Annotated in this window: 51 protein-coding genes (2 of these 51 only partly in view); 35 read left to right on the forward strand and 16 right to left on the reverse strand. The window is 44.7% G+C overall.

Features of this window, described 5'->3' with window-relative positions:
• Nucleotides 1–146, reverse strand: partial view of a helix-turn-helix domain-containing protein gene (locus FRZ06_00915; protein QOX62013.1) — the start only. The gene continues 745 nt to the left of window position 1, outside the view; only the first 146 of its 891 coding nucleotides appear in the window; the start codon lies at nt 144–146; the stop codon falls past the left edge of the window.
• A gap of 304 nt (nt 147–450) precedes the next feature.
• Here FRZ06_00915 and FRZ06_00920 point away from each other — a divergent pair, with 304 nt between their 5' ends.
• Nucleotides 451–1,620 (forward strand): MFS transporter, encoded by a 1,170-nt coding sequence (locus FRZ06_00920; protein QOX62014.1) that lies wholly within the window; start codon nt 451–453, stop codon nt 1,618–1,620.
• A 59-nt stretch (nt 1,621–1,679) separates the two neighbouring features.
• On the opposite strand, the gene FRZ06_00925 is transcribed toward FRZ06_00920, so the two are convergent.
• Both FRZ06_00925 and FRZ06_00930 read right to left on the reverse strand, forming a co-directional pair.
• On the reverse strand, nt 1,680–2,537 hold the full coding sequence (locus FRZ06_00925; protein ID QOX65782.1) for a 4Fe-4S dicluster domain-containing protein: 858 nt from the start codon (nt 2,535–2,537) through the stop codon (nt 1,680–1,682).
• A 187-nt stretch (nt 2,538–2,724) separates the two neighbouring features.
• Entirely contained in the window at nt 2,725–4,827 is a 2,103-nt protein-coding gene (locus tag FRZ06_00930; GenBank protein QOX62015.1) for a nucleotide pyrophosphatase, read from the reverse strand.
• Nucleotides 4,828–5,163: 336 nt separating this feature from the next.
• Here FRZ06_00930 and FRZ06_00935 point away from each other — a divergent pair, with 336 nt between their 5' ends.
• From FRZ06_00935 to FRZ06_00965, 7 genes are all read left to right on the forward strand, one after another.
• Nucleotides 5,164–6,069, forward strand: coding sequence for a LysR family transcriptional regulator (locus FRZ06_00935; protein QOX62016.1), 906 nt, complete (start codon nt 5,164–5,166; stop codon nt 6,067–6,069).
• 128 nt (nt 6,070–6,197) lie between these two features.
• The gene (locus FRZ06_00940) at nt 6,198–6,971 is read left to right on the forward strand and encodes an ABC transporter permease (protein QOX62017.1); all 774 of its coding nucleotides are present in this window, start codon (nt 6,198–6,200) and stop codon (nt 6,969–6,971) included.
• Nucleotides 6,972–6,992: 21 nt separating this feature from the next.
• Nucleotides 6,993–8,081: a PhnD/SsuA/transferrin family substrate-binding protein gene (locus tag FRZ06_00945; protein QOX62018.1), complete on the forward strand. Its 1,089-nt coding sequence runs from the start codon at nt 6,993–6,995 to the stop codon at nt 8,079–8,081.
• 115 nt (nt 8,082–8,196) lie between these two features.
• Nucleotides 8,197–9,003: an ABC transporter ATP-binding protein gene (locus tag FRZ06_00950; GenBank protein ID QOX65783.1), complete on the forward strand. Its 807-nt coding sequence runs from the start codon at nt 8,197–8,199 to the stop codon at nt 9,001–9,003.
• A gap of 142 nt (nt 9,004–9,145) precedes the next feature.
• A complete protein-coding gene (locus FRZ06_00955) occupies nt 9,146–9,556 on the forward strand; it encodes an FMN-binding protein (GenBank protein ID QOX62019.1) in 411 nt (136 codons plus the stop codon).
• 116 nt (nt 9,557–9,672) lie between these two features.
• The gene (locus FRZ06_00960; protein ID QOX65784.1) at nt 9,673–10,917 is read left to right on the forward strand and encodes a mechanosensitive ion channel family protein; all 1,245 of its coding nucleotides are present in this window, start codon (nt 9,673–9,675) and stop codon (nt 10,915–10,917) included.
• 180 nt (nt 10,918–11,097) lie between these two features.
• Nucleotides 11,098–11,688, forward strand: a complete 591-nt coding sequence (locus tag FRZ06_00965) for a hypothetical protein (protein ID QOX62020.1) — start codon at nt 11,098–11,100, stop codon at nt 11,686–11,688.
• A 149-nt stretch (nt 11,689–11,837) separates the two neighbouring features.
• Here FRZ06_00965 and FRZ06_00970 read toward each other — a convergent pair whose 3' ends face one another.
• Nucleotides 11,838–12,314 (reverse strand): acetyltransferase, encoded by a 477-nt coding sequence (locus FRZ06_00970; protein ID QOX62021.1) that lies wholly within the window; start codon nt 12,312–12,314, stop codon nt 11,838–11,840.
• A 384-nt stretch (nt 12,315–12,698) separates the two neighbouring features.
• Here FRZ06_00970 and FRZ06_00975 point away from each other — a divergent pair, with 384 nt between their 5' ends.
• Both FRZ06_00975 and FRZ06_00980 read left to right on the forward strand, forming a co-directional pair.
• Nucleotides 12,699–14,165 carry a diguanylate cyclase gene (locus tag FRZ06_00975; protein QOX65785.1) on the forward strand — a complete coding sequence of 489 codons (1,467 nt, stop codon included), beginning with the start codon at nt 12,699–12,701 and terminating at the stop codon, nt 14,163–14,165.
• Between the two features lie 30 nt (nt 14,166–14,195).
• Nucleotides 14,196–15,074: a VOC family protein gene (locus FRZ06_00980; protein ID QOX62022.1), complete on the forward strand. Its 879-nt coding sequence runs from the start codon at nt 14,196–14,198 to the stop codon at nt 15,072–15,074.
• Nucleotides 15,075–15,209: 135 nt separating this feature from the next.
• Here the strand turns inward: FRZ06_00980 and FRZ06_00985 are convergent, their stop codons facing one another.
• Nucleotides 15,210–15,761 (reverse strand): flavodoxin family protein, encoded by a 552-nt coding sequence (locus FRZ06_00985; GenBank protein ID QOX62023.1) that lies wholly within the window; start codon nt 15,759–15,761, stop codon nt 15,210–15,212.
• A 114-nt stretch (nt 15,762–15,875) separates the two neighbouring features.
• Between FRZ06_00985 and FRZ06_00990 the strand changes: the two genes are divergently transcribed.
• Complete coding sequence (locus FRZ06_00990) at nt 15,876–16,214, forward strand: helix-turn-helix transcriptional regulator (GenBank protein QOX62024.1); 339 nt, start codon at nt 15,876–15,878, stop codon at nt 16,212–16,214.
• Nucleotides 16,215–16,304: 90 nt separating this feature from the next.
• Here FRZ06_00990 and FRZ06_00995 read toward each other — a convergent pair whose 3' ends face one another.
• Together FRZ06_00995 and FRZ06_01000 are read right to left on the reverse strand one after the other, a co-directional pair.
• Entirely contained in the window at nt 16,305–17,183 is an 879-nt protein-coding gene (locus FRZ06_00995; GenBank protein QOX62025.1) for a hypothetical protein, read from the reverse strand.
• A complete protein-coding gene (locus tag FRZ06_01000) occupies nt 17,180–17,797 on the reverse strand; it encodes a TetR/AcrR family transcriptional regulator (GenBank protein QOX62026.1) in 618 nt (205 codons plus the stop codon). Before FRZ06_01000 ends, FRZ06_00995 begins: the two co-directional genes overlap by 4 nt.
• 195 nt (nt 17,798–17,992) lie before the next feature.
• On the opposite strand from FRZ06_01000, the gene FRZ06_01005 reads away from it, so the two are divergent.
• The 17 genes from FRZ06_01005 (at nt 17,993) to FRZ06_01085 (ending at nt 43,788) form a co-directional block, all read left to right on the forward strand.
• Nucleotides 17,993–18,619, forward strand: a complete 627-nt coding sequence (locus FRZ06_01005) for a DUF3786 domain-containing protein (GenBank protein ID QOX62027.1) — start codon at nt 17,993–17,995, stop codon at nt 18,617–18,619.
• A gap of 258 nt (nt 18,620–18,877) precedes the next feature.
• Complete coding sequence (locus FRZ06_01010; protein QOX62028.1) at nt 18,878–19,303, forward strand: MarR family transcriptional regulator; 426 nt, start codon at nt 18,878–18,880, stop codon at nt 19,301–19,303.
• 84 nt (nt 19,304–19,387) lie between these two features.
• On the forward strand, nt 19,388–21,016 hold the full coding sequence (locus tag FRZ06_01015; protein ID QOX62029.1) for an MFS transporter: 1,629 nt from the start codon (nt 19,388–19,390) through the stop codon (nt 21,014–21,016).
• A 21-nt stretch (nt 21,017–21,037) separates the two neighbouring features.
• Entirely contained in the window at nt 21,038–21,715 is a 678-nt protein-coding gene (locus FRZ06_01020) for a response regulator transcription factor (GenBank protein QOX62030.1), read from the forward strand.
• Between the two features lie 3 nt (nt 21,716–21,718).
• Nucleotides 21,719–23,458, forward strand: a complete 1,740-nt coding sequence (locus FRZ06_01025; GenBank protein QOX62031.1) for a HAMP domain-containing histidine kinase — start codon at nt 21,719–21,721, stop codon at nt 23,456–23,458.
• Between the two features lie 176 nt (nt 23,459–23,634).
• Complete coding sequence (locus FRZ06_01030) at nt 23,635–25,386, forward strand: family 10 glycosylhydrolase (GenBank protein QOX62032.1); 1,752 nt, start codon at nt 23,635–23,637, stop codon at nt 25,384–25,386.
• Between the two features lie 30 nt (nt 25,387–25,416).
• Nucleotides 25,417–26,364: a 2-dehydropantoate 2-reductase gene (locus FRZ06_01035; protein QOX62033.1), complete on the forward strand. Its 948-nt coding sequence runs from the start codon at nt 25,417–25,419 to the stop codon at nt 26,362–26,364.
• 148 nt (nt 26,365–26,512) lie between these two features.
• Entirely contained in the window at nt 26,513–27,154 is a 642-nt protein-coding gene (locus FRZ06_01040) for a TetR/AcrR family transcriptional regulator (protein QOX62034.1), read from the forward strand.
• A 106-nt stretch (nt 27,155–27,260) separates the two neighbouring features.
• Nucleotides 27,261–28,691, forward strand: a complete 1,431-nt coding sequence (locus tag FRZ06_01045; protein ID QOX62035.1) for an MATE family efflux transporter — start codon at nt 27,261–27,263, stop codon at nt 28,689–28,691.
• A gap of 135 nt (nt 28,692–28,826) precedes the next feature.
• A complete protein-coding gene (locus FRZ06_01050) occupies nt 28,827–31,799 on the forward strand; it encodes a helix-turn-helix domain-containing protein (protein ID QOX62036.1) in 2,973 nt (990 codons plus the stop codon).
• A gap of 200 nt (nt 31,800–31,999) precedes the next feature.
• A complete protein-coding gene (locus FRZ06_01055) occupies nt 32,000–32,581 on the forward strand; it encodes a DinB family protein (protein QOX65786.1) in 582 nt (193 codons plus the stop codon).
• A 171-nt stretch (nt 32,582–32,752) separates the two neighbouring features.
• Nucleotides 32,753–33,652 carry a YafY family transcriptional regulator gene (locus FRZ06_01060; protein QOX62037.1) on the forward strand — a complete coding sequence of 300 codons (900 nt, stop codon included), beginning with the start codon at nt 32,753–32,755 and terminating at the stop codon, nt 33,650–33,652.
• A 245-nt stretch (nt 33,653–33,897) separates the two neighbouring features.
• Complete coding sequence (locus FRZ06_01065) at nt 33,898–35,349, forward strand: hypothetical protein (GenBank protein QOX65787.1); 1,452 nt, start codon at nt 33,898–33,900, stop codon at nt 35,347–35,349.
• Nucleotides 35,350–35,484: 135 nt separating this feature from the next.
• Nucleotides 35,485–38,073, forward strand: coding sequence for a response regulator (locus FRZ06_01070; GenBank protein ID QOX62038.1), 2,589 nt, complete (start codon nt 35,485–35,487; stop codon nt 38,071–38,073).
• Nucleotides 38,074–38,081: 8 nt separating this feature from the next.
• A complete protein-coding gene (locus FRZ06_01075) occupies nt 38,082–39,086 on the forward strand; it encodes a response regulator (protein ID QOX62039.1) in 1,005 nt (334 codons plus the stop codon).
• A 201-nt stretch (nt 39,087–39,287) separates the two neighbouring features.
• Nucleotides 39,288–42,296 (forward strand): HAMP domain-containing protein, encoded by a 3,009-nt coding sequence (locus tag FRZ06_01080; protein ID QOX62040.1) that lies wholly within the window; start codon nt 39,288–39,290, stop codon nt 42,294–42,296.
• A gap of 10 nt (nt 42,297–42,306) precedes the next feature.
• On the forward strand, nt 42,307–43,788 hold the full coding sequence (locus FRZ06_01085) for a PAS domain S-box protein (GenBank protein ID QOX62041.1): 1,482 nt from the start codon (nt 42,307–42,309) through the stop codon (nt 43,786–43,788).
• A 62-nt stretch (nt 43,789–43,850) separates the two neighbouring features.
• Here FRZ06_01085 and FRZ06_01090 read toward each other — a convergent pair whose 3' ends face one another.
• On the reverse strand, nt 43,851–44,648 hold the full coding sequence (locus FRZ06_01090; GenBank protein ID QOX62042.1) for an epoxyqueuosine reductase: 798 nt from the start codon (nt 44,646–44,648) through the stop codon (nt 43,851–43,853).
• 210 nt (nt 44,649–44,858) lie between these two features.
• The gene (locus FRZ06_01095) at nt 44,859–45,845 is read right to left on the reverse strand and encodes a YeiH family putative sulfate export transporter (protein QOX62043.1); all 987 of its coding nucleotides are present in this window, start codon (nt 45,843–45,845) and stop codon (nt 44,859–44,861) included.
• A 114-nt stretch (nt 45,846–45,959) separates the two neighbouring features.
• Between FRZ06_01095 and FRZ06_01100 the strand changes: the two genes are divergently transcribed.
• Nucleotides 45,960–46,835 (forward strand): LysR family transcriptional regulator, encoded by an 876-nt coding sequence (locus tag FRZ06_01100; GenBank protein QOX62044.1) that lies wholly within the window; start codon nt 45,960–45,962, stop codon nt 46,833–46,835.
• Between the two features lie 8 nt (nt 46,836–46,843).
• On the opposite strand, the gene FRZ06_01105 is transcribed toward FRZ06_01100, so the two are convergent.
• Nucleotides 46,844–47,335: an HD domain-containing protein gene (locus FRZ06_01105; GenBank protein QOX62045.1), complete on the reverse strand. Its 492-nt coding sequence runs from the start codon at nt 47,333–47,335 to the stop codon at nt 46,844–46,846.
• Between the two features lie 337 nt (nt 47,336–47,672).
• On the opposite strand from FRZ06_01105, the gene FRZ06_01110 reads away from it, so the two are divergent.
• On the forward strand, nt 47,673–48,533 hold the full coding sequence (locus tag FRZ06_01110) for an AraC family transcriptional regulator (protein QOX62046.1): 861 nt from the start codon (nt 47,673–47,675) through the stop codon (nt 48,531–48,533).
• Nucleotides 48,534–48,536: 3 nt separating this feature from the next.
• On the opposite strand, the gene FRZ06_01115 is transcribed toward FRZ06_01110, so the two are convergent.
• Nucleotides 48,537–48,953: a MerR family transcriptional regulator gene (locus FRZ06_01115; GenBank protein QOX62047.1), complete on the reverse strand. Its 417-nt coding sequence runs from the start codon at nt 48,951–48,953 to the stop codon at nt 48,537–48,539.
• Nucleotides 48,954–49,215: 262 nt separating this feature from the next.
• On the opposite strand from FRZ06_01115, the gene FRZ06_01120 reads away from it, so the two are divergent.
• From FRZ06_01120 to FRZ06_01140, 5 genes are all read left to right on the forward strand, one after another.
• Complete coding sequence (locus tag FRZ06_01120; GenBank protein ID QOX62048.1) at nt 49,216–50,331, forward strand: aldo/keto reductase; 1,116 nt, start codon at nt 49,216–49,218, stop codon at nt 50,329–50,331.
• 193 nt (nt 50,332–50,524) lie between these two features.
• A complete protein-coding gene (locus FRZ06_01125) occupies nt 50,525–51,583 on the forward strand; it encodes an epoxyqueuosine reductase (GenBank protein ID QOX65788.1) in 1,059 nt (352 codons plus the stop codon).
• Nucleotides 51,584–51,667: 84 nt separating this feature from the next.
• On the forward strand, nt 51,668–52,096 hold the full coding sequence (locus FRZ06_01130; protein ID QOX62049.1) for a winged helix-turn-helix transcriptional regulator: 429 nt from the start codon (nt 51,668–51,670) through the stop codon (nt 52,094–52,096).
• A gap of 24 nt (nt 52,097–52,120) precedes the next feature.
• Entirely contained in the window at nt 52,121–52,471 is a 351-nt protein-coding gene (locus FRZ06_01135; protein ID QOX62050.1) for a cupin domain-containing protein, read from the forward strand.
• Between the two features lie 81 nt (nt 52,472–52,552).
• Entirely contained in the window at nt 52,553–53,725 is a 1,173-nt protein-coding gene (locus FRZ06_01140; GenBank protein ID QOX62051.1) for a GGDEF domain-containing protein, read from the forward strand.
• Between the two features lie 5 nt (nt 53,726–53,730).
• On the opposite strand, the gene FRZ06_01145 is transcribed toward FRZ06_01140, so the two are convergent.
• From FRZ06_01145 to FRZ06_01165, 5 genes are all read right to left on the reverse strand, one after another.
• Complete coding sequence (locus tag FRZ06_01145; GenBank protein QOX62052.1) at nt 53,731–54,786, reverse strand: ABC transporter ATP-binding protein; 1,056 nt, start codon at nt 54,784–54,786, stop codon at nt 53,731–53,733.
• The gene (locus tag FRZ06_01150; GenBank protein ID QOX62053.1) at nt 54,783–55,580 is read right to left on the reverse strand and encodes an ABC transporter permease subunit; all 798 of its coding nucleotides are present in this window, start codon (nt 55,578–55,580) and stop codon (nt 54,783–54,785) included. The genes FRZ06_01145 and FRZ06_01150 overlap by 4 nt, the downstream gene beginning before the upstream one ends.
• Before the next feature lies 1 nt (nt 55,581).
• The gene (locus FRZ06_01155) at nt 55,582–56,343 is read right to left on the reverse strand and encodes an ABC transporter permease subunit (protein ID QOX65789.1); all 762 of its coding nucleotides are present in this window, start codon (nt 56,341–56,343) and stop codon (nt 55,582–55,584) included.
• Nucleotides 56,344–56,422: 79 nt separating this feature from the next.
• Entirely contained in the window at nt 56,423–57,256 is an 834-nt protein-coding gene (locus FRZ06_01160; GenBank protein ID QOX62054.1) for an alkaline phosphatase family protein, read from the reverse strand.
• Nucleotides 57,257–57,337: 81 nt separating this feature from the next.
• Nucleotides 57,338–57,671: the 3' portion of an extracellular solute-binding protein gene (locus FRZ06_01165; protein QOX62055.1), read on the reverse strand. The gene runs 779 nt beyond the window's last position; the window shows 334 of its 1,113 coding nt (coding positions 780–1,113); the start codon falls outside the window, past its right edge; the stop codon is at nt 57,338–57,340.

Below are 57,671 nucleotides of genomic sequence, written 5' to 3' on the forward strand. Positions count from 1 at the left end.
TCGTCGTGCCAGTGCCACGGAAATTCGTCGTATAAAACATCTGCATAGTCTGAAAAATAAGCAGCACATGGAAAATCCAGCGTTCCATGAGGCTTTAGCTCCCGGCGATCTCGGTTTAAATTCAATCCGCATTGCTGCAATGGCATTGGTCTTCTCCTTGTGTCGGTTTTCTTATATTATAAGTCCAAAATCATATTGTAACAAGGCGAAAAAGGCGGTAATCTTTAAATATCGGATTAAGACGTGTCTGAAAATCCATTGCACCCCTCTGAACGCTCCGATTTGTGGGATACCGTGTGTTACAAATTTGAGCATGTAGTGCCACTACATGCTCAAATTTGCGCCTTGTCTACCGCAAATCGTGGGCGCTCAGACCGGCACAAGCAACTTTTGGGCACGCCCTGGGAAGCGCGAATCAGCGATTCCCGGAGGAACAGCAGGAGGTATTACGTGATTCAATTATTGCTTGTGATCATATATCTGTCTTTCATCAGCCTGGGTTTGCCCGATGCACTGCTGGGGTCTGCCTGGCCGAGTATGCATCAGGAACTTTCAGTACCTGTTTCCTATGCTGGTGTTATTTCACTAATCATCGCCGTAGGCACCATTGTGTCCAGCTTGCTTTGCGCCCGCTTGGTACGGAAACTGGGAACGGGAAAGCTGACTACCATCAGTGTTGGAATGACCGCAATTGCTCTGATGGGCTTTGCTCTGTCGCATAATATATGGTTGATATTTCTTTGGGCGGTTCCCTACGGTCTCGGAGCCGGTTCTGTTGATGCAGCTTTGAACCATTTTGTTGCAGCACATTACAAGGCAAAGCATATGAGCTGGCTGCACAGTTTTTGGGGTGTCGGAGCAACCCTGGGACCCTATATCATGGGAGCCTGTCTGACAAATCAACTGGGATGGCATTATGGCTACGGGATTGTTTCCATCATTCAGATTGTACTGACTGCAGCACTGATATTTTCTCTCCCGTTATGGAAGCGTGCGGGTGAAGTGCAGGAATTAGAGCAGCAAAATACCTCCATGATCAGTATTGGAAGGCTGCTTTCCGTTCCGAGAGTCAAACATATCTTGATTGCCTTTTTCTGTTACTGTTCTTTGGAACTGACAGCTGGGCTTTGGGGAAGCAGCTATATGGTGATGCAGAAGGGATTTCCCACCGAACTTGCTGCATCCACTATCGCCTTATTTTATCTTGGCATAACCGGAGGAAGGTTTCTGAGCGGTTTCCTAACAATGCGTTTCAGCAACAAGACCATGATACGCCTTGGTCAAGGCATCGGATTGATTGGGATTGTCCTTCTTTGGTTCGCGGTTCATTATCTGACCGTTTGTACTGGCTTTATCCTCATTGGAATGGGGTGTGCACCGATTTACCCCAGCTTGCTTCACCAGACGCCGGACCGCTTTGGAAAAGAACTGTCTCAATCTATGATGGGGCTGCAGATGGCCTGCGCTTATGTGGGAAATACGGTTTCACCGCTTCTATGCGGATTTCTCATCGGCAACATCAGCAGCGTTCTATACCCATTGATACTGCTGGTATATCTTGTTGCCATGATGATCATGGTGGAATTTTGCAATCGGAAGGAAGCTCAATTACTCCACTAAATTGTTGTTAATATCGTTGGTACACAAATATTTGAAAGTAAAAAAGTGAAGGATTTTGATTACAAATCCTTCACTTTTTCATTCAGCATATCCCAACCGATGCGATCCAGCATGGTGCTGAACCGTTCGCCTTTATTTCCGTATTGGTCAAACAATTGCAACGCAGCCTCAATGATCTGAAACAGTTTCTCTTTTGAGTGAATTACCGGAAGAAGCTGCCTGCCGATGACGATGCGGTTGCCATATAATCCGCCGAAATAGAGGACGAATCCGCTCTCTCCCTGCCAGGAACTCCGAGGACATTTCTTAAGGCATCTTCCACAACTCAAGCAGTTTTCCTTTCGGAAGGAAAGCTGCCTATTAGGCTGATCCACAAGAATCGCGTCTGCAGGGCAAAGCTTCTGGCATAGACCGCAGTAAGTGCAGTTTTCGCCGGTCCATGCAGGGACCATAGCTCCTTTGATACCAATATCATTTTCTTCGGCCTTCAGGCAGTTGTTTCGGCATCCGGTGATGCCCAGTTTGAACTTATGGGGAACCGGTCTTCCTCCAAACCGTTCATCCAGCTCTCTGGCGAGGAGGGCTGTGTCGATGAGTCCGCTTTGACAGACCCCATTGCCTTGACAGGCAGTAATCGTTCGGACTTTGGGACCGGTTGAGGCCGGTTCCATCTTTTCCTGAGCGAGAAATTCAAGTACGGCATCGATCTCATCCTCTTTGATGAAAGGCACTTCTATGCTTTGCCTTGCGGTAAGATGCACGGCGCCGTTTCCATATTTTTTTGCCAGTTTATAAACACTGTTCAGTTGTTTCGCTGTGACCTGGCCTCCCACGATTTTAATTCGCAGCGAGTAACGCTGGTCTTGAATCTGTTTTAAAAAGCCTCTGCTTTTCAGCTCTTTTTCATCCATTGCCATATTGTTTCTCTTTTCATTTTTATTTTTCAGGACAGACATAAGATGATCCCTTGTGTGAAATATATCACGATCGATGACACTTAATGTTTGCATCACCTGAAACGTTCCTATGAAAACCATATTCTCAGGTCATTATATAATGGGTTCTTTTTATGGTCAAGTGCGTTAAAGTTTACGAATCTATGATTTACAGTTCTTCTGACAGAATCTGATAAATGGGTGCCCCTTCGCATTGAGAGGGGATTCGGGTACCAAGGAGAACCGACATAGTAGGTGTTACATCTACCTGACGAATCACTCGTTCTGTTACATAATTTGTTTTGATGCCCTGTCCGGCAGCAATGAACACCGGTGCTGCAGAGGTATTATAATATCCTTCAGCGGTGGTTAGCCCGTCACCGTGGAGCCGGTTGAAACCCTCCTCGATGGTGAAGAAGATATCGCCGCATTCTGGTCCGTTGGTGCCAAGGAGGATCGCATCTTTATTTCTCAGTGCAATTCCCACAACTCGTTTTCCAGTGGATTGATCCCTGTATTGGTATAAATCCGATATGATCTGTTCTTCCAGAGCATATTTGTCCTGCGGATCTACGATGCCGTAGGGATCCCTGCCTTGCAGATTGATATAGATATAGTTGCTTCGGATCTGAACCGCACGGGTTTTCTCCCAGTCCACTTCGTCCATAGAATTGCCCTCGCCATCTTTCTTCAGTACGGTATAGCCCAATTCCTCCATAACACCGGTATTCAACCCGCCGTATTCCCCCAAAATGGGAGGGACATTTTCACCGACCAGCAGCCCGTGATCAGAGACGATGAGGATGGTGAAACCTTCGTCAAGATAATGCAGGAAGCGGCCCAGGTATTTGTCTGTCTGCAGATAGAAGCGTTCCATCAATGCCTGATAAACCGTTTCGTCGGTATGGCTCCATGGCGTCAGCGTCTTTCCAAGATGCCAGATCTGATGACCTGCGCAATCGATATTATGCAAATGGCTGAGCACCACACTGTAGCCTTCTGTATCAATCAGGTGTTCCAGACAGTCTGCCTGCCACTGGCAGTAGCTGTCCCAGGAGGGTTCAAATACCTGATCAACCAGCTCGGAATCCTCGCCTCCGATGAGGCTGACCGGAGGAATATGACCTACTTCTTTCAGGATTTTATCATGAACCGATGAAGGATGCCACAGCATGTTATTGGTTGTATCAAGGGCATTGCTGATCCAGAGGCGAAGATCTGTACCATCGGGGCTGAGCTCCAGGATCTTGTAAGATCTGCAGCATGGCTTGGTAATCCCCTTTTTTGTTGCATTATCAACTTTGGTGATTATTTCACCAACAGGAATGACGGCAAAGGGAGAGGCAGCTGATTTGGAATGATAAAGGGAAACCACTCCATAGTTTCCGGAATCATCTTTTGTTATCAAACCATATCGGGATACCGTTCCCGCAGAAATCAGGAAGGAAAATTCCAGTGCCTCTTCTGGGGCCGCTGTCCAATCCGATGCCGGTTTGATGGGAGAAAAAACCTTGTCATAAGCAACCTTGGCACCGATCATCATTTCTGTATCGTCCAGATCCTTTACATAGGTTCTGATCTCACCGCCTTTTCTTGCGGCATCCCCCCACCAAAGCTCCATCATTTCATCATCGGCATCCTGAGCAAAGCCGTAATTGGAACCCTCTTCGGCGCTGCTGCGATGACCGCGCTCATTGGATGACAATACCTCATGGATATCAGTGATGTTGCAGCCGACACCGGCAGCTTTCTGTGTATGGGGAATAAAGCTTAGGCCATCTGTATTTTTTGATGCATAGATGATTTTCTCCCAATCCATCTGCGCAACGCCCATATTGACAGACCCTGGCTGAGTGCCGTCAACAACATGGAGCAGCGGATTTTGAGATGTGGGCGGCCAGGACGAGCCCGGCCAATGCCAGACCAGCGTTTTCATGTCTGCCTCTGTGGTGATATTCCAAATCGGTTCCGCCTTGCAGTTACGGGAATCCATATTGTAGACGACTGCATCCAAACTGTCCGGTGATTGTCTCCAATAGCATGTGATGCCGTGTGTGCCTGGATAAGCGCCGGTGGCCAGCGTGGTCCAGCAGGGCGGGGTGATTGTGGGATGCGCGCCAAGCATATCCAGACCTGTTCTGGCAGAACCCCGTTCAAGGTATTTTTTTATATTCGGCAGCTTGCCTTCATCGACCATTCTTCTTGCAGTAACAGGGTCCATGCCGTCAATACCGAGAACGATCAGTTTTTTTGTTCTTTTCGTGCGATTCATAATTACCTCCTTTATTCCATTGATACCATAGTAAATGTTTTTATCATATATGAATAGGGGGAAAACAAGAATACCGGGTATCGAAAATAGCGATATACAAGGAAAATTCATTGAAAGAAGGATTACGAACAATTGAGAGGGTCAGGAGGCATGTGAAACAGGAGGTAGAAACAGCAGGAGATAAAAACACAGGAGATAAAAACCACTTGACGAAAGAAAGGAAAATCGTTATAGTAACCTTAAATATTAAATCATACTATATATATATGAATACCTGATAAATATAGTGCTATTACAAATTCTTATAAAAAATCAACCGTAGAGAGGTGAAAAATTGTGAAATTCGAGCAATTATACCTATTTAAAGAAGCTGCCAAATATCATTCCATCTCTGTAGCAGCTGAAAAAAACTTCATGTCCCAGTCCTCCATCAGCTATTCCATTATCAATTTGGAAAAAGAGCTGGGCATTGAGCTATTGCGAAGGACCAATGCCGGTGTGACACCAACGCAAATCGGGGAGCTGGTGCTTCAGAAGACAGAGGATATCCTGAAGGCGGTTGACGAGATCAATGAGATGTCAAAAGATCAGCGCAACGCAGGTGAGGTGAATATTAGCTGTATCCCTTGTATCTGCGACTGGATTATCCCCATCACACTACAAAAATTAAGTGAAACCTCTGCAGAGATTTTGCTTTCTGTCACCACAGGAGAAAGCAGCCAGGTGGCACACAATGTTTCCGCAGGTATTTCTAAATTCGGCATTCTGATCAATTATGGGGAGCTTGAGCGGAATACAGACCTTCGCTATACGCCATTGTTTCAGGACGAATATGTGCTTTATGTGGGAGCGAAGTCGCCCTACTGGGAGAAGGAAAGCATTACATACAGCGAGCTTCTGAAGGAGCCATATATCGCTTATCGGGATGAATTTAGAAAATACAACGGCGGTCTGACCAATATGATCGGAACGGATCAGCTGCCGAACATTGTCTTTCGCACGGACAATCTGGATTCCATCAAAAGTATGATCACCCATAATCATTATGTCGCTTTTTTCCCCAGATATATGTCGGAATATGACTTCTATGTACAAAGCGGCTGGATCAGGCGGCTGCCCATATCCGATAAGGCCCTTGGGTTTGAGGTTGGTTATGTGGAGAGCACGAAATATAAAACAAAGAAGATCGATAGAGTTGTCCTGAACCGGATCAAAGAAACCGTAGAAACCATAAACGCGTAAGTGATGAATGGTCATGAAAATATTTGATACCCCATATGGAAGAAAAGGATATTCCAATGCAATCTATTTTGAGTTAAAGTAATCACATAAAATCATATATGATTACTATGTATTAGGAGGGAACTGATATTAACGCGATTCATAAAAAATATACCGTCAGTATACTGACAGGCGTCGTGATTTTAATCTTATGGGTGCTGGTAACCTGGGACAATCGAATTTCAAGTATCATCATTCCCTCACCCGCAGCAATTTGGACCAGTTTCCTGGATCTGGTTCAAAATGGTTACAAAGGGCACACCTTATGGGAGCATTTGGGAGCCAGCTTAAGAAGGCTTTTTATCGCTTACTTTTTCGCAGTAATTACAGCGATCACCTTGGGTCTTCTCAGCGGCTATTCGGAAAAGATCAGAGCGATTTTCGAACCGATTATCGCTTTTATCAGGCCACTGCCGCCACTGGGCTATTATACCATCATCATTCTTTGGATGGGAATCGGAGATAATTCGAAGATTTTTCTGCTGTTTCTGGGAGCTTTTGCACCAATTTTCGTTTCTTGTGTGGCAGGCGTTACCAGGGTGAAGCAGGACTATATCAACAGAGCAAGAACTCTAGGGGCCAATCGGGGGCAGATCTTTCTGCATGTCATCCTCCCAGCGGCACTGCCTGATATTTTTGTAGGACTGAGAAATGCCATGAGCGTTGCCTATGCCACTTCAGTTGCAGCAGAAATGGTCGCGGCTGTGTCGGGAATCGGCTGGATGGTGCTTGATGCAAGCAAGTACCTTAGGAGTGATGTGATCTTTGTGGGAATTATCATCATGGGAATCACGGGAATTCTTCTTGATAAAATCCTGCTCTGCATTGAAACAAAAATTGTATTTTGGAAAGGTAAAAATTAAACATATGGGAGGTATTAGACAATGAAATTATCCAAAAAATTATTTATCATCGGGTTGGTTATCCTTTTGGCAGTGCAACTGTCGGGCTGCGGAGCTAAGTCTGCTGAGGGAAGTGCAGAGGGCAATCCGACGGCTTCGTCAGACGTTCAAAAGGACCCCATTACTGGGGAAATCTATCCTGATCAGATCAACATCGGGGTCATAGAAGGCGGTCCGGAGTCTGCCATCCTCATTCAGGAGAATTATTTCAGCGGGATTGGTGTGAAAGTCAACGCTGTGACCTATTCGGCAGGTACGGATATCAATAACGCCGTCGTATCCGGAGATGTGGATGTGGCATCCTTCGGATCTTCTCCCATTGCCCTTGGCATCGCCAGCGGGATTGACTACAAGGTCGTCTTTGCGCCCTACGTCCAGGGAGGAAATATCGAAGCTTTGGTGGTAAAGAATGATCTGGGGATCCGTTCGGTTGCTGATTTAAAGGGTAAGACCATTGCGGCGCCCTTTGGTACGACATCTCATTATGCTTTGCTGAACGCACTTGAGCTTGCGGGTCTTGGCCCAAATGATGCAACCCTGCTGGATATGGGAGGTCAGGATATCGTTGCCGCATGGACCAGAGGAGATATTGATGCAGCCTATATTTGGAGTCCGGCTCTGGACGAATGCAGCAAGAGCGGCAGCATCATTACAAATGATGGTGAGCTGGCAGCGCAGGGCGTTTTGATTCCGGAAATTGCAGTGGCCAGTACCGCATTTTCTGAGAAATATCCCACTTTGGTGAGTCAGTATGTTAAGGCACTACTGGATGTTTATGGCCTCGTAAAAGGGGATTCGGAGAAGGCAACACAAGCTGTGGCTGATTGGGAAGGGATTTCCGTAGAAAATGCGAAAGGTCAGGTTGACGACAATATCTGGGTGTCCGGGGAGGAGCAGCTGAGCGCTGACTATCTGGGAACCGCGGAGAAAAAGGGAAAACTGGCTGTCACACTGAAAACCATTGCGGACTTTCATCAATCCCAGGGAAATATCAGCAAAGCACCAGAAAGCAAGACCTTTGAGGATGCCATCGATCCAAGCTTTGTAGAACTTGCCTTGCAAATAAAATAGTGTGCCTCATAGCAGGGAGGACGCCAGTGCCTTGGTAAGCGAAAACCGAAATTGAGGTTTGTTAAGATACTAGTCTTAAAGGAGAAGGTAGAGGGGGCCAATGACAGATAAAACAATGACAGATGGATTCGTGAAAAATTTTTTCGAGACGGCTAATGAGCTGATTTCTATGGATTCTTTAACCCTTGCGTATGACAAAGGGGGAGATGCAGCGCCGGCCATCGATAAGATTAATTTAAATATTTATCGCGGAGAGTTCGTATGCGTGATGGGCCCCAGCGGCTGCGGGAAGAGTACTCTGCTGAATATTTTGGCCGGTTTCCTTTCTCCCACAGGAGGAACGGTCAAACTAAACCAAAAGGAGATCAAGGGTATCGACGCCCATCGAGGTGTTGTGTTTCAGCATCCGCCCCTCTATGAATGGTATTCGGTACGGAAAAATATCGCCTTTGGACCTATGATGCAAAAGGTACCGAAGAAAAAAATTGCGGAGGAGGTGGAGACCTATCTGGCAAAAGTGGGGCTGACCGATTTTGCTGAGAAAAAGGTGTATGAACTGTCGGGAGGAATGAAGCAGAGAGCGGCCATCGCCAGCGCTTTGATCAATAATCCAGACATTCTGCTAATGGATGAACCCTTTGGCGCATTGGATGCATTGACAAGAGAACAAATGCAGGATCTCATCCGAAAAATATGGTGGAACACGGGAAAAACCATTTTCTTTATTACCCATGATGTGGACGAAGCCCTGCTTCTTGGAACAAGAATCCTGGTCATGTCCAGAAGACCGGGTAAAATTATCGCCGATTTTCCTGCACATTTTACGAAGGAATTCATTGAGGAAAACTCCGACGACGCCAGATATACGGAAGCCTTCCATCAAAAAAGAAAATATATCTTAGGACTAATCAATGAACAATGATCCTGGAATGAACCGCTTTGGGGGATGATATCCTGAAGCGGTTTTCTAATGGAATTTTAATCTTCTTTTCTTTCTGGATTAAGAATGATCCGATATACTGACTGCATAGATTTGGTAAAAGGTCGCAAAATGGGAGGTTGGAATGAGGAAGAAGAGGAAATTGATTTATATTCTGCTGGCAGCGGTACTGCTGATCGGTTTGGGATACGGGGCGAGAAATGGACTTGATGTAATGTATTATAAAAAGGCTGTGGAGGAGCTGTCCATTGAATCCATCGATTTGAGCAGAGTGAAAGATGGAACCTATACGGGAAGCTGTGACGCCAGACTGGTTGCGGCTACGGTGAAGGTTACCGTGGTAGGAGGCAAAATTACGGATATCAAGCTGATGAAACATAAAAATGACCGGGGAAAGGCCGGCGAGGCGGTTGTGGATGAGATCCTGAAACAACAAAAACCGGATGTTGATGCAATTTCGGGTGCGACAAACAGCAGCAGGATCATTATGAAAGCGGTAGAAAACGCTCTGGAAAAGGGCGTTACCGGTGTATGACAGGAAAATTTGCGATGTTTCATCCGGAATATGGTATACTAATTTCAAAAGTTGGTTTTTGGAGCGGGAACGCTTCTGAATATATGAAAGACAAGATCAACGCAAAGGGAGAACATATGACGGAATTCGTAGCAGACTATTTGATGAAATACGAAATAAATGAAGAACTATCTTATACCATTTCTAATATAGCGTCTGCGCTGATCATCTTGCTGATCAGTGCTTTGTCGTACTTTATAACCAGAAAAATAATTGTTAGAATCCTTGAAACCTTTGTGGCAAAGACCCATTCGAAATGGGGAATGATACTGGTTGAGAACAAGGTTTTGGAACGGGTCTCGGCAATCGTTCCCATTTTTGTCATCCATGCTTTCGCACCTGTATTCCCTGCGTTTGCGGATTGGATTCAGCGACTTGCTTTTTGCGCGTTTGTAATCGTGATCCTTCTGGCCGTTGATAAGCTGCTCAGTACAGTGGATGATATCTACAGAAACTATGAGGTATCAAAGGAGCGGCCTATCAAAGGATATTTGCAGGTTCTGGAGATTATCGCCTATGTCATCGGTATCATCGTTATCATTTCTACCCTCATTGAACGGTCCCCGCTGCTGCTGCTCAGCGGTATTGGTGCTGCAACAGCGGTGCTTCTGCTGATCTTTCAAAACTCGATTCTGGGTTTTGTTGCGGGAATACAGCTGACGGCAAACAACATGGTAAAGCTTGGAGACTGGATCGAGATGCCTAAGTACGGTGCAGACGGAGAAGTGATGGAAATTTCGCTTCATACGGTAAAGGTTCAGAATTGGGATAAAACCATCACCACGATTCCCACCAATGCACTGGTGACAGAATCCTTCAAAAACTGGCGTGGGATGCAGGAATCCGGCGGAAGACGAATCAAGCGGGCAATATACATTGATATGACCAGCATCCGCTTCTGCGATGAAGAGATGCTGAACCGATACCGAAAAATTCATTACATTCAACGTTACATTGATAACAAAATTACAGAGATAGAAGCATATAACCAATCCATGAAAATGGATCTGACAGACATTGTAAATGGAAGGCACCTGACGAATATCGGCACCTTTCGGACCTATGTTGACAATTATCTAAAAAACCACCAGAAAGTTCATAGTAGTATGACCAGGCTGGTTCGCCAGTTGGAACCAACGGAGAAGGGGATTCCGATTGAGATCTACGCCTTTCTGAGTGAGACGGACTGGGCGGAATATGAGTCTATACAAGCGGATCTCTTCGATCATATTCTGGCAGTTGTACCGGAATTCGATCTTCGGATCTACCAGAATCCTACCGGTTATGATTTACGAAGGCTGCACGCAGGAATAGACAATTAGGCAGAACTGAGCCATTGTCCTTCTTGCAGCCGCTCTTTCGTTTGGGGACAGATGCGCCTCTTGTAGGGATGGGGATGCCATTGGCAGCATTTCTGTATTATCTGACGGAAAGAATTTAGAAACCCATTCTGTGGTTACTCATATTATATAGCGTAGGAAACTACAGAAGGGTGATTTTTTATGAGTAATCTTCAGGATACAAGCAATGCCTTGTATCGGATTCCAACGTTTCTAAGTTATGCCACGCCGTATAATGCCTTGCAGGCCGCGTTTTTGGACGGCGTAATTGCTCAAACCAGAGCGAATCTCCTGTTTCCCAGAACATTGGGAAGATCAGATCAGTATACCGAGACACCGCTGACTTCAATTCGAAGGATGATCTTGAGCAGCTATGGACTCATGGCGGTTGCCTTCAGGCGATCCTTTGTTCCGGAAGCAGTTTCGAGGCCAGGGTCTCCCGGAGAGCAAACCTTCCAGAATTTCTGGTTAAGCAGCCCGTATCTGCAGATAGAACCTTCCATGGCATTTCAGCAGGGGCTCCCCGTTGCCATCTTTGTAGAAAATGGAGTCAGTATGAATGGCGTTTTCGGAGGAATCCTGCAAATCGGAGCGGCACCGCTCAACATTGTAACCTTCAATTTAAATACGCCGGATGACATCACAGAGTTTTTCAACAGTGTATTTTGGAAAGAGACTTTTCTGGATTGGGTTGGAAATGTAAGAGCTTATTATAGCAGACAGACAGAACCGGGATGCCGGAATTGCGTATAGATTTCAAACTGCTTTACGGCAGCCCGAAAAAGAAGCCAAAGCAAGCAATTGTTTTGGCTTCTTCACTGTCAAAGTCGATTGTTCCCATATCGAGAAAGCCAGAGTCTAAGACGCTGGCTTTCTCAGGTTTATAACTACTGAGATGGAAGTTATTCTTTGTTTCTACGATAAAGTTGATTCCGTTCGTCAAAGCGAAAACCGCTTGCCAGGAGCGCTCCACAGGATGCTCCATTTTCTGAATCCGGCTGGACAATAATTCTATCTGCATTCGTTTGCTGAAACACTTCGTTGATAAGCAACTGAATGATGCCCTTCCCCAGGCCTTCTCCGAGATATTCTTCCTCACCGATGAGATAGTCAAGACTATAGCTTCCTTCGGCGGGAATTTCACCGTACCATTCCTCCCCCGCATTCGTACAAGGGTAATACTGGCAGAAACCAATAGGTTTCCCTTCGTAGAGCGCGATGAAATGAGTGATGAAGCTGAATTCTGCTGATCGTCCTTTGGTTTCCGCCATCCATGCGTCAGGGTCTTCATACCATTTCAGGATATATTCCTTCTTCAGCCAGGCGCTGAATCGTGGAAGATCCTCATCCGTAAATCTTCTTAATTCTAACTGTTCCATACGATTTCCTCCTAAGAAAGTGCTGAATCAACACTTATTAAAATGATAGATGATATTTTTGGAGTTGAATCAGGGATTCCATGGAGGACCTCGGATGTTTACAGAATATTAACATGGGTATCTGATGTAATACAGCATATAGTTTCCTCCTGTCTTATGATTTTCTCGGGCTGGTTTTTTATATTGTTGTCATTTATTTTACTGTATTTTACTCAATATTGATAGTAATTCACCATAAAATTCGATAAAATGAATATTCATACCCGTCCTGTTTAGGATTCATGAATACAAAGGGTAAAAATATGTAACTTTCGGGGGGTGCCGAAAATAAAACGGAGCTATACTATTGTAACAATCATCATCATGGGAATCATTTGCTCTGCTATGATCTTATTCTTTCTATTTTCTCTTTCAGAAATGAGCCATATTTATATTGGAAAGACGGAAGAAACAATACTGGAATTAAAAAAGGATTTTTTGAAGGATACCGTCAGCAATTTAATTGCGGAGATAGATAACCAGAGAAAAGCGGAGGCTGATCTCATGGAGAAATTCACAGTCAGAGCAGCGGCTGACATTGGGGATAAAATGTCGCTAAAGAGCAGTGAATTCAGTGATTTCCTGAAGGATTATTTTAATAACACTTCAGAATTTAAGCATTGGACGGTTGTTTATTGGGATTGGAAAGAAAATAAAGCAATTTACGACAATCTCAATATGTCGGAGGATTCCTGGGAGCCAACCCTTCAGCGTTTGCAAGATGAACTAGCGGTTTACAGAATTTTAAGCCAAGGAGATAAGACGGTACTCTTCGGTGTAAAGAAGAGTTATTTGGATGATCTGGTAAAAGCAGAATTTTCTAAAGTTGTAAGGAATTTAGAATTCAACGACGGATCATATGTTTGGATTAATGAGATAATAAACTATGAGGGTGGAGAAAATTATGCCATTAGAAAAGTACATCCCAATCTGCCGGATACAGAAGGAATGTACCTTTCGACCGATATGACGGATACGAAAGGGAACCATCCATATATGACGGAGCTCCAGGGAATTAAAAAAGACGGGGAACTCTATTTCTCCTATTATTTTAAGGAACTGGACAGTGATGAAATATCACGAAAGCTGACTTACGCAAAGCTGTATAAAGAGTTCGATTGGGTGGTTGCAATGGGAATTTATCAGGATGATATCAAATCCTATGTGGATCAAACCAATTTGGAAAGTAAGAAACTTGCTTCAAAGCTGACCATTGTTTTGGTTTCAATGTTCATTATAATTCTATTTTTGAGTTATTTTGTTGTTTTGGCGATAGAAAAGCTTCATCATCGGCATTCAAGAAGGCAGCTGGAATCAGAAGTAAACCAGGATCCGATGACAAAAGCAGGCAACAGAAGAAGCGGAACCAATGAATTGAGTCGGGCATTCAGAGCCTACAAGCGGAACGGTGATTCTCCGGGCATTATGATGTTTGACGTTGATTGTTTTAAAAATATTAACGATACCTATGGGCATGCTGTTGGAGATATGGTTCTCATTGAAATTGTCAACGTGATCAACGGGGTCGTTCGAAGCTCTGATAAGGTGATCCGTTGGGGCGGAGACGAGTTTCTAGTCATTTTCTACGGTTTGCAGCCTAGAAACGCCATGGGTTTTGGCACTAAGATGCTCTCTTTGATATCAGCGCTGAACATTGAGGCGAAAGGAGAAGTGATCAGTCCTACTTTATCCGTTGGCGTTGCCTTTTTTCAGGAAGGAGACACGGACTTCAGTGATGCATTAAAAAGGGCAGACCAGTCGTTATACCAATCGAAAACGAATGGACGGAATCAGGTCCATATCGATCTTTAAAAAATCCTATTTACAAAGGAGGAAGTGAAAATGCAAAAGATCATCCCCCATCTTTGGTTCGACACGGAAGCGGCAGAGGCTGCGGAACAGTATGTTGGGCTATTTGAAAACTCCCGTGTGATCAGCAGACATATCCTGCCGGATACCCCTTCGGGTGATGCGGAACAGGTAGAATTCGAGCTTGCAGGCCTGAAATGTTCAGCCATCAGCGCCGGCCCCTATTTTAAATTCAATCCATCCATATCCTTGATGGTTTCCTGCAAGGATAAAGAAGAGGTGGATCGGCTCTACAACGCATTGTGTGCAGATGTATTAATGCCTCTGGATGCATATCCCTTCAGTAAGTACTACGCTTGGATTCAGGATCGCTACGGGCTCAATTGGCAGCTTATGCTGGACGAGAATTGGGAAGCTCACTCAAAAATCAGGCCAGTTCTTTTGTTCAGCGGAGAAGTTTGCGGCAAGGCAGAAGAAGCACTGGATCTCTATGTATCTATTTTTCCTGAGTCGGAAAAAGTCTTCGTCAATCGATATCGGGATGGAGAGGCCCACGATAAGAGAGCAAAGATAAACTACAGTGAAGTGAACCTTGGGGGCATCCAGCTGGTGGCAATGGATCATGGATATGGTGCTGAATTCACTTTCAATGAAGCATTTTCTCTCATGGTTCTCTGTCAGGACCAAAAGGAAATAGATGAGTACTGGGGTAAACTTTCTTACGTCTCGGAAGCAGAGCAGTGCGGCTGGATAAAGGATCGATTTGGGCTGTCGTGGCAGATTACACCGGCCAACATGAATGAGCTGATCTATGGCGGTACGGAAGAAGATTTGAAACGCCTAACAGAAGCTTTTCTAAAGATGAAGAAGTTTGACCTGGCTGAGCTGGAGCGGGTAAGAAACCAGGGTTAGCATTCATTTAAAAAGAACATTTGTCACAAAGATTACTGATAAAAAGAACATTTGCCACAAAGATCACTGACCTATAAAATACACCCCTCAGGTAAGCTTCGGCAACCTGGGGGTGTATTTGTTTCAAAGATTCAATTACAAGGAGCTTCCAAGCAGTTCCGCTTTTTCCAATGCTCCGGTATGTGTAATCTCTCCGATTTTGTAGACTGAGGGGACTGCGAGAACTCCTGCATCAGACCAGTTTAAGTAGTTGGCTATCCCTCTGTACGTACCAATGATGCCGTCAAACACTGCGGTATCTTTCTCTGCAGCGCAGGTCAGCAACAGACTTTCTTTTATTTTCAGAGCATTGCTACAATCCGGCTTGTCGTACGCATACATTTTGTCTATTGCAGCCTTCAGCTGTGCAGACATGCCAAACCAGTAAAGTGGTGAAACAAATACGATGACATCTGCTTCTTCCAGCATAGGTGCCAATTCAGAGAATCCGTCCTCATAAAAGCAGGCAGTTCCCTTGCTCCAGCAAGCATCGCAGGCTCTGCATCCACCAATTGCTTTGAACGCGGAATCAAATCTATTTACAGTATGACCCATTTTCAGAGCACCTTTGATGAATGCATCCGCCAGCATGCTGCTATTTCCATGTTTTCGTGGACTGCCTGTAATCACCAGAATATTTTTTCCCATAATAAGACCTCCTGTCTATTGGAATTTCCCTTGTAAGAGGTATTATATTGTGGGATACTACCTTTGTAAAGTATGCACATTCATTACATATACTATCTTGAAGGAGAGCGTAAAATGGACCAGGAAAGTTGTCTTGAAACAGGACTAAAAGTTGAAGAAACGGACTTCGGCTACACGTTATCAATTATTGGCGGTAAGTATAAAATGATTATTCTATACTGGCTTTATGAACGAGAAATCATCCGATTTAATGAATTTAAAAGGCTCATTGGAACCATTTCTTTCAAAACCCTCAGTCTCACATTGAAGGAATTGGATGCGGACGGCCTCATCGTCCGTAAGGAATATCCTCAGATACCTCCCAAAGTGGAATATCGATTATCCGAAAAAGGGAAATCGCTAATTCCCGTGCTTGATGCGATGTGCCTATGGGGAGGACTTCACAGAACATAAGAGTCGGATCATAAGAATGCTTTGATGAGTAGGACAATGAATATGATCCATATCAAAACAATGGGAAACAATCAAGTTCCTTTCTGTTTATTAAAGCCCCTTAGCAGCGGCTGCATCCATATTAATGTCATATTGAATCTCAATTTGTTCACATACAAAATATGTGTCGTTACCGCCCGGGAGCACCCAACTAACACCAATACTTTCCGGCTGTATGTAACCATTCTGTTTTTTGTAATCAGAATAGGTTACATACCACGGCACCAAAGAGCTTCCTTTTCCATTTTCGTCCATATATCGGTCTTTGGTATCAAAACGTATGATGTTTCCATGATCATCAAAAGTAAAACATCCCTTGGCAGAAACACCTTGCCAGGCAATCTCGCCTTCAATGGTCCGTTCATCAATGACTGTCCATGACACAAACTCCTGTAAAAACAAGGATGGCATGAATACCGCATCTGCCAGAACCGTGATTAACTGGCTCTGATTCATTTCTGCCCCGGTAGAGCGGAAAAGTTGAAGCTGCTTGGCAAGCATGCCTGTCATAGAGCCGAAACCGTCAAGCATACTATCTTTTGCCTGTAGTGGTATCCCTGCAATCCGCCCAGTTAAGAACGCGTGCCTGTCGGGTCTGCTTACAAAATTGACCTGCATGAATTGAATCTTGATAGGATTGCTGCCTGCCGACATACGAAACCTTGCGTTGTGAAAAGAGATCAACATGTTATCCATAAAGGGCGCTCCCATGTATCCCCCATTGATGATGTGCTGACGGAGCAGAGAAGGCAGTTTTGCAACAGAATCTTCCGTAAAGATACTTTGTAGGCTCCGTTGCCCCTCTGTTTTGGTCAAAGAAATTTCAACATCTGTCAGATATTGTTTCCAAAGTCTGCCGCCGGGCAGTGCGAAGTAGATTATGATGCTTGCCAGCGCTAACAAAACGATTCTTATCCAAAGTCGATTCACTGTCGTATGCCTCCCATCAGGACTTCTACAAAATCACCTACAAGCTTCTCGAAATCGGGCTGTCTATATAATTCATTCTCGATGGCACTCATAACAAATCCCAGCAATGCGCTGATTATCATCCACGAAGCATTTGTGATATTGGGCTTTAGAGCTTTTTGTGCAATTCCGTCGTTAATGAAATGATCAAGCATATCGATGCCCGGATTAGAAGGCTTAGTATTGTGAGAACCAGCCATTTTATTGGAAAATATGACATTTGTCCCACTGTACATAATCGCTTTTGACATTTCAGGTTCACTGCAAAGACTCATAATAAAGACCTTCAAAATGTTGCTCATTCGCTGATCTATGGAATGCGCATTCGTGGTATTTATAATATCTGCAGCATTGCTCTCAACTTTACCATAAAGATCGTTGGACATATCCGTAATGATTTCTGCTTTATCTTTGTAATAAAGGTAAATGGTAGTGGGAGAATATTCAATTTTAGAAGCGATCTTTCTTAGCGACAATTTTTCGTAGCCCTCTTGTTGGATCAGTGTAATGGCAGCAGCCTTAATCCTCTTTTTCATCTCAACTTTCTCAATATCACGGCGTTCTTTAATTCCCATATAACCATCCTTATTAACGGTGTTAATTTTAATTACAATGTAATTATGCTTTCATATTTGTGGTAAGTCAACAGGATTTTCTCTAGTATTTTATCTCTAGCGCCGAATTTACATGGTATTGGGCAACTAAATTTTTATTGTACGATGCTGAGAGCGTAATGGTATAATAAGGAAAAAGATCGGAAGGGGCAAACCATGCAGACCAACTACAAAATCGCCTATGATAAAGGCTGGCAGGAGTTGAAAGCGAGAATCCCCAGTGAGGTTGCCTTCAGGCGGAGGGTTCTTTTTGATGAAGTGAAACAGCAATTTACAATAAGGTTCTTTCATGATGAATATTTGTTAGACTGGGAACAAGAAACCGTCAGGAAAATATCTGACGGTCAGGACGCTGAGATCATAGCAGCTATTATTATATTGAACTATCTTTCTTATTCTGCTTTGTGCCCGGAGGTTAGCAGCAGCTGGGTGTCACTGAAAGACATTCCTAATGGGGGAGCCCTATTCTTTCCTGCCTTTCGTAAAAATTCCATAGATGTGCTCATTCAAAGCTTTGGCAAATCTTCCAGTCTTCTACTGCTCTGCGGAGCAAGGATGGGAGGCGTATCGGCACCCATGGGAAGTGTTTCAATGGTGTTTCAGGCATTGCCAATGATTCCGATCTGCGTGGTTCTTTGGGAAGGCGACGAGGAAGTCAGCGCCAACGCGACCCTCCTATATCAGCCTTCTGTTTCGGATTTGCTGCATATCGAAAGTCTTATCGGTCTTGGGATGCATCTGGTGGATCAGCTGAAAAAGCTGGCTGACGAACAGCCTCTATAGAACGGGGAAAATCGCTCATAGGGTCTTTTTCTTCTGTTTGGGGACCTCGCTTCGGAACTCTACTTTTTACAAATCTGCAAAATTCAACTCTCTTCCACTTGCTGAACTGCAGGTTTTCAATCTCGTCGTTCACCAATCCATATTGACCAGCCCCTTGTTCCGTGATAGAATGCGAAATGTTCAATGGTAAATAGTTTAATGATAAACTATTTGATGCAGAACTATTAAATACTCGTTTACAAATGAGGAGGAGCATAGATGACAGAGCAAGAAAAACTTATTAAACTGTTTCATACAATTCTGAAAAGAATGAAAAAAGAGTGGAATCATCAGATTCAGGGAATCAGCCATTCCCAATACCTCATCTTAAGCAGCCTGAATCACTCAGGTCCTCAAAAGGCAGCTCAGCTGGCTGAATTGACTCAGAATACACCGGGTGCAATTACCAGCGCCACAGATAAGCTGGTATCAGAGGGTTACGCTATGCGCAAAGGAGATGAAGGAGATCGAAGGGTTGTTTATCTGGAAATTACTGATAAGGGGCGAGAACTGGCTAATTCGCTGAGTGAAGCTCTTAATGAGGTTACAATGAATTTTTTTCAGGGTCTTCCGGAGGAAGATATCCAGCACTTGATACGAATTTACAATAAGATATCCGAAAACCTTGATCAGTGTAAGGGTTGAAAAGCAGAAGGATGACAGTTCAAAACATGGGAGCTTTAGCACTGTGGTATTGATACAAAACACAGCTTTATGGAGGCAAAATAGATGGAACATTTAACTTATCAGCGCAAGGTTACGATCATGGCGGCGATCATTGCGGCCATGTTCTTTGCATCGATCAATCAAACCATCGTCGGTGTGGCTCTTCCTCGGATCATTGCCAAGCTTGGCGGAATGGATTATTATTCATGGATTATTACCATATATTTTCTAACGACGACTATTGCAACGATTCTGGTTGGGAAGCTATCAGATATTTATGGACGGAAGAATTTTATTCTGGCTGGAATCGTGATTTTTATGACAGGGGCATTTCTTGCCGGCACCGCCGGGAATATTTTTCATCTGATCATTTATAGAGGCATTCAGGGAACCGGCGCAGGTATCATTATGGCAACAGCTTTTACTGCTATCGGTGATCTGTTCTCTCCCCGGGAACGTGGACGATGGTCGGGGCTGATGAGCGCCGTCTTTGGAATGTCAAGCGTTCTTGGGCCCGGTCTGGGGGGATATGTTGTTGAACATTTGGAGTGGCACTGGGTCTTCTGGATTTTCCTTCCCCTTGGCTTCATTGCTTTTTTCATGATCCTTTTTCTGTTTCCGAAAGTGGAACGGCAGGAAGCTCAATCCATCGATTACGCCGGATCTCTGATTCTGACACTGATTATTATTTCTATTCTGCTTGCATTTTCCTGGGCAGGAAGCAAATATCCATGGAGCTCACCTGTGATCCTCGGGCTCTTTTCCTTTGCGGCTGCAGCGCTTGTATGCTTCCTGCTTGTTGAAAACAGAGCGAAAACGCCGGTTCTCCCGCTATCGATATTCCGGGAAAGTGCAGTTACGATTTCCAATATCATCAGTTTTATCATGAACGCTGGAATGATGGGAGCATTGATGTATATGCCGCTCTACGTACAAGGGGTTATGGGTATCTCGCCAACGTATGCGGGATACGTCACCATGCCTTTGTCACTTTGCATGCTTGCCACAAGTGCCTACGCAGGCCGATACATGACGAATACCGGCAGGTATAAGAAACTGGCACTCATTGGCATGGTTGTCATGGTGCTCGGCATGTTTCTGATGGTGATCATGGATGATATCCCCGTTGCGGTACTCAGCATGATTATTTTTGGTTTGGGGCTGGGACTTGGAATGCCTGTGTTTATGATGGCTGTTCAAAATGCGGTGGATTCCAAGGATTTGGGCGTTGCTACAGCTTCGGTTCAGTTGTTCCGAAACCTGGGAAGTACCATTGGAATTTCGGTTATGGGGACTGTTCTCACCGCCAGCATCACGAGCAAAATGAACTTGATGGTTTCAAAGAGCAGCAGTCTAATGAATACAGATCTGGAACCAGAAACCTTCCATGGACTGATGAAATTGATGGACCCCCAGCTTCTACTGGATCAGCCCAAGCTGGCTGAAATTCGAGACGGACTCTCCGGGCAGGCATTGCCGGTTTTTGATCAGCTGCTGGAAACGTTGAAGCATGCACTGTCTGTCTCCCTTTCCAACGTATTTCTGACAGGCACTGTCGTTCTCGGGATCGCTTTCATTCTAACCTTTTTCTTACAAGAAATCCCACTGCGCACCACTGTTCATAAAGAAAGCAAAACAAAATCAGAAAGTAATTTTACATATGGACACAGAAAGGATATATCTGGTTGCTAAACTGTCTTTGGAGGTGAAACAATGGCTTTTCGTATGCTGCTTGTTGAAGACGACCCGGAGATTCGGGAGATCATAACAGATTATTTTACAGAGAAAGGGCAAGGAGTATTTCAGACAGAGACTGCTTCTGCTGGTGAAGAGGGTTGGAACAAATGCATCGGCAGAGAATATGATCTGGTGATTCTCGATGTTATGCTTCCGGAGCTGGACGGCTTTACCTTGTGCAGAGAACTGAGAAAGACCAGCGATGTTCCCATCGTCTTCTTAACAGCAAGACACAGCGAGGAGGACCGTCTGCACGGTTACCGTCTGGGCTGTGATGATTATATTGTGAAGCCATTTTCTCTCGCGGAACTATATGCGAAATCCTCCGCCTTGATCAAGCGTGCCAAGGGCACTGTCCGAAGTGAAACCATTGTTGCAGGAAGCATCCGTCTCAATCCGTATCGATGCACCGTCTTCGCAGGGGATGCTGAAGTGAATTTGGCGCCGATGGAATTTGCAATTTTGAAAATACTGATGGAAAACAAAGGGCGTACCATCAGCCGGGAACACATTTTGATCAGGATTTGGGGGTATGATTTTGACGGAAATGACAGGGTAGTGGACAATCACGTAAAGAAGCTTCGCAAAGCCCTCGGTCATGCATCCGGTCAAATCAAAACAGTTTTCAAAAAAGGGTATCGATTGGAGGAATGAGAGATGAAACAAAAGGGGAAAAGATCGATTTATTTTAGGACGTTTGCTGCCATGACGGCGATCTATCTTGTGCTGATGACTGCGTTCAGCATCTTTCTGGTCCGTCAGGAAGTAAAAGTCAATGGGCTTGAGCTTGGAGCCTTGGGCGTACAGGCAAACTACCAAGTTGGGGAAATTTTGGCACAGCATTTGGACAATGACGAGAACCTTGTGAATTTCCCTGCCATCCGAAAGGACTTTATCAATAAGTCCTTTTTTTTAGGGGGAACACAGGCGGAGATTGCTGTATTCTCAGGAAATTTTGAACCTATCGTGGTGCCGAACGATTACTGGATCTGTAACTATACGGAATCTACCGATGGGACAAGACATTATACCGGGTATGCGTACCTGAATCTGAATGATTGGTTTGACGAAAAGACTGTCCGCGAGCTGGAGAAGTATTACAAAGCAAGACCCAAGGCGCAGAAGGCCGGGGATCTTACGGAATATTCAATTGAATTATCCGGGTTCTGGCTTGACAATGAGATGGTGATCCCAGAGAAAATCGGAATTACCCCAATGTATGCCTCCGGTTTTAATGAAGAGGGCGATGTGAACTCGGCCAGCGGCACGAAGCGGGAAGATTTGACCTATCGTACTGATTATATCAACACCAAAGAGCTTCCCTATTTCAAAGATGGAGGCATCCTGCCTGAGTCTTACGATATGGCGACAAGCGGAACCCGGAAAGCCCTCAGAGAAATGGTTTCGGATCCGGTAAGGCTGGAAAAGGCAGCAGCAACAGCTGACGGCTTCTCTTCTATTGAGCGAGTAAAAGGTGCGGTATATCGTTACTATTGCGTGATCCCGTATGAAAACACTGTAACTGATACTGAAAACGGGGATGGCCTTTACAGTACTGCATGGACGGTGATTGCACGGGATGTGGATATTCTGGAATACTGCGGAGACACGATGGCCTTTGTATGGGGAAGCTGCCTGATTATTTTTTTTGCAGCGGCGTTTATTCTGTCATCTCAACTATATAAGACCTATCAAAAGGAGGAAGCCATCCAGTGGCTCAGGCGAGAGACGGCGAACGCCATGGCACATGACCTGAAAACACCGCTGAGCATTCTGTCGGGCTATGCGCAGAATCTGATGGAACAGATCAACAGTGAGAAGCGCGTCAGGTATGCGGAAGGAATTCAGGCCAATGTGGAGAGAATGGATAAGATTCTGCGTGAGATGCTTGAAATGACCCGAATGGAGGGAGATAAGCCCCAGCTGAATCTGGAAGAAATCTCTTTGCGATTGCTGACCTTTGAGATTTTAAACCGCTATGGGGGGGCCTGCGAGGAAAAGGGTATTGAGCCGAAGGTCACAGGAGATGGGATGGTAACAGGAGATCGGCTTTTGCTGTTGCGTGTCGTTGATAACTTTTTTATCAATGCTTTGGATCATACGCCGGACAAGGGAAACATCCGAATCACCATCACTGACCAAACTTTTGAACTGTTCAACAGCGGCAGCCACATCGACGATACAAAGCTGGAAGCGATCTGGGAGCCCTATGTTAAGGGTGATGGGTCCCGCGGGGCAACCAAGGGAACAGGCCTCGGTCTTTCCATTGTCCGTTCTGTTCTGGAGCTGCACCACTTCTCTTATAGGGCGGAAAACCGGGAAAATGGTGTTGCTTTCCTGTTCGAATATGCAGATTCTGTGAAAAGTAAAGAGAAGCGCAGGAAAGCCAAAGGATAAGGGGTAAGGCATCTTCCAAGCAAATTTTAGCAGTGCAGATTTGCAGAATGGGGAATGACAAAACCGGAAAAATGTAGTACGATAGTAGCATCGGTAGGCAGGCAATCTGCGGCCGGCAAAGGTAAATTTCTATGTGCCTTTGCTCGCCGCTTTTCTTATGATAAAGCTTGCTGACAATGAAGATAGAAATAAGAACAGCAAAGAAATCAGCAAAAATTTTAGTGAGGTATGGGATAATGAACAAAGTACGAAAACAGGGGTTTGGTTCGAAAGGCGTTCTTGCTGCCGCAATGCTGCTATTGATTTCCGCATTTTGCGTTTATCCGTGGTGGGAGACTTCTGCAATGGGAGAATCGGATATCAAGGTGAAGATAGACGGTGAGACGGTGGTCTTTCAGAGCGGATATGGCGAACCTTTCATTGATGCAAACAACAGAACTCTGGTTCCTGTCCGGGGAGCGCTTGAGGCATTCGGAGCAATGGTGTCCTGGGATGAGGCAAACAGCATGGTCATCGTAGAAAAAGACCGTACTATGGTAAAAGTACCCATTGGAAATGCAGCGATCATCGTAAATGGCGTATCAGTAATGAACGATACGGCTGCGGTGATCCAAAATGAGCGGACCTATTTGCCGATCAGGGCGGTGTTTGAGGCATTTGGAGCAGGCGTCTCCTGGGATGACAGCAACCGCTCTGTTGTTGTGAATTCCGACGGAAGCGGTTCTGATAATAACTCTGGAAGCGGTACAAACCAGCCTGCAGTACCGGGAAGCACGGGCAATCATTCAGGCAGCAGCGCAGATGATAAAGAGATGAGAGCGATGTGGATTTCCTACCTTGAGTACATGGAAATGCCAAAGAACGAAGCGGGGTTCAAAGCGGCTGTCGATAAGATGTTTGATCGCAGCGTTGAGCTTGGGATGAATGCGGTGATCGTCCATGTGCGTTCCCATAGTGACGCCATGTATCCCTCAGCCTATTATCCATGGTCCATCTTCGCAAGCGGCACTCAGGGGATTGATCCGGGATATGATCCGCTGGCATATATGGTTTCTGCAGCTCACAGCAGAGGGCTTGAATTCCATGCATGGCTGAATCCTTACAGGGTGACAGGATACGGAACTTACTGGAACCAGACTGCAGCAAGCAATCCGGTCAGGATCTGGCAGTCTGACGGCGATCCTGCCAATGATCGATGGGCGCTGTTACATAAAGGAGAATATTACCTCAATCCATCGGTTCCAGAAGCCAGAGCACTGGTGATAAACGGAATCAAAGAAATTGTAGAAAACTACGATGTAGATGGAATCCATTTCGACGATTACTTTTATCCTACCGTCAACGACAAGGACGCTTCCCTTTGTTTTGATAAACCAGAATATGATGCATCAGGAAGCAGCATGAGTATTGCGGACTGGCGCCGCAATAATGTGAATCTTCTGGTGAAGGATATTTATTCCGCAGTCAAGCAGATCAATCCCAAGGTGGAGTTTGGGATCAGTCCAGCGGGCAACGTGGACAATCTCAGAAGGAATGATTCCTACTTTGTAGATATTGATACATGGATGTCAAAATCCGGTTATATCGATTACATTATGCCGCAGCTTTACTGGGGCTTTGAGAGAAAGGATTCCTCTGGCAATGTGGCTGCTTATGCTTATGAAAACAATCTGAATACATGGATCAAGCTTGCGGCAAAAGGGGATGTGAAACTTTTTGTCGGTCTGAATATGGCCAATGCGGGGTGTAATGTTTCTGATAACAACCAGGTTTCGGAGTGGCTGCGTTACAATGACATCATTGCCAGACAGGTTCTTGCAGCTCGTGCAACAGGAAAAGTTGACGGCTTTGCATTTTTTAGATATGCAATGTTTAACAGCTCTGTTGCTAAGGGTGAAGTGGAAAATCTGGTGAAAGTTTGCAAATAATTCACGAACCAGTGGTGGAAAGGTCGGGAAATGGAACAGATTAAAACAGTAACCCTGATTGGTCTCGGCGCTATGGGTGTGTTTTTTGCCCCAAAGCTAGATGCTTATTTGGGAAAAGGGAATTTCAGAGTGCTGGCTGGGGGAGCGCGCCGGGAGCGCCTTGAATCAACGGGCGTGATAGTAAACGGCATCAATCACCGATTTGCAGTTGTTGACCCGGAGAAAGAAGGTGATCCTGCAGACCTGATCATTATGGCCGTCAAAGATATGGGTCTTGATCAAGCGATCCTTGACATCAGAAATCAGGTGGGGCCAAGTACCCAGATCCTGTGTGTGATGAATGGAATTGACAGCGAGGAACGGGTTGCGGCTGTTTATGGCTGGGAACGGGTGCTTTACTCTTACATGCGAATTTCCATTGTCATGAAGGACGGAGTAGCAGACTTTAACCCTGAGGCAGGAAAGGTCCACTTTGGAGAAGCAAAGAATCTTGAGCTGACAGAGCGTGTCCTGGGAATCAAGGAGCTCTTTGACAACAGCGGCATAAAGTATGGTGTTGATGAGGACATGAAACGGGGAATGTGGTTTAAGTTTATGTGCAACATCGGAGAAAATATGACCTGCGCCATGTTCGGCGTGCCCTTCGGATCGTTTCAGGTTAGCAGACATGCCAATGAAATCCGGTATCAAGCCATGAGAGAGGTCATTAAAATAGCCAATCGTCTGGGGATTGCTCTGAGTCAGGAGGATATTGACCGTCAGGAGCATACGATTATGAACCTTCCCTTTGCAAACAAACCCTCTACATTGCAGGATCTGGAGAATGGACGAAAAACAGAAGTTGAGATGTTTGCAGGCAAGATCGTGCGCCTGGGTGCTGAGCTTGGGATTGACACTCCGGTGAACTGGATGTATTATCACGGCATCAAACTGCTGGAAGAAAAAAATAGTTTGATTTTTCATAAGAGAGAGATATGAGTGGTATGCTCATATCTCTCTTTTCACTGCGAAAGGAAATTATAAATTTTAAGACAGAAATGAAAAATAATATTGACAAGGTGCCTATTAGATAATAATATAACAGTGTTATATAACGACGTTACATTTTTTGAGGAAAGGGAAATGCATGGCTGGGGATACCAGGAATAAAATATTGGAATGCGGGCGCAAGGAGTTTCTTGAAAAGGGATATGAAGGGGCTTCTCTTAGGAGGATCGCCAAGGCTGCCGGCGTGACAACCGGGGCAATCTATGGATATTTCCCTGACAAAATGGCAATTTTCGAAGAGTTGACAGGAGCGCAAGCCAAAGAACTGCTGGAGTATTACCTTACCGTCCAACGCAAGTTTGCAGAGCTGCCGGGAGATGAGCAGGGGCAGCACATGGCGGATGGCTCCGAGGCTGGGCTTTTCTGGATGCTGGACTATATTTATCAGCATTTTGATGCCTTTAAGCTTTTGATCTGCAGCTCCGCTGGAACAGAGTACGAAGGCTACCTCAACGGAATGGTGGAAATTGAAACAAAGGCCACGTTTCAATTCATTGACGCGGTAAGAAGAGCTGGCTGGCAGATCAATGATGTGGATGAAGAATTGGTTCATATGCTGTCAAGCTCATTCTTTTACGGGATTTTTGAAATAGTTGTTCACGATATGCCGAAGGAACGGGCAGAAGGCTATATCCAAAACCTTCTGGAGTTTACAACGGCAGGGTGGACGAAGCTTCTTGGACTGAAACCGCCAGTAACAGCAGAAAAAGAAAAAAGTTAAAAGTAATTGAAAATGAGGCTTTCGAGCCTCAAAAAAATGACGTACGGTTAGTATTAACTAACCTAAATCCAAACCCAAATAAAAAGAAAGAGAGGGGTTTTTATAAATGAACAATAACAGTATCTCTGAAAAAAATGAAAAAGAGAAACAAAAGCGGATGATCTTGAATGGAAATCTATGGAAGGTCATGGTTGATTTATCCTGGCCCGCCATTATTGCCATGGTACTTTATGGCCTAAATTCCGTGTTGGACGCTGCATTTGTAGGGATTTTTGTCGGTGAGACAGCACTGGCAGGAGTTTCTATCGCTTATCCGTTGTCTCAGATCAGCGTTGCATTTGGCTCTTTGGTAGGGGTTGGTGCAGGCTCTGTTCTGAGTATCGCATTGGGTGCAAAGAATCTGGAGACCCAACGGAAGCTCATGGGAAATGTTAATCTGATCACGATTGTGATTACTGTGGTTTACATGATCCTTTGCCTGATCTTTTCCACCGATCTGATCCGGATCATGGGAGGTACAGGGGAAGCATTGATCTTGGGAGATCAATTCTTTAGAATCACGGTCTTCGGCGCACTATTCTGGATCTACGGTCTTTCCGGCAATATGATTATCCGTGCTGAAGGCAGGATGAAGACAGCGGCGGTGATGATGGGCTCGGGTCTCATTGTCAACGCATTGGTGAGCTATATTACCATGGGCCTTATGAATTTTGGCGTTGAGGGCGCAGCATGGGGAGGAAACCTAGGCATGCTGGTTTACACCTTGGTCGGGTGGATTTATTTCGCCAAAGGACACGGAACCTTCCACACCAAGATGCTTTCCCTTCGCTGGGACAAAGAAATTGGGACTTCCATTCTGCGGCTGGGAATGTCTTCTTTGATAATGAGCATTATGAGCTTGATTCAGGCCTTGCTGGTCTTCAATGCATTGTCAAAATACGGAACCATTTCTGATGTCGCCTTCTATGGCGTAGTCTTCCGGCTGTTCACCTTCCTTCTCACGCCGATTTTTGGGCTGATGCGAGCGCTTCAACCGGTGATTGGAATCAATTACGGGGCAAAACAGTACGAGAGAGTCATAAGCTCCTACAAGATCTTTGCTTTTACAGCCGCTGTTTTGACGCTGCCCTTCTGGCTTATTTCCATCGCTATGCCGGGAGAAATTCTGGGACTCATGGTTAAGGATGCTGTATTTACTGGCAGTGAGCTGATGTATTTCAGAATCTATATGGCGATCCTGCCTGCACTTTCCTTTATTTTTATGGCTATGACTCTGTTTCCATCCATCGATAAGGGCAAACCTGCAGCCATGATCGGAATTGCGCGCCAGCTCATATTTTATGTTCCAGTCATGCTGCTGCTGCCCAAAGCCATTGGGGTAGCGGGGATTTACTACGGATCTCTGGCAATTGATGCAGTCATTGTGATCTGGACCATTCTTTTGGTGCGAAAGGAGTTTGGACTTCTGCGCAGTAAGGATAATAGCCAGCGTACAACGCTTTCCGGACAACACCTGGGTACAGAGCTCTCTAAATAACTGGTCAGAAACACAGAACAGGTTCTAAGTGTTTTATCAACTGTTTAGAAAAAGCAAACTCGTTTTATAAAAGCGCAAGATTTATGAAAATGTGAGTCTCACAAGCTGTTATAATGTGGTTGAAGGAGACTGATTATGAAGCATCTAAAACGAATTATTTCCGCAATCGAATATATTGAAAGCAATCTTTCGGATAAGTTAAATCTGGAAATTGTTTCAGATGCTGTTCACTATTCAAAATACCACCTGCATCGAAGGTTTACAGAAACGGTGGGGCTCACGATTCATGACTATGTACAGCGGCGTCAATTGACGGAGGCGGCAAAGCTTTTGGTGTTTACAAATAAACCCATCCTTGAAATTGCTCTGATGGCCGGCTATTCCAGTCAGCAGTCTTTTGCGGGAGCATTCAAAGAAATGTATAAACAAGCACCGCTGGAATTCAGAAAAAGCCGTTCCTATTATCCTTTACAATTAAAATATGAATTTGACATGACAAGCCAGATGGTGGAACGTCAGGATGGAAGCGAGAAACACGTGACGCTGAGATGTGCAGAAATAAAAGATATCCGAATCTGGATGAAGCTGGTTCGTCTCGTTGTGGATGGCTTTCCCTGTCTATGTGAAAATGAGTACTTGCGCATATTGGAAAACTGTATTCAAAGAAATTGTGCTTTCCTTGCAGAGGAAGACAATCAGGCGGTTGGAATCATGCTTTTATCATATGAATCAGGCAGGATCGAATTTCTGGGGGTCCATCCCCTTTTTCGAAAAAAGAGAGTTTTCGAAGGATTGGTTGACAGGGCTTTGTCGGAACTAATTCTGCATGATTCTATTACGATTACAACATACAGGGAGGGGGACAGGGCGGATACTGGATACCGTAAAATGTTTATGGAACTTGGCTTTCAAGAAGGAGAACTGCTCACAGAGTTCGGATATCCGACACAGAAGATGATCCGTGCAAATGATCGCAATAGGGATTTGACGAGTCCCGGAAAAGCGGAACCAGGCGCTGACCCCGGAAATGCGGAACCGAGCACTGGAAATCATGCCTCGGGTTCTCAAAAAACAGCATCGTACCCTGAGGAATATGAGAACCTCGTCAACGTGATTGAAAAACTGAATCTGGCCTGGAAGCAATATCAAGAAACTGTCCTGCGGTATGATAGCGAGTATATGGAGCTGAAACGTTACATTGCGGAATACAGGAGTGAGATTGATCCAAAAGAGGTTTTTCAGAATGAGCTGGCACTTCAGCAGATTGACAGGGCCGGAACCTTTGCCGTAAAAATGAAAAATAAAGTGGAAGCCATGAAAAACTCGCCTTATTTCGGTCGAATTGATTTTCGCAGTGAGGGGGAGGAACATTTCACTCAATACTATATCGGACGGTTCTCTTTTGTAGACACAGAGGAACAAAACGCGCTGATTTATGACTGGAGAGCACCAGTTTCCAATCTGTTTTATGATACCGAACCCGGGAGGGCAGGGTATGATGCTCCTTCTGGAAGGATCGAAGGAGAACTGTCTCTGAAAAGACAGTTTAAAATCTCCCAAGGCAGAATGGAATATGTACTGGAAAGTTCGGTGAATATTCGTGATGAGGTGCTGCAAAGAGAGTTGAGCTGCAATGCTGATGAAAAGATGAGAACTATTATCGCAACGATTCAGCGCGAGCAGAATCAGATTATACGAAATGAACAATCCGGTGACATGGTGATTCAGGGCGTCGCAGGGTCGGGGAAAACCTCTGTGGCACTGCATCGCATTGCTTATCTGCTGTACCGGAACAGAGAGACTCTAGCTGCCGAAAACATCACAATACTATCTCCCAACAAAGTGTTCGGCAGTTATATTTCCAATGTTTTGCCGGAATTGGGGGAAGAAGCAATCTGCGAAAAAAGCGTCACGGATATTGCTGCGGAGCAGCTGGGTAGTGCATTGGGTTTTGAGCCGGATAAAGACCCTCTTGAAAACGATGACATGGCTTGGGCACTGAGAGTTAGACGCAAGGCCAGCATGGAATTTTATCAGCGGGTGGAAGAATATCTCAGGACGGAAAGTCTGAAGTGGTTTGGACCCCGGAATTATGTCTTTGGAAGTTTTACCGTCAAAAAGGAATGGATCTTTGAGCGGTTTCAGGCGTATAGCCGTTATCCGGTGAAACGCCGCCTGAAGGAGGTTGCAGATGATATCAGGGCAAAGCTCGAATCTGATAACCTTTGGGGTGTTGAACTGCCCAAAGCAGGAATGATAGAGAAAGAACTTACGGCAATGCTCAAGGTGAAAAATTCTCTGGAGCTTTATAAAGCGTTCTATCGAGGGGAGGCACTTTCAAAGATGCTGATAATGCCAACGAAAAAAACTATGGAATGGAATGATGTCTTTCCCTATTTGTATTTTAAAAGTGCTTTTGAGGGATTGAAGGAAGAATCCCGGATGAAGCATCTTGTCATCGATGAAATGCAGGATTATACACCGATTCAACTGGCAGTGATCAAGCAGCTGTTTCGCTGCGGAAAAACCATCCTCGGTGATTTTGGACAGGGTTTGAATCCCAGCAGCAGTCATACACTTCAGGATGTCGGTACGATTTTTTCGGAAGGGGTTTTCATAACATTGAATAAAAGTTACCGGTCTACCTATGAGATTATGACGCTTGCAGCAAAGATTCAAGGGGGATCAGATATGGAGCCGGTAGAGCGTCATGGAGAAGCGCCGGAACTCATCCAATGCTGCAATGAGCAGGAAGAGATGGAACAGATCCGGCACAAGCTGAGGGCATTCTGGGAAAGGGGATCTGGAACCTTAGCAATTATCACCAAAACAAACAAGCGTGCAAAAGAGCTTTATGAGTCGTTATTCGAGGAATTTGAAATGACCTTGCTTACTCCTGAAAGCGAAAAATTTTCAGCGGGAGTTACCGTAACCTCCGTTTCTATGGCAAAGGGACTGGAGTTTGCAGAAGTGATCATTCCATCCGCTGACAGGCTTACCTACTGCACAGATACAGATCGAAAGCTGCTTTACGTTGCCTGTACGAGGGCAATGAACAAACTTTGCCTGCTGTTTTCGAATCAGGCTTCCGAATTTCTTTCTTGTTGACAAGGTTGGATGGATTCGGCTATGCTGTTATCAATCGATCATGGAACATTTGTTGTGATTTGTTCTGAGGGGTATGAGAACATGCAGAATCGAGGATTACGAATAACGAGAGGGGAATGGATATGGGAAGCGAAAAAAAAGAAAAGCTTACAGGGAAGAAAAATGAAGCTGAATTAAAGGCTGCAGGAAAGATGGATAAAATGACAGATGGGGCAGCAGAAGAGAATCTGGTAACAAGGCAGGATGGACTGGAACCAGAAAATCAGGTATTGGTCGATACGCTGTTATTCCAGTTTGATATCGCGTGTCAGATGTTGGATTTCCACTTGCACGATTTGGATAATGGGACATGTCTTTGGCGGCCAGGAGGACGGGGACTGCATGTCACAGAAAACCAGGGGGTCTGGAGTGCAGACTGGCCGGAAAATGAGGAATATGGTATGGGAGCATCGAGTATCGCATGGATTACATGGCACATTTTGTTTTGGTGGTCCATGGTCTTTGATTACTCCTTTGGCAGCGGAACCCTTACAAAAGAAGCGGTCACATGGCCGGGCAGTGCACAGGCTGTGAAAGGTGAAATTGAATTGATGGAGGACAAGTGGCGGTCGCTGCTGACAACGCTGACAGATGAGGAGCTGAAAGACTCCAGCCGCACCAAGTGGCCTTTTGAAAACAGGCCTTTCTATGAGCTGGCAGCTTGGCTGAACCTGGAGCTGATGAAGAATGCCGCAGAGATTGGATACTGCCGTTTTATGAGAGCTTCACTGGATCATAAATAATCGAAAAAATATAACTAATGAAATAAATCCTACCAATAAAATAAATACAAAACGCATAACTTGACGTAGAAATGTCAAGTTATGCGTTTTATAATATAGAGATACTGAATCAATTTTTATATAAAGGATGATTTTAGGAGATTACAATAAATCCTGATGTGGGGTGATGAAATGCAGATCAATCGATTATTTGAAATGGTATATTTACTGCTCAATAAAAAATCTATTACCGCAAGAGAGCTGGCGGAGCGGTTCGAGGTTTCTACAAGGACGATTTACCGGGATTTAGACATCCTGTCCTCTGCGGGGATTCCGATTTATACAAGTCAGGGCAAAGGTGGGGGAATCTCTCTGATGGACAATTTCATTTTGAATAAGTCGGTCTTTTCTGAGGAAGAAAAAAATGAAATTCTCTATGCACTTCAGAGTCTTTCCATTGCGCAAAGCCCTGAAAGTGAAAAAGTTCTGGCTAAGCTCAATGGGTTCTTTGATCACAAGAGAAGTAACTGGATTGAAGCAGATCTCACCCCGTGGGGCAGTGGAAAAGACAGTCAAAGCAGTTTTTCAAAACTCAAGGAAGCAATCTTAAATCGGAGGGTAATCTGCTTTGAATACTTCAACGCTATGGGGGAGAGCAGAGGCAGGACTGTGGAACCTCTTAAGCTGACCTTTAAGGTGTATGCTTGGTATCTCCAAGGCTACTGCCGGACAAGGAACGCTTATCGTACGTTTAAAATCGCAAGAATGTCAGATATCGTCCTGACTGAAGAGCACTTTGAAGAGAGAGAAATTCAGGGAGGTCTCACAATGGAAGATGATGAGACTTCGCTCCTCTCTCTTCGTTTGAACGTAACTGCAGACAGTGCCTTCCGTGTATTTGACGATTTCAGTGAGACGGATATCCAGAGGATGGATGACGGCTCATTTTCCATATCGGTCAAGCTCCCTGAGAGCAATTGGCTCATTGGCTATCTTTTGTCCTATGGAGACAGTATGACAGTAATGGAGCCGAAACATATTAGGGAAAGGCTTCGGGAACAGGCTGAACAAATTGCGGCTCGTTATCAGTAAGCCCAAGAGCACACCGTTTTATCATCATCCCCATATTATATAGTATCTGAGGGCCTCAGCATCTGCTCTGGCTGAATCAATTCAGATAGACATGAGAAAACACTGATCGGTTTGGATCAGCGTTTTCTGACTTTAGGAGATGAATCGCAATGTCCGATATAAAAACGGATAGACCTCGCAATGTAAAAATAAAAAGAAACGATAACGGGGCCTGGTGCTTTGTATCGGCTCCAAAACTGCATCCCATGAAGGTGCACATTAACCAAAATCGGCCAGGGACTGCACCTGGATTAATTTTTACAGCCCCCTATACTGCTTTTGGCGAAAGGATGATCGGTCAAACAGGTGCACTGATCATGGATCAGTGCGGTGATCCGGTATGGTTTCGGCCTCTTGCAAATAGATATATACAGAATACCGATTTCAGAGTTCAAAGCTATCGAGGCAGACAGGTTCTTACCATGTGGCAGGGAACCATATCCGGTACCCAGTCTGCAAATCCTGACCTTCCTGCGGGTGACCCGGAACCAGGTGCCTTTTTTCAGATACTGGACAGTCACTACAGGGTGATAAAAAAAATAACAGCGGGAGAGGGGTATACCGCTGATGTTCACGAATTTACCATCACAAGACGCAATACTGCTTTGTTCACCGCTGTCAAGCAGGTGCCGGCAGATCTTACTCCCTACGGAGGGCCTGAAAAAGGCTATATCGATGATTATTCCATTCAGGAGGTAGACCTGGAAACAGGGGAGCTTCTCTTCTTTTGGAATACGCTAGATCATATTAATCCCGCCGACTCCATGCTGCCTGCTTCTTCTGCCTCATCGACCAACAATATCTGGGACTGCTATCATTTGAACTCCGTTGAAGGAGGCTGCGATGGCACACTGCTTGTCAGTATGCGAAATATGTGGGCAATTTATCAGATTGATAAGAAGACTGGCGCGGTTCAATGGCAGCTTGGAGGGCGGAAGAGCGACTTCACAATTGCACCCGGTTCTGGATTTTCCTGGCAGCATGATGCCAGGTACCGATGGGGTTCTCGAATCAGTCTCTTCGATGATGCCTGCTGTGCATCAGAAAACGACCCGCCGCAGGGACAGTCTCGGGGACTGATCCTGTATCTTGATTTTCAGCGTAAGACTGCCAAAGCAGACCGAACCTATTACCATGCCCCCGGTCTATTTGCAGCAAGCCAGGGAAATGTTCAGCAGCTGGAAAACTGCAATCAGTTTATCGGATGGGGGCAGGAACCATACCTTTCGGAATTTGCGCAAGGAGGAAATACTACTGTAAATCCGTTGATCAACTTTTTATATGATGTACGTTTTCCAAATCAAAATATTTCTTATCGCAGCTTTAAAAACAGGTGGATTGGCTGCCCCCTTTGCCCGCCCTGCATCGCTGTTCGAAGAAACACATGCGGAGTGACGGTTTATGCTTCATGGAATGGAGCTACAGAGGTAGCTGCATGGCAGGTTTATTCCGGTTGTGATCGTGCGAAACTTTCTCCTGTGGGATGCTGTGTACCACGCTCTGGATTTGAAACAGCAATTCCTTTAAAATGTGCAGGCTCTTTTTATCGAGTTGCAGCGATGGATGCTTGCGGGAAGGTTCTTGGAACTTCCTGTATTGTCACACTGCCAAAGCGAATCTCACACAACAAAGTGAATCCCCTGGAGATATTAATCTGACTGAGTCGTTATGTGGACTGATCATAATTTAAGGTTGACTAACCTACTAAGTTGATATAATTTGTATATTAAACGACAAGAATAGTGACGATTCGTCACTATTCGTCGTTTGGATCATAATCCGGGAGAATACAAATGAAAAAAGGATTGAAATACCGTGCATTCTTTACCGTACTGCTGATCGTTTTTGCTCTAATAATGATCGAATCCACTCCTATCACTGATGCGGATGCCTTTTTAAAGTATAAAGATGGAATGATCCTGGGGAGTCTGGCTATCATGGGTGCGTACTTTCTCGTTTATTATTTCATTTACAAAGAAGATAAGAGAAGCTTAAGCTACTCCCTGATGTGTCTGATTATGATTGTGCGGACCGTGCTATACAGTGATGATCTCATTTCCAGACTGTTTCCGGAAATTCATCCCGATTTGCTGATTTGGATCACCCATCTGACAATTTTTTGGTTCCCGGCGGCATTGTTTTTTCTGATCCAGAATGCTGACGTTGCAGAAACAAAACTGCGCTTCGGCAGATTGATCTACGTATATGCCGTTGGTATTTCAATCGTCACAGCGTTTATTCCCGTATCGTTCTATACAAGATGGACCGTTTTTTATGAACTTGTGGGAAATCTGATGATCCTAATCGCGGTGGGCATTATTTTCAAGGCCCGCTGCAGGAGCGTTGAAGGTGCGGAAATTATACTGACGGGAAGTGTGATCGTATTCATTTCGGGTATCCGGGACATGCTGTACCATGCGAATCTGATCCGCTCCACTTATGGAGAGATTACTCCCATCGGGCTTGCTGTCTTTATGTTCCTAATCTCTTTTCTGATGGCAGATCGTTTTGTAAAAACCTACCGAAAGGTTCATACCCTTTCGGATGAACTAACGGATAAGCTGAAAAAGGAGCAGATCCTGACAGAAAAGCTCTCTGCGCTGGACCATATAAAGGATGAGTTTCTTGCCAATGTATCCTATGAGCTGCGGACACCCCTGGGAGGAATCATCAACATCATACAATCTGTTATGGGAGGCATAGGAGGAAATTTAACGGAAGGACAGAGGCAGAATCTTGATGTGACCATGAATTTGGCCAGAAATCTGCAAGGCATGATTAATGATCTTCAGGATGTATCCAATATTCGTTATGGCGGTGCCAAGCTGAATGCGGTTCCGATTGACTTGAAAAGAATGATTGACAGTCAGCTGATTTTGTTTCGTTATATGTATAAGAATGAAGGCCTTCCTGTTTTCAATGAGATTTCGGCGGATCATCCTCTGGTTTTAGCAGACGAAGAGCGGATGAGACAAATCGTGAATAAGCTGATCGGGCATTTCCTGAAGTATGCCACGAAAGGAAAGATTCGAATTGCTGCTAACTGGGATAGGAAGAGAACGAGAGTTACACTAGAAAATACCGAGGTGGTCGTAAACACGGAACTGCTCCATAGTATTTTTGACGGTGCCGATGTTCGGCGTGGTACTTCTCCTCGTAAACAAGATTGCTCAGAACTTGAAATGAATCTAATCAAACACCTGATAGAACTGCATGGAGGTAGAATTTGGATTACTTCAAATGTTGAGGTTGGTACACGCATCTGTTTTACCCTTCCGGTATCAACTGAAACAAAGGCGGCAAAGAGTAAAAACTATGCGGGTAAGCAAAACGACCTCATCTGCCAGGAGGAAGCATCTTATGATGAGCCGTGTCATTTTAATATCCTTGCAGTAGACGATGATTCAGCGAATCTCCAAGTCCTGAGAAACATCCTTAAGCTATCAGGGTATGAAGTCAAGAGTGTGGAAAACGGCATGAAAGCATTGGAACACCTGGAACGGCAGGCGGATCTCGATCTGGTCATCCTGGATATTATGATGCCGGAAATGTCTGGATTCAAGGTACTGGAAAAGATTCGTGAAAAATACAATATGGCAGAGCTTCCGGTTTTAATGCTCACAGCAAAAACCGAAAAAGAGTATATTTCTTTATGCTTTCAGATGGGGGCAAATGATTTCCTTTCAAAGCCCTTTGAATCGCAAGAACTATCGGCGCGGGCAAGGAGCTTGATAAAACTAAAGAAAACGGCAAATCAGCTTGTTTCCGCAGAAATGTCATTTTTGCAAGCACAGATCAAACCCCATTTTATTCATAATTCACTTGCTACCATAGCCTCAATTTGTACCAATGATCCGGAGAGGGCAAGAGAACTGATTCTGGATTTGTCAGATTACCTGAGGGGTTCGTTTGACTTGAGAAGTAACCATGGGTTAACCGTCCTCTCCAAAGAATTTGAGCTCGTTCAGGCCTATTTGTCAATCGAGCAGGCGCGATTTGGGAATCGGCTTAAGATCTTCTACCATTTAACGGATCATATGGATCATCCGGTGCCCTTACTCACCATTCAGCCCCTTGTTGAGAATGCGGTACACCATGGAGTGATGTGCAAGGCGGAGGGCGGTGAAATTCGTATATCGGTAGAACGGATTGACAGCATGATTAGAATAGAGGTAAGAGATAACGGCATTGGGATGTCCGCAGCTGAAATAGGAAATATATTCAAGCTGGATAATGGCAAAAGGGGAGTTGGCATTGCAAATATCAATCGCAGGCTCACCGCTTTATATGGTGAGGGGCTTTCTATTGAGAGTGAACTGCAGCGCGGAACAAGAGTATTCTTTTCTATTCCGGCTCAACAGGATAAGGAACAAGGAGATTAATAGAAAACATGAATTTATTGATCGTTGAAGATGAGCCCGAAATGATTGCGGCAATAAAGATTATGATCGAAAGTTATAACAAGGAGATTCAGATCATAACCTGCGGCTGCCCTTCGGAAGCAATTAAGGTTTTTGATGAACAGGCAGTCGATGCTGCTCTTTTAGATATTCGCTTACCCGAAATGTCAGGGTTTGATCTTGCTGACTACTTTTCAATGAGGAAACCCGGCCTCAGTCTTGTTTTTATCACTGCATACAATAGCTATGCACAGGAGGCATTTGACGCCAATGCAGTGGATTATGTGTTGAAGCCGATTCGCAAGGAACGCCTTTACCGGGCATTGGATAAGATCTCCGTAGAACTGGAAGAACGAAAGAGCAGGATCATAAAGGCTCGTCCGCAAGTACAAATCAATGTCCTGGGAAAAATTATCGTTTCCTCCGGAGATTTCATATTAAAATGGAAGAGGAAAAAATCCATGGAGGTTTTTGCCTATCTCCTGCATCAGGAGCCGGCACCAGTACATAAAGATATTCTCTGTGAATTGATGTGGCCGGATTGTGAACCAAAGAAAGCATCTCATTATCTGCAGACGATTATCTATCAGCTTCGTAAGAGTATCGCGGAAGTAGCCGATAACAGAATCGTCATTGAATATGCGGATCATTGCTATCGATTGAAACTGGATTGTGTCAGCTATGATGTTAAAACATTTCATTGCGCTTACCGCAATGCTTTTGCTCAGAGGAATCCTGAAATAGGAGACTTGGTGGAGGCCGAGCAGATTTATACCGGTCCATATTATGGAGAGGAATGCTGGGTGTGGGCCTTGGGCAAACAGCAGAGTCTCTCCATCAAATATCAGAGAGTGCTGGAACAGATTATAGAATATAAAATGCGAAGTGGAATTATTGACGAGACCTTATTTTATATCGAGAAATGGTTTGCAGGTGGGTTTTACGGAAGACAGGGGCAGTACAGTGCTTGGATCAAAGAATTTACTGGAAGGTAAGGATGAAATACGGCCAGAGGAATTGTTTCAAGAAAAGAGTGTGTTTTTTTGCACACTCTATTTTTTTTGTCGAAATAACCCGATTTTGTGAGAAATTTGTGAGAACGGTAGCCTAAACTCTAGTTGGAGTACGAAAGGAAAAAATTATCTGTATTGCCTTGATATGCTTACTCCGCCTGATAACCTCAGTTTATAAATAGCATGCACGGTTTACTGAGCGCGAATCGTGCCAACAAAAATAAGTCGTTGCAAGGAGGTAAACATGACATGAAGTGGTATCTTAATTTAAAAATCAGCAGCAAGTTGATCCTAAGCTTTCTGGTTGTTGCACTAATCAGCGGGTCTATGGGAATCTACGCGATTTTCAATCTGAAAGAGCTTGATGAGTCAGACCAGGAGCTTTATCAAAACACTACTGTTCCACTATCGGTTATCGGTGGCATTTCTACCGAGTTTCAGAGAACCAGAGCAATTGCCCGTGATATGATCCTGGCCGAAGATTCTGAAGATATTCAAGCCAGCATTGCGCAAATCAAAGAAATACGTACTAAGGTAGATCAGATGACAATGGAGTTTGAAGCAAGTATAAACTCTCCGGAAATCATAAGCGCATTTAATCAATATAAGTTGACCAGAGTTAAATTCAAAATTGGTCTGGATGAAATTGTTAAGCTGGCTGAGCAAAATAGGGATGAAGAAGCAATCGAAATGATGAGCGCAACGGGTAAATCAGGAATAGCCTCGAAAGCATATCAGGAGGCAATTGACCAGATTGTAGCTTTGCAGATTACCGCAGCTGGAGAAAAAGCTGCGTTGAATGAGCAACAGGCTGACAAGGCGATCTTCGTTATGTCTGCAGTCATCGGCCTGGTCGCTTTACTGTCCATACTAATCGGTTTGCTGATTTCAAGTATTATTACAAGACCTCTCAGAAGGACTGTTCATATGATCGAGGAGATGAGTTTGGGCCACTTCAGTGAAAGGCTGAACATTCAAACAAAGGATGAAATCGGTCAGATGGCTGGTTCCATGGATTCCTTTGCTGATGAAATTCAAACAAAGGTCATCGGCGTAATGAACATGATTTCAGCCGGAGACATATCAGTTACAATCGAACCTAAGGATGAACAGGATGAGATCACTCCGGCCTTGAAAAAAACCGTCGAGACAATCAGAGAACTGAATACCGAGGTTCAGAAGTTGATTCATGCAGCAACGGACGGGAAGCTGGATATCAGAGGTGACTCATCAAGATATTCCGGTGCGTGGATGGATATGATTACGGGCATCAACGGGTTGATCGATGCCTTCGTTGCACCCATCAATCTGACAGCTGAATATGTTGAGCGGATTAGTAAAGGAGATATCCCGCCGGTTATAACAGAGGAGTATCTGGGGGATTTTAATGAGATCAAAAATAATATCAATAATTGTATAATAACGATGAGCGATCTTCTTGGAAAAACGATGGTTTTAACCCTGGCTATAAAAGAAGGGAAACTTGATATTCGTGCCGATGACTCGGAATTTAATGGTGATTGGGGTTCTATGGTCAGGGGTATGAATGATTTAATTGATGCCTTTGTTGCCCCGATCAACGTCACCGCTGAATATGTGGAAAGGATCAGCAAGGGTGATATTCCTCCTAAAATTTCAGACGCCTATTATGGTGACTTCAACGAAACAAAAAACAATATCAATCAATGCATTGACTCTATGAACGGTTTGCTTTCGGAGACGGGGAAACTCATAACGGCAGCAGAGGAAGGACGACTTGATGTACGTTCTGAATCAACTGATTTTGAAGGTGATTGGAAAACCCTCATTGATGGTGTTAACAGTTTAGCAGATGCTTACGTAAAGCCGATCAATATTACATCGGAATATATTGATCGTATCAGTAAGGGGGAAATACCGGATCGAATCGATGAGCAGTACCGTGGAGATTTCAATGTGATCATCGCCAATTTGAATCGCTGTATCGACATTATGAATGGTCTGCTGAGGGAAACAAATACCCTTATGGGTGAGGCAAAGCAAGGAATCCTGAACAGCAGGGCAAACCTAGATGGCTTTTCAGGGAGCTGGGCGGAGCTTCTGGATGGTGTAAATCAGCTTGTTGAAGCTGTAGCCCAACCGATTTCTGAAGTAACCACTGTGATGAACCGTATTGCACAGGGTGATTTGCAGGTTTCTGTAAGGGGGAACTATCAGGGAGAATTTGGCGTCTTATCCAGTGCAGTGAACAATACTGTCAGCGACCTCAACACAGTAATCGGTCAAATCTCTGAAACCATAGGTGAGATATCAGAGGGCAACCTTGCTGTCAGCAATATCAAAGGCTTTAAAGGGGATTTTGTCAGTATTTCAGACTCTTTGAACAGAATCCTTGATTCTCTGAATTCGGTATTAGGTGATATTAATACTGCTTCGGATCAGGTTTCGGCAGGATCCAAACAGGTTTCTGGGGGAAGTCAGGCATTATCACAGGGTGCATCGGAACAGGCGAGTGCAGTGCAGGAACTCACCGCTTATGTCGGAGAAGTCGCTTCCAAGACAAAGGAAAATGCTGTCAGTGCAGGAGAAGCCAATGACTTAACGCACACCGTTAAGGGAAATGCAGAACGAGGGAATAAGCTTATGGCAGAGATGCTGCTGGCGATGAAAGAAATCAACGATGCTTCCGGGAATATTTCAAAGATTATCAAGGTAATCGATGATATCGCATTCCAGACAAATATTCTTGCGCTGAATGCAGCGGTGGAAGCTGCCAGGGCCGGCCAGCACGGAAAGGGTTTTGCTGTAGTAGCAGAGGAGGTCAGAACCCTCGCAGCCCGAAGTGCGGAAGCGGCCAGAAATACAACGGAATTGATTCAAGGTTCGATTGAGAAGGCTGCCGTCGGAACGGATATTGCGGGAAACACCGCAGAGGCACTGAATGAGATCAACGCGGGAATCACAAAGATTGTCGATATCATCGGCAATATCGCAAATTCTTCTTCGGAACAAGCCATGGGTATTTCTCAGATCAATACAAGCTTGAATCAGGTGTCAAAGGTGGTTCAGACCAATGCTGCCACAGCAGAGCAGAGCGCTGCATCAAGTCAGGAACTGTCGGGCCAGTCAGAGATGCTGAAAGAAATGGTAGCAAAGTTCCAGCTAAAAACAGAATCCCAAATCAGCACAGATTGGAACGGAGAGCTCTGTTAGGAGGGAGAGAATGGATCAATCAGTCTTTATCGCACTGGTGAATAATGCAGCATTGCTGCTTGCCTTAGCGGTAGTGTATGAATTAACGTATCTGTTTCCTGCTAAAAGCTGCAGATCGCGGCAGTTGATCAGCGGAATCCTGATCTCAATGATCTGCATCTTGATTATGAAGATTCCGTTAGAGCTTCATCCGGGTTTGATGATCGATACCCGTTCCATTCTGATTAGTACCTCTGGATTGATTTTCGGACCGATTCCGACCGTAATAACCGTAATTTCCGCAATGGCTTTTAGGGTGTACAGCGGGGGGATCGGAGCGCTTCCTGGATTAGGAATTATCCTAACCAGCGCATTGATCGGGTCGGCCTGGAGGCTGATCTTGTATCCGAGATCGAAAAAATGGAGTTGGCTGAATGTGTATATTATGAGTTTAACGGTACATAGCGCCATGCTGATCTGTATGTTTTTGCTGCCCTATCCCGAAAGTGTTTCGGTATTGAGAGACATTGGAATTCCTGTTCTTTTAATTTATCCTGTCGTCTCGATTCTTTTGTGCCTCCTTCTGCTTCGTCAGCAGGAGATAAGGGAATATCAGCTGCAGCTCAGACAATCAGAAGAACGGTTTCAAACGCTCTTTGACCACGCTCCGCTTGGATATCAATCTCTCGACGAGAATGGCTGCTTTCTCAATGTCAATCAGCAGTGGCTTGACACCTTGGGGTATACCAGTGAAGAGGTTCTCGGCAGGTGGTTTGGAGATTTTCTCATGCTGGAATCCAGGAAGCTCTTTCAAAGACAATTCCCTGTGTTTAAAGCAAGAGGATATGCCAGAAGTGAATTGATACTGATCCATAAAAGCGGTAAACCGATCCATATTGCCTTTGAAGGAAGGATCGGGTACGATATGGATGGTGCATTAAAACAAATTCATTGTGTTCTTCAGGACATCACTGAACTAAAAATGAAGGAAGAGGCACTTACGAATTCCGAACTTAAATACCATCGTCTTTTTGAATCCATGAAGGAAGGGATCTTGATGATAGAAGCGGACTCAGGCATTATTACTGAGATCAATCCGTATTTGCTACAGCTCTCTGGATATTCGGAAGATTTCTTTGTAGGCAAAAGAATCTGGAATCTAGGTCTCTTTCATGAAATCGCCGAAAGCAGCATTGAAATCATTACGCTGAAGGATGGTGAGAGCCTCAAATTCGAGGATTCAGGCTTTTTCTCTATACACGGTGCTTATCGAAATACAGAAATTGCGGTAAGTGCTTGTCACGTAAAGGAGCTGAAAATGCTGCAGATGAATGTCAGAGATATTACCGAAAGAAAACGTATAGAGAATGCGCTGCTTGAAAGCGAGATCAAGTACAGCAGCTACATACAAAATGCGTTGCTTGAAAGTGAGATCAAGTACAGCAGCCACATAGAAAATGCACCTGGCGGCATCACCATCACACCGTCTGCTCCATTTCCTTGCTGTATTTGATTAAATAGCAAGGAAATTTATCTGTTTTGCTGCTGCAGGATCTTTTTGAATTGCAGCAAGTTTTAGGGAATTTTATGCTCGCAGGGTACGTTGACGTTGCACTTTGCACAGCCGTAGCGCGGTGCATATTCTGCGAGGATCTGATCCAGATAATCTGAGCAGATTTGATTATTCTTTCCCTCTGACGTAAAGGCATCAGCCGGACATCGCTTGATGCAGGCCCCACATTTTCCTTGAGTCAGGTAGAGGCAATAATCATAATATCCTTTATATTTCCTGGGCGTCGGAGGAAGCGCAAGGGTGGTTATTACGCTGCCAAACCTCCCGGCGGTTCCTTTCTCCGTAATCAAGCCTCGGTGGAGTCCGAAGGTGCCGAGTCCGGAAACAAAGGCCGTGTGGCGTTCGGACCAGTTGGGGACTCTGTTTTTCACGGAAAAGCGAGGATCTATTCCAGGCGCTGTTACAGCATAGCCCATTTCTTCCATCAGACCAACCAGAAAGTGTCTGATTTCATTGTTGAGTTTCTCACCCTCAATTCTCGCAGAAATCCATTCCTGAGAGGGAGGGCCGGGTTTCCTATTCGTATCGCGCAGTTCCTTCGTAAAGGGAAGAAAATAGGAAATGACGGACTTTGCTCCGGGAAGCCATGCGAAGGGAGGCAGAAAATCGGGACCTACGATCTCCGGCTTGACAAACGTATCGTAATAGGGATCATCTGCAGAAGAAACCCCAAGAAGGGGATCATCATACATTTTCATTTTGTTGTGTGCTTCAAGAAAATTAAGGGGATTCTCTCTGATAAAGGATGCAAGCTGTTCTTGAATTTGGTCCAGCTCCTCTCGGTTTGATGTCACTGTCATATTCTTAAGCTCCTTTCTGTTTATTAACGGCTGCTAGTACAGTTTATTCGTCCAAGTCCTTTTCATACTCAGTTGTATGTTTGATCTGGAAATAGTATATGTGAATTATTTTTTCATGTAAAGAAATATATAAGAACTTCTTCAGGCTGCAGTATTGAACTGGCATGGGACACATATTTAAAGAATGCGTATTCGAACCAGAAGCGAACCTTAAAGGAGCCAGCGCTGAACAACTAAAGACGTTATAGAAAGCACAAACCAGCAGCCCAATCCAAGAAGAATTGGTCTTGCGCCATTTTTTAATAATTTTGAGAGATTTGTATTCAAGCCTATGGAGGCCATTGCCATAACAATCATAAATTTACCTGTCCGGGGTAAGAGTGCGATCAGATCGGAGGGAACAGGCAGAAATGTTGAAGAAATTGAGGCGGCAGCGAACCCCAAAATAAACCAGGGAAAGATACGTGATAGTCTGTATTCTGAAGCGTGTCCGCTGGGATCTTTTCTCATGGAGAATAAGGCCAATATCAGGGTTACCGGAATGATCATCAGGGTTCTGGTAAGCTTGACGATTACTGCAAGATCTCCTGATTGAACGCTGTAGGAATAACCTGCTGCAACAACAGAGGAGGTGTCATTAATCGCAGTACCGGCCCAGAGACCGAAATGGTAATTAGTCATCTGCATCACATGGCCCAGTGTCGGAAACAGGAAAGCAGCAAAAACATTAAAAAGAAAGATGGTAGAAATGGCTTGGGCAATGTCCTCATCTTTTGCCTTGATGACAGGTGCAGCTGCTGCAATGGCTGATCCTCCGCAGATGGCAGTTCCAATCCCAATCAAAATGTTGATGTTCCGTTCGATTTTCAGCGCCTTACCGAGCAGGAAAGCCGAAAGGAAAGCAGCGGTAAGGGTAAAGATCATCAGAAGCAGTGTCTTTGCTCCAACCTCAATGACTTGATATAAGTTCATATCAAAGCCAAGCAGAATAATTGCAAATTGAAGAACACGCTTTGATGTAAAGGAAAGGCCTTTCTCCAAATAAGCAGGTCTTGTTATATAGGCCAATATCATTCCCAAAAGTATGCCCAGTATCGGGCCGCCAATGATGGGGAAATGGCTTCCAATCAGCCAGGCCGGTACAGCTATGCATGCGGAAAGCAGAACTCCGGGCATCTCATCTTTTTTCAATATCATGTCTCATCACTCCTACATACGAAGTATAACCCTTGACGATAAATAAGTAAAATCATATAATATTATTATAATGATAACCAATTACTTATTGATAGAAGAATTGGAGTGTGTACAATGACTTTCAGACATTTTCAAATCTTTGTCATGGTGTGTGATGAAAGTAATATGACATCGGCTGCGGCACGCCTTTATATTTCGCAGCCAGCTGTAAGCCAGGCAATTGCAGAATTGGAAGCTTACTATGAAGTTCGGATCTTTGAACGCCTATCCAGGAAATTGTACCTTACAGAAGCAGGAGAGATCCTTCTTGGATATGCTCGTCATATTCTGAGAATGAATCAGGATGCGGAAAGTGAAATGCGCTCCTTAAGCAGAAGCGGAACCATTCGCGTCGGGGCAAGCGTGACCATTGGAGCTTGCGTTCTGCCAGGCTTGATCTCGGCGTTTCAGAAACAGGCACCTGCTTATGCCGTTCATGTCATTGAAGACAATACTTCTAAAATTGAAGATCTAATCCGTATTGATCAACTTGATCTGGGACTTGTGGAAGGTGATATTACGGTGAAGGAAATCATAAGCAAGACCTTTGATGAAGATGTGCTGGTGCTGGTATGCGGAAAGGATCACCCTTTTGCAAAGCGAAGCAGTATTGATGCTGCGGAACTGGATAAGGTGAACTTTATTCTGAGAGAACAGGGCAGCGGAACAAGAAAAACCTTTGAGACGGTGATGGAAGAGCATTCCTTGAGATGGTCTTCCACCTGGACCTGCAATAACGCAGATACCATAAAATCTGCAGTTTCCGAAGGCCTTGGAGTAACCGTGATCTCCGAAAATGCTGTCAGGAGAGAACTTGAAGCGGGCATCCTGCACAGATTGGATCTTAAGGGGGTTGAATTTAAACGGCACTTTAAGCTGGCTTACCATCGAAACAAATATCTGACGGAAGGCATGAAAAAATTTATAGATATGGTTATGGTGAAATCATGAATTGATTATCATAAGGCGAACATGGTCCTGCATAGCCTGATTCCGCTTTCCGTTCTGAAAATCCCATTCAGAGCAGCACGGCAGGCTTCCTCAGGGGTCTGATCCTCATACAGATTCACAAGGAAATCTGCCTCCACAAGAATCTGATAATCTATGCTGTCAATATTGCTGTAGGTGTGGTGATGTCCAACCAGCCAGCAGACACGATCGATGACATTCTTTTCAAAGTCCAGCTTTTCCAGCATCGCTGCTGCAATGGCAGGCCCCTCCTTTTCTTGCAGCTTACCGCTGCAATTTCCATATTTCTCTTCGCAGAGCCGGATCCCGATATCGTGAACAAGGGCGGCGGCCTCCAGTGTAAATCGTTCCTGTTCTTCCAGCCCCTCCTGAATGCCGATGAGCTTGGCAAAACTGTGAACCTTTAGAAAGTGTTGGATTCGTTTTGGATCCCCCGAATCGTATTGAATCATTTCGGATATAAGGCTGTTAATCTGTTTCATTTATTATCCCTTCCTTCAACGGAATTCCTAGAAGTTTAACATAAGCAATAAGTTAATTGATGGTATTTTAGTTCATTCGGCAGGGGAAGTCAACCTCTATGTCGCTTGCCGAACATAAATTCCAGGCAACTTTCCGGACAATTTCCATACAATTTACTTATTACTGTGATAGAATTTACCAGAATAGACAACACAAGTGTAAGAATGCGGAACTCTCTTTTTCGTGCAGGATAAGAGAGGATGAGCATACTTACAATTGTTATACTTTGATTGTAGACAGGGATTGCGGGGCTGGCTTGCAAAGCATCGCCCGGCAGTCAGGATCAGGAGGATTGGAATGGAATGGCTGAAACGCCTGAATAAGGCAGTGAACTACATGGAAGAAAATTTGACCGGCGAGATTGAACTGGATAAAGCGGCGCAAATTGCATGCTGCTCATCTTTTCACTTTCAGCGGATGTTCTCCTATATTGCGGAGACCCCGCTATCCGAATACATTAGGCGCAGAAAAATGACTCGTGCGGCGTTTGATCTGCAGAGCGGAGAAGAAAAAGTAATCGATCTAGCATTGAAATACGGCTATGTTTCTCCAACTGCCTTTAATCGTGCCTTTCAAAGCGTCCATGGAGTTGCACCTTCCGCCGCAAGGAAACAAGGCGTCGTGCTCAAAGCATATCCTCCGATCTGCTTCCAGATATCAATCAAAGGAGATGAGGAAATGAAGTATCGAATTGTAAAAAAAGACGCTTTTAAAATTGTAGGGGTGAAGGAGCATTACGAAGTAAATATCGATGAAAACTTTGCCCAGGTACCGTTATTCTGGCAGAAGACTGCACGCAGTGGAGTGATCCCTGAACTGTGCAAGCTCATGAGAGGTGATGAACCAGCAGGAATCCTGGGTGTCAGTACCTGTATGAACGGTAAGGATTTCGACTACTATATTGCAGTTGCCACGGATTTAGAACCCACTAATGGCCTCGAGTCATATCATGTTCCGGAATGCACCTGGGCGATATTTGAGTGCATTGGTGCCATGCCAGCCGCAATTCAGAATCTGCAGAAACGCATCATATCCGAGTGGCTCCCCACATCAGGTTACGAATATGCAGATGCCCCGGATATCGAAGCTTATGAAGATGGAGACCAAGCTGCAGAGGACTATCGCTGCGAAGTTTGGCTCCCCATTGTGAAAAAATAAAATCTATTGATCGTCATCCCGGCAGAGGAGACAGTGGTTCAAACTGCTGGAGGGATCTGCCTGGATGATTTTTTCATCATAATATTGGAGCTTATGATTTACTGCTTTGAGCAGTTGTTGATATTTTTCTAATTCGGACTGAACAATTTCTTTCTGGTTCAGAATGATCTGCCTTCTCTCAGGAATGGTATCGTTCCCCTGCCTGCACAGTTCAACATAATTCTTTATGTAGGAAATGGACATCCCTGTCGTTCTCATACAGCAAACCAGCTGCAGCCATTCCAGGTCTGTCTCGCTGTAAATTCTGACTCCATTGCTGTCTCTGGTTACGTGGGGCAGCAATCCTTCTTTTTCATAATAGCGCAATGTATAGGGTGAAAGCTGAAACCGCTCTGAAACTTCCTTGATGGAATAACTCATCTTATCTCTCTTTCCGCTGAAAGCAGTATCTGCCTCCTGGTTGGTTGCTTTATTATAATTGACCTTGCTCCAGCTTTTGTGTTAGTTCTCTGTCATTATACTGCCGGAGGGAACGGAAATCAACTGTCGTAAATTTTCTCTTGACTTAGAGTATACTCAAAGGAATATACTCCTGTTTGAGTGATGCATGATCCTCGGTCACATACAAATATTCATACTGGGGAGCTGCTAATATAGAAAAACAGGATTGGAGATGATACTTATGAATTATGTGCCTCTGGGGAAAACCGGTCTGAATGTTTCAAGATTCGGGCTGGGCTGCATGAGATTTCCTAGTGATGAGAAGGAAGCGGTGCGTATGGTTCGATATGGCATTGATGCGGGGGTCAATTACCTTGATACTGCGTATGTTTATGGTGACAGCGAAGTCATTACAGGGAAGGCGCTCAAAGACGGTTATCGGAATAAGATCTTCCTGGCGACAAAGAATCCCACATGGAATATTTCAAAGCACTCGGATTTTGAGAAGTATCTTGATGAGCAGCTGAGACGGCTGGATACAGACTATATCGATGTATACCTACTTCATAATATGAATCACAACAACTGGGAAACGATTAAGCGTTATGATGGATTTACTTTTCTAGATAAGATGGTGGAAAAAGGAAAAATAGGGCACAGAGCATTTTCCATTCATAATACCCTTGCTGCATTTCACGAAATCATGGATGCCTATGACTGGGAAATGGCCCAGATTCAGCTCAATATCCTTGATGTGCAGCAGCAGGTGGGTTTGGAAGGGTTATATTACGCTGCTGAACGGGATGTTCCGGTAGTAGTTATGGAACCGCTTCGGGGAGGATACTTTTTCACAAATATCCCTGAAGAAGTGAAACGCTTGGTTGCTGAATACCCTGAGAAGCGCTCTCTGGTGGAATGGTGCTTCCGCTGGCTGTATAATATGCCGGAGGTTTCGGTTATTTTGAGTGGAACAAGTACTATGGAACAGCTGAAAGATAATTTGCGCATTTTTGAACAGGCAGAATCTGGAGTCATGTCACTTGCGGATGAGAAACTGATCCGCAGCATTCGTGAAGTATATGAAGCGAATCAAAGCATAGGATGCACGGGCTGCGGGTATTGCATCCCTTGTCCTAGAAATATCCCTATTCCGGAGATTTTTAAACTATACAACAGCTATCAATTGATGAAAACGCACCCCATTGATAAAATTGTATACCGGGATGCACTGCTGCCTGGGGGAAAGGGAGCAGACCAGTGCGTGCTCTGCGGTGCATGCACATCACACTGTCCGCAGGATCTGGCGATACCAAAATTGCTAAATCAGGTTCATGAGGAATTCGTAAAAAGCTCATAAGAGAATCGTCTTTTTAGAATTCGCTATTTGCTGGACTTTCGCTAATCAACAGTGGGCAGATCTGTTTTCATTACAGATCTGCCTGTAATTTTTTCTTGACAAAGTGTGAGGTGACAGAATAATATATGCATATACATATAAAACGAATAATGTGGCTGTGCATTAAAAGAAAGGGTATCTCATGAATGTTGATATGAAAAGCGAAGGCGTTTCGAACACTGGAATTGAAGCGCATATACAAAAGAAAGCCTACGAACTTGGTTTTGAAAAATGCGGGATTGTGCCCCTTGATCAACTGGCCGGATATGGGGAAATGATGGGAGAACGGGTGAAAAATCTACCGGAATCAGCAGCGTTCTATAGAAGGCAGCAGCGTCTTGCAGACCCATCAACAGAATTCCCATGGGCAAAGTCTGTGATTGTGGCGGCGGTTCCCTACGGAAATTACCATGTTCCTGATGAAGTGAAAGGCCGGATTGGGAAATCTTATCTTTTCGATATTCGCATTGATGAAAATGCGAGGGAATTCCAAAATAATCGTAAGATGGAGGCCTTTCTGGAAGAACTGGGAATTCGGGCAGAAACCAACCGAAAGTTCGGCGTTGTGGGTTTGCGCTGGGCTGCACAAATTGCAGGTCTTGGGGTAATTCGGAGAAATAATTTTTTATATACCGAATCCGGCTCATGGGTGCATCTTGAAGGCTGGCTGATTGATATAAAAGCTGAGAAAAAGGAGCGCACTGAAGTCCGCAAGTGTCCGGAGGGCTGCAAAAAGTGCATCGAGGCTTGCCCGACAGGTTCGTTATCCCAGCCTTACACCATGTCGCCCACTGCCTGTATCTCTTTTCTTACTACCTTTGGCGGCCGGGATATCCCAAGCCTGTTTCAAGCGAGCAAAGACTTTGGCAGTTGTATCTATGGATGTGATCTCTGCCAAGATGTTTGTCCCATGAATCGAGGAACCTGGAACGAAAAAGATGAATTTCCTGGAATGGATGACCTTGCTTTTTCTCTTCTTCCAGAAAATATCATTCTAATGGAGGAAGCGTTTTATCAAACAAAAGTACAGCCTAAATTTTTCTACCTTCAGCCGGATGAACTTTGGAAATGGAAGGTTGACACACTTTGCTACATGAGGAATAATTATCGTGAGGAATATCGTCCCCTCGTCACAGCAGCCTGCACCGATGTACATGAAAAGGTCAGGGAGATGGCGGCTTTGATTTGTGAGGAACTGCTATTGGTGCGTTAGTGAACTGGCGGTATCCATGAAAAACAAGAGCGCTTGGCGTTAAATAGGCTGAGGGGATTAAAAAGAAGTAGAAAGTGGGGAAGTATGGGGAAAGAACCTGGATTAAGAGACTGTGCCTGCAGAAATCTGCGCATGACTACAAGAGTGATTACTCAGTATTATGATGCGGCGTTGCGACCGGCGGGGTTAAGCGCGGCGCAATTTGCTTTGCTGGCTGCCGTTTCGGCGGTAGGAGGAAGAACCATTGGAGAACTGGCAGAAGCCCAGCTTATGGATCAGACAACAGCCACCCGAAGCATCGAATTGCTAAAGAAGAATGGTTACCTGGAAGCGCGCACAGGCGAAGTGGATTCCAGGAAGAGGCATATCTGGATCACAGGGCTGGGAACAGAAACGCTTCGTAAAGCAATCCCGTTTTGGGAGCAAGCGCAACGGACAATAGAGCAGGGACTCGGAACAGAAAAGTATGAGGACTTTTTAACGACCCTTGCTGAACTTCAAAGGATTATATAATAAATAGACCAGGAGGGATTAAGAATGATAAAACACAGCAACATTTTTCCCGAACCAATCTTGAGGCTTCCGGAAGCAGATATTCCATTGAAGGGAGTCGCTGCTTACATGTCGCAAAGCAGCAATCATCAAGTACTTTTTATGGAATTTGCTGAGGATGTGGAATTGCCGGAGCATTCTCACGCAGAGCAAGTTGGAATTGTCATTAAGGGAAAAATTGATATGACGATTGATGGGACAACGAAAACCTATCAAACCGGAGACGTTTACTTCATACCTGAGAATGTTCCGCATCATGGTTATATTTATGCGGGATATGCGGATGTGACTTTTTTTAATGAGAAGGATCGATATCTTCCCAAGTCCATCGTTTGATTTTAAACATAACCTCTGTTATAATTGTGTGAATAGAAAAGACCGAATGCATTTGCTGTCTGGCATTGATTTTATTTTGCTATGCATCGGTTTCGGAGGGTTATGGAAAAATCAAAGAATGCTGAAATACAGAAGGAGTATAATCAGATTCATAAAAGCTGGCTTGATCTACATTTTAAGACTTCTGCAGCATTGTTTCTGCTGTCTTTAGCGGTGGAAGCGATCCTTGGATTTATGATTTGCAATTCCGACCTGTTGAATACCACGATACCTATTTTTATCTTGAAGTTTTTTATAGCACCTGCTTCTGCAAATCTACTGCTGATTTTAATCAGCTTCAATGTTATGAAGTCGAAACGATTGTCACAGGAGATTAAAATATATACTGTGTCTATCGTTTTTGTGATCATGTGCTTTGTCCTTTTTACGGTTCATATTGCATTCCCTTCGCTGTACTTTTTCTTTGCTATTCCAATCGTCATGACTACGGTTTACGCGGATTACAGACTGACATCAATTACTTCGGGGGTGTGCCTGGTTTCGGTGGCTGTATCACAATTGCTCATCAAGTGGGATGTCGATAAAGTAGATATTTTTGATAGTTTTAATCATCTCGGAGATTTTATCATATCAATTGTAATTCTATTGGCCTTTTCTGCAGCTTGTATGGTTGTGATAAGGTTTGAGAGAGCAAAAAATGAAGCCAGCGTTCTCAAAGAGATGGATCGGAATCAATTGCGGCTGAAGCTCCAGATGGATGAGCTGACAGGGATTTTTAATCGAAAAGCTCTACATAATGCACTTCAGGATATGGAAGAGGATGAAACTGAAACTACATATATATTCGTTATGATCGACTTGGATCATTTTAAAGCCCTAAATGACCATTATGGTCACCTTATGGGAGATCAATGCCTGATCGAATTCGGAACGATTTTAAACGAATGCTGTGGAGACGCTATGCCTTGCCGGTATGGCGGAGATGAATTCAGTATATTATTTTCCAACTATAATATGGACAAGGTTATTGCAACTTGCAGAAGAATTCAAAAGAATATGGAAGCTCTTCGTGTAGGTGACTATGGAGAGCTTCCGGTAACAGCAAGTTTTGGTATTGCAGAATATGTGAAAGAGATGGATATGGCCCAACTGATAATTTGTGCAGATCAGGCGCTTTATGAGGCCAAGGTCTCCAAGAATGCGATCAGCATATATCAGCGCGGGATGAGACAAATGGGAAAGAAACAGGCATGAAAGGTTCATACGTTGAGGCAGTTTCGTTTTGCGACATAAGCGTGGATGGTACTATTCGGTTCAAAAAGCTTAAAGCTTCGAAACAGAACATCTGCCTTCAAAGTTATACCGCTTACCGAGATCGTGTATCTCAGAACATTACCGTGCAAGGTGTAATCTCTGACTACAGCGTCAAATTGATAGTAAGCTTCATCACTTTGCTCCGGCAATTCGGAATTTAGCTCGATGGTTTCAGGGCGGATTGCAATGTGGCTGGATTCAGATGATTCCTCCCGTGAGTCGCCCCTGGTTGCTGTATCCTGAATTTTGTTATAGATGATTGCATGAAAATCTTCTCGTGATAAAATATTATATTGTCCGATAAAGCCTGCTGCATATGCAGATTTTGGTGAGGTATATAGATCAACGGGTCTGTCTGACTGCTCAATCGTACCTTGATTGAACAGATGAATTACATCGGACAGAATCATGGCTTCGTCTTGATCGTGGGTCACGAAGATAGAGGTTATCCCAAGCTCATCGTGAATCTCACGAATTCTGGACTGCAGGGAGCGTCTGAGCTTCGCATCGATGGCACTAAGCGGTTCATCAAGGAGGAGGACCTTTGGTTCTGCTGCAATGGATCTTGCCAGGGCTACACGCTGCTGCTGGCCCCCGGAGAGCTGGGAAGGATAGTGATCTTCTTTGCCATTTAATTCCACCATTTCAATAGCCCTTCGAACCTTCATTTCGATATGCTGCTTCGGCAGCTTTTTCAGCTTCAAGCCGAAAGAGATGTTCTGAAATACATTCATATTTGGGAATAGGCTGTATTGCTGAAAGATCATCCCTACGTTTCTGTCCTTGGGTTCCATCTCTGTGATATCTGCACCATCAAGATAGAATCGCCCTTCAGTGACAGCTTCCAGTCCGGAGAGACAACGGAGAAGCGTGCTCTTTCCGCAGCCCGATGGTCCAAGGAGCGTCACAAAATCCCCTCGTTCTATTTTTAGATCAATCCCTTTCAGGACTTGATTGGAACCGTAGTTTTTGCTGATATGATCAAAAATAATATAACTCATGCTTTGGCCTCCTTTTGTTTCTCCATTTTGTTTTGCATGATCCATACGCCGGCAGCCAGGAGCAGAGTTACCGTAAATAGCACAATGCTGACCGCGGAGGTTAGCTGACCTGATTGGAACATGGACTTATACAAGAAGATCTGAGCGGTTACATAATAGTTTCCTCCAATGATATTTACGACAACAAAATCACCGAAGATGATTGCGGCTGATATCAACGCGGAGATTGTGATTCCGGAGAGGATATTCGGTACAATTACAGTAAAGTAGCTGTAGAACCTTCCTGCTCCCAGAATCTGAGCTGCTTCCAGAAGGCCCCGTGCATTGACGGCGTGAAGACTGTTTCGGATTCCCTGATACATGTATGGAAGGATCAAGATGCAGTAGGTTCCGGTCAGCATCAGCAGCCTGTTTGAAAACGGATCAGGCGCATCTGCGTAGAGAGAGAGGACACTGATGGCAATGATGACTCCCTGCAGTGCGTAAGGGATGGTGCATAGAATCTGAATGATAGGATCCAGCTTTGGTAAATAAACAATGACCACATACATTGCAAGTAAAATTACAATGGCACATAGGAAAATTGGAAGAACCGCCATGATGAGGGTCCTGATAAGTGCCATGAGAAAAATCGGTGATGAGAGCACCTGCATATAGTACTTAAAGGTGAGCCCCTTAGGAAGTACAGTATTCCACTCCGCAAAGATGGAGTATAAGAAGGTGAAGACGATGGGAAGGATCAGATAAATCGAGATGAGCGCGATCGCCCATCGATTGGATATGCTGTTTTTCATTTTAACTTCTGCCTCCTTGTGCAATTTTCAGCAGGTTATTATTAATCGTCACAGCGGCTACCATCAGGAGCATCATGATGACTGCCAGTGCTGAGCCAAATTCTGGCTGCTGCACGATATCTCCAACGAATTGCTCGGAAATACGGATGGGAAGCAGCGAAAAATTATTCTGCAAAAGGGCGTAGGCTGTGGCATAAGCTGCCAGCGCATTGGCGAAAAGTACGCTGAAGGTTCCAAAGATGCCGGGAAGAAGGACGGGGATGCCTACGTTTCTCCAAAATTGAAAAAGTGTTCCGCCAAGAAGGCTTACGGCTTCCTGCCACTCTTTGCGGATCCCCTCAAATGCAGGGATCATGAGCAGTGTCGCCAGTGGTATTTGAAAGTAAATATAGGTTAGGGTCAGGCCCCAGACGTTATATAAATTTATATTTGCCAATGGAGAAAAGCCGATCTGCTTTCCTAGCATGACAAATACACCAACATTTCCAAACATAATGATGAAGGAAAAAGCCAAGGGCAAACCTGCAAAATTTGAAGTCATATTTAGCACACTCAGGAAGAACGTCTTTGTCTTACCGTCTGCACCGGATGCTGCTTTCGCTCCAAAGAAAGCGACGATCAAACCCACAGCGGCCGATACTGCTGATACGATGAGGCTGTTGATGACAGCCTGCTGATAGAGTTTTTTTGAAAATACCGCAATGTAGTGCTCTACTGTGAAGCCGGATGCATCGGCGAGCGTGAAGCTTCTTACGATAATCATAAGAAGCGGCAGGAGTTCAAAGGAGATGATGATAAGAATAAATGGCAGAAGCGCCGCAAGATATTTCTTTCTTCTAAGATTAAGCAAAGAGATCAACCCCCAAATCCGATAAATCCATCATCCCTTCGGCAGACTCGATTTCAAGCAGAGAACAGAGCAGCGGAGCGACGGTAAGCTGGGAAAGAGTGACGCTCGAAAAATCACCGGCTTTTATTTTGGACGAAAACAGATAGAGGGGTACCGTTCGCTGTAGATGGGTATTGCCTCCATGAAGGCCCAGTTCATTCATTCCGTGGTCTGCGGTTATGACGACGTTATAACCTGCATTCAACCAGTGGGGCATAGAGGAGGCAAGGATTTCATTCATTTTGGCCACAGCCAGGTGGTGTTCCCTTGAGTGATGCCCGTAACTATGTCCCGTCTCATCTCCGTTCATTGGGTGGATCATCAGAAAATCCGGAGAATAGCGTGTTCTGAGAAATTCTGCGTCACTGAAGACATGGGAATCAGGATAGCTATCCTCGAAGTAAAAAATCCCATGGCGGATCGGGCTGTCTGACTCCAAATTGAAACGATTGTACGCTTGGTCAAAGGGAGCAGTGATATACAGTTCGCTGATCCAGTAATAAGCTGAGGCTGCTGTGATTAGCCCTTTCTTACTGCAAAGGTGAAAGACGCTTTCCGTCTCAGAACGGAACGGATGCCGGTTGCTGACAACGCCGTGAAGATAGGGAGGAAGCCCTGTTAACAACGTTTCGTAGATGGGCCGTGAACTGCTGGGCAGCTCACCGATGACACGATACTTGGCTCCTTGCTTTCTTTCCACCAGATGTTCCGGATAACCGAGGCAGCATTCTGCTACCCCAAATCCACAGCCGTCCAGAAGCAGAAATATGGTTTTATTATTACTCATGTTGAGCCACCCTTTCTTATGGAGGAAACACCCCTGAAGCAGAGGTGTTCCGCGTGTTTGAAAAGTATGAAAAAGATTGGCCTACTTTGCATAGGCGATGACTTCCTCCTGCCATTTGGTACCCAGGGACTCTACCGTGGTTTTCCAAACGTCCGCATCTTGAACCATTCGGGCATTCTTATATTGATCGTTGCTGATGAGCTTTGCAGCGACTTCAGGAGGCAGTATTACACTACTTCTGACAGGCTTTGCATAACCGATGGCAAGATTGATCTGGCCTTCGTCGCTCAATATGTATTCTCTTGCGAGAGCTGCAGCATGAGGCCGGGTTGTATAGGCATTGATGACGGTACAGTAACCACTTTGAATGGAACCGTCCTGCGGTATGTTTACTTCGAAATTAGAGTTGGGGTTG

Source organism: Clostridiales bacterium, from assembly GCA_015243575.1.
GTDB classification, from domain to species: Bacteria; Bacillota; Clostridia; order Peptostreptococcales; family Anaerovoracaceae; genus Anoxybacterium; species Anoxybacterium hadale.

Bases quoted from the DNA above. Each gene is read 5' to 3' on its own strand.
- FRZ06_00925 (QOX65782.1), bottom strand. From the start codon at position 2,537: ATGGCAATGGATGAAAAAGAGCTGAAAAGCAGAGGCTTTTTAAAACAG.
- FRZ06_00930 (QOX62015.1), bottom strand. From the start codon at position 4,827: ATGAATCGCACGAAAAGAACAAAAAAACTGATCGTTCTCGGTATTGAC.
- FRZ06_00945 (QOX62018.1), top strand. From the start codon at position 6,993: ATGAAATTATCCAAAAAATTATTTATCATCGGGTTGGTTATCCTTTTG.
- FRZ06_00950 (QOX65783.1), top strand. From the start codon at position 8,197: ATGACAGATGGATTCGTGAAAAATTTTTTCGAGACGGCTAATGAGCTG.
- FRZ06_00955 (QOX62019.1), top strand. From the start codon at position 9,146: ATGAGGAAGAAGAGGAAATTGATTTATATTCTGCTGGCAGCGGTACTG.
- FRZ06_00960 (QOX65784.1), top strand. From the start codon at position 9,673: ATGACGGAATTCGTAGCAGACTATTTGATGAAATACGAAATAAATGAA.
- FRZ06_00965 (QOX62020.1), top strand. From the start codon at position 11,098: ATGAGTAATCTTCAGGATACAAGCAATGCCTTGTATCGGATTCCAACG.
- FRZ06_00970 (QOX62021.1), bottom strand. From the start codon at position 12,314: ATGGAACAGTTAGAATTAAGAAGATTTACGGATGAGGATCTTCCACGA.
- FRZ06_00975 (QOX65785.1), top strand. From the start codon at position 12,699: ATGATCTTATTCTTTCTATTTTCTCTTTCAGAAATGAGCCATATTTAT.
- FRZ06_00980 (QOX62022.1), top strand. From the start codon at position 14,196: ATGCAAAAGATCATCCCCCATCTTTGGTTCGACACGGAAGCGGCAGAG.
- FRZ06_00985 (QOX62023.1), bottom strand. From the start codon at position 15,761: ATGGGAAAAAATATTCTGGTGATTACAGGCAGTCCACGAAAACATGGA.
- FRZ06_00990 (QOX62024.1), top strand. From the start codon at position 15,876: ATGGACCAGGAAAGTTGTCTTGAAACAGGACTAAAAGTTGAAGAAACG.
- FRZ06_01000 (QOX62026.1), bottom strand. From the start codon at position 17,797: ATGGGAATTAAAGAACGCCGTGATATTGAGAAAGTTGAGATGAAAAAG.
- FRZ06_01005 (QOX62027.1), top strand. From the start codon at position 17,993: ATGCAGACCAACTACAAAATCGCCTATGATAAAGGCTGGCAGGAGTTG.
- FRZ06_01010 (QOX62028.1), top strand. From the start codon at position 18,878: ATGACAGAGCAAGAAAAACTTATTAAACTGTTTCATACAATTCTGAAA.
- FRZ06_01015 (QOX62029.1), top strand. From the start codon at position 19,388: ATGGAACATTTAACTTATCAGCGCAAGGTTACGATCATGGCGGCGATC.
- FRZ06_01020 (QOX62030.1), top strand. From the start codon at position 21,038: ATGGCTTTTCGTATGCTGCTTGTTGAAGACGACCCGGAGATTCGGGAG.
- FRZ06_01025 (QOX62031.1), top strand. From the start codon at position 21,719: ATGAAACAAAAGGGGAAAAGATCGATTTATTTTAGGACGTTTGCTGCC.
- FRZ06_01030 (QOX62032.1), top strand. From the start codon at position 23,635: ATGAAGATAGAAATAAGAACAGCAAAGAAATCAGCAAAAATTTTAGTG.
- FRZ06_01035 (QOX62033.1), top strand. From the start codon at position 25,417: ATGGAACAGATTAAAACAGTAACCCTGATTGGTCTCGGCGCTATGGGT.
- FRZ06_01040 (QOX62034.1), top strand. From the start codon at position 26,513: ATGGCTGGGGATACCAGGAATAAAATATTGGAATGCGGGCGCAAGGAG.
- FRZ06_01045 (QOX62035.1), top strand. From the start codon at position 27,261: ATGAACAATAACAGTATCTCTGAAAAAAATGAAAAAGAGAAACAAAAG.
- FRZ06_01050 (QOX62036.1), top strand. From the start codon at position 28,827: ATGAAGCATCTAAAACGAATTATTTCCGCAATCGAATATATTGAAAGC.
- FRZ06_01055 (QOX65786.1), top strand. From the start codon at position 32,000: ATGACAGATGGGGCAGCAGAAGAGAATCTGGTAACAAGGCAGGATGGA.
- FRZ06_01060 (QOX62037.1), top strand. From the start codon at position 32,753: ATGCAGATCAATCGATTATTTGAAATGGTATATTTACTGCTCAATAAA.
- FRZ06_01065 (QOX65787.1), top strand. From the start codon at position 33,898: ATGAAGGTGCACATTAACCAAAATCGGCCAGGGACTGCACCTGGATTA.
- FRZ06_01070 (QOX62038.1), top strand. From the start codon at position 35,485: ATGAAAAAAGGATTGAAATACCGTGCATTCTTTACCGTACTGCTGATC.
- FRZ06_01075 (QOX62039.1), top strand. From the start codon at position 38,082: ATGAATTTATTGATCGTTGAAGATGAGCCCGAAATGATTGCGGCAATA.
- FRZ06_01080 (QOX62040.1), top strand. From the start codon at position 39,288: ATGCACGGTTTACTGAGCGCGAATCGTGCCAACAAAAATAAGTCGTTG.
- FRZ06_01085 (QOX62041.1), top strand. From the start codon at position 42,307: ATGGATCAATCAGTCTTTATCGCACTGGTGAATAATGCAGCATTGCTG.
- FRZ06_01090 (QOX62042.1), bottom strand. From the start codon at position 44,648: ATGACAGTGACATCAAACCGAGAGGAGCTGGACCAAATTCAAGAACAG.
- FRZ06_01095 (QOX62043.1), bottom strand. From the start codon at position 45,845: ATGATATTGAAAAAAGATGAGATGCCCGGAGTTCTGCTTTCCGCATGC.
- FRZ06_01100 (QOX62044.1), top strand. From the start codon at position 45,960: ATGACTTTCAGACATTTTCAAATCTTTGTCATGGTGTGTGATGAAAGT.
- FRZ06_01105 (QOX62045.1), bottom strand. From the start codon at position 47,335: ATGAAACAGATTAACAGCCTTATATCCGAAATGATTCAATACGATTCG.
- FRZ06_01110 (QOX62046.1), top strand. From the start codon at position 47,673: ATGGAATGGCTGAAACGCCTGAATAAGGCAGTGAACTACATGGAAGAA.
- FRZ06_01115 (QOX62047.1), bottom strand. From the start codon at position 48,953: ATGAGTTATTCCATCAAGGAAGTTTCAGAGCGGTTTCAGCTTTCACCC.
- FRZ06_01120 (QOX62048.1), top strand. From the start codon at position 49,216: ATGAATTATGTGCCTCTGGGGAAAACCGGTCTGAATGTTTCAAGATTC.
- FRZ06_01125 (QOX65788.1), top strand. From the start codon at position 50,525: ATGAAAAGCGAAGGCGTTTCGAACACTGGAATTGAAGCGCATATACAA.
- FRZ06_01130 (QOX62049.1), top strand. From the start codon at position 51,668: ATGGGGAAAGAACCTGGATTAAGAGACTGTGCCTGCAGAAATCTGCGC.
- FRZ06_01135 (QOX62050.1), top strand. From the start codon at position 52,121: ATGATAAAACACAGCAACATTTTTCCCGAACCAATCTTGAGGCTTCCG.
- FRZ06_01140 (QOX62051.1), top strand. From the start codon at position 52,553: ATGCATCGGTTTCGGAGGGTTATGGAAAAATCAAAGAATGCTGAAATA.
- FRZ06_01145 (QOX62052.1), bottom strand. From the start codon at position 54,786: ATGAGTTATATTATTTTTGATCATATCAGCAAAAACTACGGTTCCAAT.
- FRZ06_01150 (QOX62053.1), bottom strand. From the start codon at position 55,580: ATGAAAAACAGCATATCCAATCGATGGGCGATCGCGCTCATCTCGATT.
- FRZ06_01155 (QOX65789.1), bottom strand. From the start codon at position 56,343: ATGATTATCGTAAGAAGCTTCACGCTCGCCGATGCATCCGGCTTCACA.
- FRZ06_01160 (QOX62054.1), bottom strand. From the start codon at position 57,256: ATGAGTAATAATAAAACCATATTTCTGCTTCTGGACGGCTGTGGATTT.